General features: G+C 40.5%; 45 protein-coding genes (1 of these 45 only partly in view). 26 read left to right on the top strand and 19 right to left on the bottom strand.

Going from position 1 to position 57,671, the window contains the following annotated elements:
- Nucleotides 1-123 precede the first annotated feature (123 nt).
- The 6 genes from A9267_RS06605 (at nucleotide 124) to deoD (ending at nucleotide 7,311) form a co-directional block, all read left to right on the top strand.
- Nucleotides 124-1,386: a NupC/NupG family nucleoside CNT transporter gene (locus A9267_RS06605; RefSeq protein WP_065108653.1), complete on the top strand. Its 1,263-nt coding sequence runs from the start codon at nucleotides 124-126 to the stop codon at nucleotides 1,384-1,386.
- A 364-nt stretch (nucleotides 1,387-1,750) separates the two neighbouring features.
- Nucleotides 1,751-2,581 carry a nucleoside-specific channel-forming Tsx family protein gene (locus A9267_RS06600; RefSeq protein WP_055023722.1) on the top strand — a complete coding sequence of 277 codons (831 nt, stop codon included), beginning with the start codon at nucleotides 1,751-1,753 and terminating at the stop codon, nucleotides 2,579-2,581.
- Nucleotides 2,582-2,999: 418 nt separating this feature from the next.
- Nucleotides 3,000-3,773: a deoxyribose-phosphate aldolase gene (gene deoC / locus A9267_RS06595; protein ID WP_055023723.1), complete on the top strand. Its 774-nt coding sequence runs from the start codon at nucleotides 3,000-3,002 to the stop codon at nucleotides 3,771-3,773.
- 144 nt (nucleotides 3,774-3,917) lie between these two features.
- Nucleotides 3,918-5,249, top strand: coding sequence for a thymidine phosphorylase (gene deoA, locus A9267_RS06590; RefSeq protein WP_065108652.1), 1,332 nt, complete (start codon nucleotides 3,918-3,920; stop codon nucleotides 5,247-5,249).
- Between the two features lie 11 nt (nucleotides 5,250-5,260).
- Nucleotides 5,261-6,475 carry a phosphopentomutase gene (locus tag A9267_RS06585; RefSeq protein WP_065108651.1) on the top strand — a complete coding sequence of 405 codons (1,215 nt, stop codon included), beginning with the start codon at nucleotides 5,261-5,263 and terminating at the stop codon, nucleotides 6,473-6,475.
- 125 nt (nucleotides 6,476-6,600) lie between these two features.
- Nucleotides 6,601-7,311: a purine-nucleoside phosphorylase gene (gene deoD / locus A9267_RS06580; protein ID WP_055023726.1), complete on the top strand. Its 711-nt coding sequence runs from the start codon at nucleotides 6,601-6,603 to the stop codon at nucleotides 7,309-7,311.
- 85 nt (nucleotides 7,312-7,396) lie between these two features.
- On the opposite strand, the gene A9267_RS06575 is transcribed toward deoD, so the two are convergent.
- The gene (locus tag A9267_RS06575; protein WP_082972232.1) at nucleotides 7,397-8,338 is read right to left on the bottom strand and encodes an AhpA/YtjB family protein; all 942 of its coding nucleotides are present in this window, start codon (nucleotides 8,336-8,338) and stop codon (nucleotides 7,397-7,399) included.
- An 87-nt stretch (nucleotides 8,339-8,425) separates the two neighbouring features.
- Between A9267_RS06575 and serB the strand changes: the two genes are divergently transcribed.
- Together serB and A9267_RS06565 are read left to right on the top strand one after the other, a co-directional pair.
- Nucleotides 8,426-9,412, top strand: a complete 987-nt coding sequence (serB, locus tag A9267_RS06570) for a phosphoserine phosphatase SerB (RefSeq protein ID WP_065108650.1) — start codon at nucleotides 8,426-8,428, stop codon at nucleotides 9,410-9,412.
- A gap of 226 nt (nucleotides 9,413-9,638) precedes the next feature.
- Complete coding sequence (locus A9267_RS06565; protein ID WP_065108649.1) at nucleotides 9,639-10,532, top strand: alpha/beta fold hydrolase; 894 nt, start codon at nucleotides 9,639-9,641, stop codon at nucleotides 10,530-10,532.
- A 65-nt stretch (nucleotides 10,533-10,597) separates the two neighbouring features.
- Here A9267_RS06565 and A9267_RS06560 read toward each other — a convergent pair whose 3' ends face one another.
- Nucleotides 10,598-12,997 (bottom strand): PilZ domain-containing protein, encoded by a 2,400-nt coding sequence (locus A9267_RS06560; protein ID WP_065108648.1) that lies wholly within the window; start codon nucleotides 12,995-12,997, stop codon nucleotides 10,598-10,600.
- Between the two features lie 206 nt (nucleotides 12,998-13,203).
- On the opposite strand from A9267_RS06560, the gene radA reads away from it, so the two are divergent.
- Together radA and A9267_RS06550 are read left to right on the top strand one after the other, a co-directional pair.
- A complete protein-coding gene (gene radA, locus A9267_RS06555; RefSeq protein WP_065108647.1) occupies nucleotides 13,204-14,577 on the top strand; it encodes a DNA repair protein RadA in 1,374 nt (457 codons plus the stop codon).
- 166 nt (nucleotides 14,578-14,743) lie between these two features.
- Complete coding sequence (locus A9267_RS06550; RefSeq protein ID WP_082972230.1) at nucleotides 14,744-15,595, top strand: transporter substrate-binding domain-containing protein; 852 nt, start codon at nucleotides 14,744-14,746, stop codon at nucleotides 15,593-15,595.
- Nucleotides 15,596-15,683: 88 nt separating this feature from the next.
- On the opposite strand, the gene A9267_RS06545 is transcribed toward A9267_RS06550, so the two are convergent.
- Both A9267_RS06545 and A9267_RS06540 read right to left on the bottom strand, forming a co-directional pair.
- Complete coding sequence (locus A9267_RS06545) at nucleotides 15,684-16,046, bottom strand: PilZ domain-containing protein (RefSeq protein WP_055023732.1); 363 nt, start codon at nucleotides 16,044-16,046, stop codon at nucleotides 15,684-15,686.
- A gap of 225 nt (nucleotides 16,047-16,271) precedes the next feature.
- The gene (locus tag A9267_RS06540; RefSeq protein ID WP_119968521.1) at nucleotides 16,272-17,549 is read right to left on the bottom strand and encodes a YjiH family protein; all 1,278 of its coding nucleotides are present in this window, start codon (nucleotides 17,547-17,549) and stop codon (nucleotides 16,272-16,274) included.
- Between the two features lie 500 nt (nucleotides 17,550-18,049).
- Between A9267_RS06540 and A9267_RS06535 the strand changes: the two genes are divergently transcribed.
- Nucleotides 18,050-18,760: a hypothetical protein gene (locus A9267_RS06535; protein WP_065108644.1), complete on the top strand. Its 711-nt coding sequence runs from the start codon at nucleotides 18,050-18,052 to the stop codon at nucleotides 18,758-18,760.
- A 6-nt stretch (nucleotides 18,761-18,766) separates the two neighbouring features.
- Here the strand turns inward: A9267_RS06535 and A9267_RS06530 are convergent, their stop codons facing one another.
- Together A9267_RS06530 and ubiU are read right to left on the bottom strand one after the other, a co-directional pair.
- Nucleotides 18,767-19,657, bottom strand: a complete 891-nt coding sequence (locus A9267_RS06530; RefSeq protein ID WP_065108643.1) for a U32 family peptidase — start codon at nucleotides 19,655-19,657, stop codon at nucleotides 18,767-18,769.
- Between the two features lie 10 nt (nucleotides 19,658-19,667).
- Nucleotides 19,668-20,669, bottom strand: a complete 1,002-nt coding sequence (gene ubiU / locus A9267_RS06525; protein ID WP_065108642.1) for a ubiquinone anaerobic biosynthesis protein UbiU — start codon at nucleotides 20,667-20,669, stop codon at nucleotides 19,668-19,670.
- A gap of 136 nt (nucleotides 20,670-20,805) precedes the next feature.
- Here ubiU and ubiT point away from each other — a divergent pair, with 136 nt between their 5' ends.
- Entirely contained in the window at nucleotides 20,806-21,327 is a 522-nt protein-coding gene (ubiT, locus tag A9267_RS06520) for a ubiquinone anaerobic biosynthesis accessory factor UbiT (RefSeq protein WP_065108641.1), read from the top strand.
- A 136-nt stretch (nucleotides 21,328-21,463) separates the two neighbouring features.
- On the opposite strand, the gene A9267_RS06515 is transcribed toward ubiT, so the two are convergent.
- Together A9267_RS06515 and trhP are read right to left on the bottom strand one after the other, a co-directional pair.
- Nucleotides 21,464-21,715, bottom strand: a complete 252-nt coding sequence (locus A9267_RS06515) for a YfhL family 4Fe-4S dicluster ferredoxin (RefSeq protein WP_065108640.1) — start codon at nucleotides 21,713-21,715, stop codon at nucleotides 21,464-21,466.
- A 6-nt stretch (nucleotides 21,716-21,721) separates the two neighbouring features.
- Nucleotides 21,722-23,119 carry a prephenate-dependent tRNA uridine(34) hydroxylase TrhP gene (gene trhP, locus A9267_RS06510; RefSeq protein ID WP_065108639.1) on the bottom strand — a complete coding sequence of 466 codons (1,398 nt, stop codon included), beginning with the start codon at nucleotides 23,117-23,119 and terminating at the stop codon, nucleotides 21,722-21,724.
- A gap of 230 nt (nucleotides 23,120-23,349) precedes the next feature.
- Between trhP and A9267_RS06505 the strand changes: the two genes are divergently transcribed.
- Both A9267_RS06505 and A9267_RS06500 read left to right on the top strand, forming a co-directional pair.
- Entirely contained in the window at nucleotides 23,350-24,192 is an 843-nt protein-coding gene (locus tag A9267_RS06505) for an HDOD domain-containing protein (RefSeq protein ID WP_055023744.1), read from the top strand.
- Between the two features lie 81 nt (nucleotides 24,193-24,273).
- Nucleotides 24,274-25,794, top strand: a complete 1,521-nt coding sequence (locus tag A9267_RS06500; protein WP_065108638.1) for a putative bifunctional diguanylate cyclase/phosphodiesterase — start codon at nucleotides 24,274-24,276, stop codon at nucleotides 25,792-25,794.
- A gap of 14 nt (nucleotides 25,795-25,808) precedes the next feature.
- Here A9267_RS06500 and A9267_RS06495 read toward each other — a convergent pair whose 3' ends face one another.
- The 7 genes from A9267_RS06495 to ettA all read right to left on the bottom strand — a co-directional run bounded on the left by A9267_RS06495 (nucleotide 25,809) and on the right by ettA (nucleotide 38,947).
- Entirely contained in the window at nucleotides 25,809-26,243 is a 435-nt protein-coding gene (locus A9267_RS06495; RefSeq protein WP_065108637.1) for an acyl-CoA thioesterase, read from the bottom strand.
- Between the two features lie 170 nt (nucleotides 26,244-26,413).
- On the bottom strand, nucleotides 26,414-30,196 hold the full coding sequence (locus A9267_RS06490; protein ID WP_055023747.1) for an EAL domain-containing protein: 3,783 nt from the start codon (nucleotides 30,194-30,196) through the stop codon (nucleotides 26,414-26,416).
- Nucleotides 30,197-30,448: 252 nt separating this feature from the next.
- Complete coding sequence (locus A9267_RS06485; RefSeq protein WP_156669114.1) at nucleotides 30,449-30,922, bottom strand: LabA-like NYN domain-containing protein; 474 nt, start codon at nucleotides 30,920-30,922, stop codon at nucleotides 30,449-30,451.
- Between the two features lie 80 nt (nucleotides 30,923-31,002).
- Nucleotides 31,003-34,113 carry a multidrug efflux RND transporter permease subunit gene (locus A9267_RS06480; protein ID WP_065108635.1) on the bottom strand — a complete coding sequence of 1,037 codons (3,111 nt, stop codon included), beginning with the start codon at nucleotides 34,111-34,113 and terminating at the stop codon, nucleotides 31,003-31,005.
- Nucleotides 34,113-35,234 (bottom strand): efflux RND transporter periplasmic adaptor subunit, encoded by a 1,122-nt coding sequence (locus tag A9267_RS06475; RefSeq protein WP_055023750.1) that lies wholly within the window; start codon nucleotides 35,232-35,234, stop codon nucleotides 34,113-34,115. The genes A9267_RS06480 and A9267_RS06475 overlap by 1 nt, the downstream gene beginning before the upstream one ends.
- A 293-nt stretch (nucleotides 35,235-35,527) precedes the next feature.
- A complete protein-coding gene (locus tag A9267_RS06470) occupies nucleotides 35,528-36,700 on the bottom strand; it encodes a hypothetical protein (RefSeq protein ID WP_065108634.1) in 1,173 nt (390 codons plus the stop codon).
- 579 nt (nucleotides 36,701-37,279) lie between these two features.
- On the bottom strand, nucleotides 37,280-38,947 hold the full coding sequence (ettA, locus tag A9267_RS06465; protein WP_065108633.1) for an energy-dependent translational throttle protein EttA: 1,668 nt from the start codon (nucleotides 38,945-38,947) through the stop codon (nucleotides 37,280-37,282).
- 188 nt (nucleotides 38,948-39,135) lie between these two features.
- On the opposite strand from ettA, the gene glyA reads away from it, so the two are divergent.
- From glyA to A9267_RS06420, 9 genes are all read left to right on the top strand, one after another.
- Nucleotides 39,136-40,392: a serine hydroxymethyltransferase gene (gene glyA / locus A9267_RS06460; RefSeq protein WP_055023752.1), complete on the top strand. Its 1,257-nt coding sequence runs from the start codon at nucleotides 39,136-39,138 to the stop codon at nucleotides 40,390-40,392.
- Between the two features lie 176 nt (nucleotides 40,393-40,568).
- Nucleotides 40,569-41,018 (top strand): transcriptional regulator NrdR, encoded by a 450-nt coding sequence (gene nrdR / locus A9267_RS06455; protein ID WP_055023753.1) that lies wholly within the window; start codon nucleotides 40,569-40,571, stop codon nucleotides 41,016-41,018.
- 70 nt (nucleotides 41,019-41,088) lie between these two features.
- Complete coding sequence (ribD, locus tag A9267_RS06450) at nucleotides 41,089-42,228, top strand: bifunctional diaminohydroxyphosphoribosylaminopyrimidine deaminase/5-amino-6-(5-phosphoribosylamino)uracil reductase RibD (protein ID WP_065108632.1); 1,140 nt, start codon at nucleotides 41,089-41,091, stop codon at nucleotides 42,226-42,228.
- 85 nt (nucleotides 42,229-42,313) lie between these two features.
- Nucleotides 42,314-42,970 carry a riboflavin synthase gene (locus A9267_RS06445; RefSeq protein ID WP_065108631.1) on the top strand — a complete coding sequence of 219 codons (657 nt, stop codon included), beginning with the start codon at nucleotides 42,314-42,316 and terminating at the stop codon, nucleotides 42,968-42,970.
- A gap of 69 nt (nucleotides 42,971-43,039) precedes the next feature.
- Nucleotides 43,040-44,143 (top strand): bifunctional 3,4-dihydroxy-2-butanone-4-phosphate synthase/GTP cyclohydrolase II, encoded by a 1,104-nt coding sequence (ribBA, locus tag A9267_RS06440; RefSeq protein ID WP_065108630.1) that lies wholly within the window; start codon nucleotides 43,040-43,042, stop codon nucleotides 44,141-44,143.
- A 121-nt stretch (nucleotides 44,144-44,264) separates the two neighbouring features.
- Nucleotides 44,265-44,744, top strand: a complete 480-nt coding sequence (ribH, locus tag A9267_RS06435; protein ID WP_055023789.1) for a 6,7-dimethyl-8-ribityllumazine synthase — start codon at nucleotides 44,265-44,267, stop codon at nucleotides 44,742-44,744.
- A gap of 14 nt (nucleotides 44,745-44,758) precedes the next feature.
- Nucleotides 44,759-45,163: a transcription antitermination factor NusB gene (gene nusB / locus A9267_RS06430; protein WP_055023757.1), complete on the top strand. Its 405-nt coding sequence runs from the start codon at nucleotides 44,759-44,761 to the stop codon at nucleotides 45,161-45,163.
- 89 nt (nucleotides 45,164-45,252) lie between these two features.
- Entirely contained in the window at nucleotides 45,253-46,209 is a 957-nt protein-coding gene (gene thiL, locus A9267_RS06425) for a thiamine-phosphate kinase (RefSeq protein ID WP_055023758.1), read from the top strand.
- A complete protein-coding gene (locus tag A9267_RS06420; protein ID WP_065108629.1) occupies nucleotides 46,209-46,700 on the top strand; it encodes a phosphatidylglycerophosphatase A family protein in 492 nt (163 codons plus the stop codon). Before thiL ends, A9267_RS06420 begins: the two co-directional genes overlap by 1 nt.
- Before the next feature lie 77 nt (nucleotides 46,701-46,777).
- Here the strand turns inward: A9267_RS06420 and recN are convergent, their stop codons facing one another.
- The 4 genes from recN to barA all read right to left on the bottom strand — a co-directional run bounded on the left by recN (nucleotide 46,778) and on the right by barA (nucleotide 53,158).
- Complete coding sequence (gene recN / locus A9267_RS06415) at nucleotides 46,778-48,436, bottom strand: DNA repair protein RecN (RefSeq protein WP_065108628.1); 1,659 nt, start codon at nucleotides 48,434-48,436, stop codon at nucleotides 46,778-46,780.
- 140 nt (nucleotides 48,437-48,576) lie between these two features.
- Nucleotides 48,577-49,542: an AEC family transporter gene (locus A9267_RS06410; protein ID WP_065108627.1), complete on the bottom strand. Its 966-nt coding sequence runs from the start codon at nucleotides 49,540-49,542 to the stop codon at nucleotides 48,577-48,579.
- A gap of 183 nt (nucleotides 49,543-49,725) precedes the next feature.
- Entirely contained in the window at nucleotides 49,726-50,337 is a 612-nt protein-coding gene (locus A9267_RS06405; RefSeq protein ID WP_065108626.1) for a YjaG family protein, read from the bottom strand.
- Entirely contained in the window at nucleotides 50,327-53,158 is a 2,832-nt protein-coding gene (gene barA, locus A9267_RS06400) for a two-component sensor histidine kinase BarA (protein WP_065108625.1), read from the bottom strand. Before barA ends, A9267_RS06405 begins: the two co-directional genes overlap by 11 nt.
- A gap of 101 nt (nucleotides 53,159-53,259) precedes the next feature.
- On the opposite strand from barA, the gene rlmD reads away from it, so the two are divergent.
- The 3 genes from rlmD to mazG all read left to right on the top strand — a co-directional run.
- Complete coding sequence (gene rlmD / locus A9267_RS06395; RefSeq protein ID WP_065108624.1) at nucleotides 53,260-54,633, top strand: 23S rRNA (uracil(1939)-C(5))-methyltransferase RlmD; 1,374 nt, start codon at nucleotides 53,260-53,262, stop codon at nucleotides 54,631-54,633.
- 335 nt (nucleotides 54,634-54,968) lie between these two features.
- Nucleotides 54,969-57,176, top strand: coding sequence for a GTP diphosphokinase (relA, locus tag A9267_RS06390; protein WP_055023765.1), 2,208 nt, complete (start codon nucleotides 54,969-54,971; stop codon nucleotides 57,174-57,176).
- A gap of 211 nt (nucleotides 57,177-57,387) precedes the next feature.
- Nucleotides 57,388-57,671: the beginning of a nucleoside triphosphate pyrophosphohydrolase gene (mazG, locus tag A9267_RS06385; protein ID WP_231919058.1), read on the top strand. 541 nt of this gene lie beyond the right edge of the window; only the first 284 of its 825 coding nucleotides appear in the window; the start codon lies at nucleotides 57,388-57,390; its stop codon lies beyond the right edge, outside the window.

The raw sequence follows: 57,671 nt of genomic DNA, 5'->3' as shown, positions 1-57,671 counted from the left end.
TAAACTCTAAAAGTATGATCTAATCCACGATTTTCATCTGCTCCTCAGTTATAATCATTAACGGAAAATAGGTGAGTTAACAACAATTATACAAATCGTTAACATAAATAAGGGTGATGATTAATGGATATACTAATGAGTCTAGTTGGGGTGGTTACCATACTAGCAATCGGTTATGCACTATCAAACAACAGAAAAGCTATTAATGTTCGTACTGTTGGTGGCGCTTTAGCAATTCAAGCATTCTTTGCTGGTTTTGTTTTATACGTTCCAGTTGGTAAAGACATTTTAAAAGGTGTTTCTGACGCAGTATCTAGCGTAATTGGTTACGCTCAAAATGGTATTAACTTCTTATTTGGCGACTTAGCCCAATTTAAAGTTGGTTTCATCTTCGCGGTAAACGTACTTCCGGTTATCGTATTCTTCTCTTCTTTAATTGCAGTTCTTTACTACTTGGGCATCATGCAGTGGATCATCCGTATTATCGGTGGTGGTTTACAAAAAGCATTAGGCACTAGCCGTACAGAGTCTATGTCTGCAACGGCTAACATCTTCGTTGGTCAAACTGAAGCTCCTTTAGTTGTACGTCCTTTCATCGCGACAATGACTAACTCTGAATTATTCGCAATCATGGTTGGTGGTTTAGCATCAATCGCGGGTTCAGTATTAGCTGGTTATGCGCAAATGGGTGTACCGATTGAGTACTTAGTTGCTGCATCATTCATGGCTGCTCCAGGTGGTCTTATGATGGCTAAGCTAATGCATCCTGAAACTGAAGAAGCTAAAAACGAAATGTCAGATCTTCCAGAAGATCCTGACAAGCCTGCAAACGTATTAGACGCGGCTGCTGCAGGTGCTTCATCTGGTATGCACTTAGCACTTAACGTTGGTGCAATGTTGATTGCTTTCGTTGGTTTGATTGCAATGATCAACGGTATCATCGGTGGTGTAACAGGTTGGTTCGGTCTTGAAGGTATTACTTTAGAGCTAATCTTAGGTTACATCTTCATGCCATTAGCATTCTTAATCGGTGTACCTTGGAACGAAGCATTAGTTGCTGGTTCTTTCATCGGTCAAAAGATTGTTGTTAACGAATTCGTAGCATACCTTAACTTTGCTCCTTACTTACTTGATGCATCAGCTGAAGGTTACCAAGTAGTAGCAGAAACAGGCATGATGATGACTGACAGAACCAAAGCGATTATCTCATTCGCATTATGTGGTTTTGCTAACTTATCTTCTATTGCAATTCTATTAGGTGGTTTAGGTGCAATGGCTCCTAGCCGTCGCCATGACTTAGCTAGATTAGGTATCCGTGCTGTTATTGCCGGTTCTTTAGCTAACTTAATGAGTGCGACTCTAGCTGGTTTATTCTTAGCGATTTAATTGTCTAAGACGACCTTGAGTTGAGTAAATGAAGGCTGTTGTTACCTCGGTAATAGCAGCTTTTTTTTAGGTTTTTTTACCTATGTTAATTGAAGTTTAATCTCGCTAGCCCATTGGCTGGCATATGACTTGCTTTGTTAAATCACCAGTTTTTTATATTACTTTACTCAAAAAATACAGTTTATTAGTCATAAATGTTCTAAGTTGTTAGTAGAAAGTAGAGATATTGTTCACATTTTGGGATTAAGTATTCGTATTTTTGCCAAATAATATTGAGCTTTTATCCAATCTATGTACAATGCAAACGTTTATAAAAATCGCCACCCACGAAGGTGGTAAAATAAATATATCAATGGGGTTGATAATGAAAAACGTTAAAACTTTAGCTTTAGCTGCTACAACTATCGCTGCTATGTCTGCACCTGCAATGGCTGCTGACCGTGGTGAAGATATCCGTTCTGGTGATTACAGCTGGATGCAGTTCAATGCAATGTACGCATTTGACGAATTACCAAGTGCTGGCGAAAGTGGCCACGATTACTTAGAAATGGAATTTGGCGGCCGCGCTGGTGTTGTTGATTTATACGGTTACGTAGATGTATTCAACTTATTCACTCAAGATTCTGGTGACAAAGGCTACGGTGAAAGCCGTATGTTCATGAAGTTTGCACCTCGTTTCTCTTTAGATGCAATTACTGGTCTTGACCTTTCAGTTGGTCCTATCCAAGAAGTGTACTTCTCTACTCTATTCAACTGGGGTGGTGGAGCAATTGGTGAAGACGTAAACTCTTCTTTCTGGGGTTTAGGTGCTGACGTTATGGTTCCATGGTTAGGTAAAACTGGCATGAACTTATACGCTCACTACGACATGAATGGTAAAGATTGGAATGGTTACCAGTTCTCTGCTAACTGGTTCAAGCCTGTTCATAACTTCGATAACGGTACTTTCGTAGCGTTCCAAGGTTATGTTGATTACCAATTTGGTGCTGATGATGAGTACGGCGATGAGTTCGTTCCAATGTCTAGCAATGGTGGTGCAGCATACTTCGGTCTACACTGGCATTCAGATAACTACGCACTTGGTTACGGCCTAAAAGGCTACAAAGATGTATACCTTCTTGAAGATGGTGCTGGTATTGTTGGTCTAGAAACAACTGGTTGGGCTCACTACCTAACAGCTACTTACAAGTTCTAATCTAATTTGTAAGCTTTGGAGCCACATTATGTGGCTCCAAATTTATTGCAAAATATGTTAGTATTTACTTAAGTACATACAAAAATTTGTTAGAATGTATTTAGATAAATATTAAAGTCCAAACAATTTAAAATAGTGAACTAATATACTAGTGGTTCGGTATCAAATGTTTGGATTGATTTGCGCGCTAAAAGGGAATTTTCGCGGAATGGATGAAACAATTATTCTTTGTTTCACCTCTTCCGGTCTTCAAGGATTCAAGTCGTGGTACTCGTTATCAGATTGAATACTTAGTTCAGTAACTTATCAATTAATTTACTGGCAATGCTCGAAGGCCCGGCCTCTACATCAATCAACTGCCAGCTTTATGCATTGCCAAAACAAGATTTTTATTAGGTTTTTGTTTCGGAGAGCAAACATGAGTGATTTAAAAAAAGCAGCACAACTTGGTATCTCATTAATGGATTTAACCACATTAAATGACGATGATACTGATCAAAAAGTCATTGATTTATGCCACAAAGCGAATACTGCTGCTGGCCATACTGCTGCCATTTGTATTTATCCGCGTTTTATTCCAATTGCTCGTAAAACATTGAATGAGTTAGATTGCGAAGATATCAAAATCGCTACCGTAACTAACTTCCCACACGGTAATGATGATATTGCTATTGCAGTATTAGAAACTCGTGCTGCTGTTGCTTATGGCGCAGACGAAGTTGATGTGGTTTTCCCATACCGTTCATTAATGGCTGGTAACGAGTCTTTAGGTTTTGAGCTCGTTAAAGCATGTAAAGAAGCGTGTGGGGATGAAGCGATCTTAAAAGTGATTATCGAATCAGGCGAGCTTAAAGATCCTGCGTTAATCCGTAAAGCTTCTGAGTTATCGATTGATGCTGGTGCCGACTTCATTAAAACTTCAACGGGTAAAGTTCCTGTTAATGCGACATTGGAAGCAGCAGAAATTATGCTGACAGTTATCAGTGAGAAAAACCGTAATGTTGGCTTTAAGCCTGCAGGTGGTGTGCGCGATGCTGCACAAACAGCTGAGTTCTTAGGCGTGGCAGAGCGTATTTTAGGTGCAGAGTGGATTTCTCCAGCTAGCTTCCGTTTTGGTGCATCAAGCTTATTAACTAGCTTACTTCACACTCTAGATCTTGCTGATGCTCCTCAAGGTAAACAAGGATACTAAGCAGGTCGATTTGCTTAGTTAGACGTCTTAACGGTTTTAATTGATAGCACCAAGTAACATTGCATTATTTATTTGGTGCCATCTTGTTAAGGTGAAACTCTTGATTTTAAGTATGAATAAAAGGGTTTCATTGGAGGAAATGTTATGTTTCTCGCTCAAGAAATTATTCGTAAAAAACGTAATGGTGAAGCACTTAGTTCTGCTGAAATTCAATTCTTTGTAGACGGTATTACCCAAAATACTGTTTCTGAGGGACAAATTGCTGCATTCGGCATGGCAGTTTATTTTCAAGATATGAACATGGATGAACGTATTGCACTGACCACTGGCATGCGTGACTCTGGCACAGTACTTAATTGGGATTCGTTATCGCTAAACGGACCGATTATTGATAAGCACAGCACTGGCGGAGTCGGTGATGTTATCAGTCTGATGCTTGGCCCTATGGCTGCGGCTTGCGGCGGTTATGTGCCAATGATTTCCGGTCGTGGTTTAGGCCATACTGGTGGTACTCTCGATAAGTTTGACGCAATTCCTGGTTATCAAACCGAACCTTCAAGTGAACTCTTCCGTAAAGTAGTTAAAGAGGCTGGGGTCGCCATCATTGGCCAAACTGGTGATTTAGTCCCAGCTGATAAGCGCTTTTATTCTATTCGAGACAATACAGCGACAGTCGAGTCTATTTCTTTGATTACTGCTTCTATTCTTTCAAAGAAACTCGCTGCGGGCCTTGATGCACTAGCGATGGATGTCAAAGTCGGTAGTGGTGCGTTTATGCCAACTTACGAAGCATCTGAAGAGTTAGCTCGAAGTATTACTGCTGTTGCTAATGGCGCGGGGACTAAAACCACTGCATTACTCACTGACATGAACCAAGTACTAGCCTCATGTGCAGGTAATGCTGTCGAAGTTCGTGAAGCGATTAATTTCCTCACTGGTAAATATCGTAATCCGCGTCTATATGAAGTGAYTATGGGCTTATGTGCGGAAATGCTAGTGTTAGGTGGCATTGCCCAAAATGATGCTGAAGCTCGTACTAAGCTTAATGCTGTACTTGATAATGGGAAAGCCGCTGAGATTTTTGGCCGTATGGTGTCAGGTCTTGGTGGTCCGGCTGACTTCATTGAGTCATTCGATAACTATTTACCTCATGCATCGATTATCCGTCCTGTTTTTGCCAGCCAACAAGGCTTTGCGTACAGCATGGATACTCGAGAGCTCGGCTTAGCTGTTGTTACTTTAGGTGGCGGACGCAGAAAGCCAGGTGATAAATTAGATTACAGTGTCGGATTAACCGATGTCTGTGCTTTAGGTGATGAGATTACTCAAGATAAACCTATTGCTATGATACATGCTCAATCAGAAGCGGCATTTGAAGAAGCTTCTGCCGCGGTACAACAAGCGATACATATTAAAGATTCGGCGCCAGAAAAAACGCCTGAAATTTATCGCTATATCCGCGCATCGGATTTATAAGGAGCTCAAATATGAAACGTACATTTATTATGATGCTGGATTCATTTGGTGTTGGTGCTGCAACTGATGCTGATAAATTTGGCGATGTCGGTTCAGACACCTTTGGCCATATTGCAAAAGCATGTGCAGAAGGTAAAGCAGATATTGGCCGTCAAGGTCCACTAAAATTACCTAACTTAGCAAAGTTGGGCTTAGGCCATGCAGGTTTCGAAAGTACAGGTAAATTTGCAGATGGCTTCGGTGATAACGTTGAGCTCATCGGCGCTTATGGCCATGCAGACGAACTAAGTTCAGGTAAAGATACGCCGAGCGGTCATTGGGAAATGGCAGGTGTACCGGTTCTTTATGAGTGGGGCTATTTTTCAGATTTAGAAAACTCATTCCCACAAGAATTGACTGATAAAATCCTGGCTCGTGCAGGTTTAACTGAGTTTTTAGGTAATTGTCATGCATCAGGTACTACCATTCTTGAACAGCTTGGTGAAGAGCATATGCGCTCCGGTAAGCCTATTTTCTATACTTCAGCTGACTCGGTATTTCAAATTGCCTGTCATGAAGAAACGTTCGGTTTAGAGAACCTATACCGTTTATGTGAAATTACTCGTGAAGAGCTTGAGCCTTATAATATTGGCCGAGTGATCGCCCGTCCATTTGTTGGTACTGGTCCTGATGATTTTGCACGTACAGGTAATCGTCGCGACTACGCTGTTGAGCCACCTTCAAAAACCGTGCTAGATAAATTAGCTGCTGCAGGTGGTGAAGTGGTTAGCGTTGGTAAGATTGCAGACATTTACGCTCATTGCGGTATTACTCAAAAAGTGAAAGCGACAGGCCTTGAGGCGCTATTTGATGCGACACTTGAGCAAGTTAAACAAGCGGGTGATAACACCATAGTGTTTACCAACTTCGTTGATTTTGACTCTCACTATGGTCATCGCCGTGATATCGCGGGTTATGCCAAAGCGTTAGAGTATTTTGACCAACGCTTACCTGAATTATTAGCACTGTTAAATCCAGAAGATTTAATTGTGTTCACAGCCGATCATGGTTGTGACCCAAGCTGGCAGGGAACAGATCATACTCGTGAACGTGTGCCTGTATTGGCTATGGGGGCAGGTTTAGCTGCTGGCTCACTCGGTCGTCGTAACAGTTTTGCTGATATTGGTCAGTCAATTGCTAGTTACTTTGAACTTGAGCCGATGGAATATGGTAAATCTTTCATTTAACAATAAAAGATTATTATCTTCTAACGCTATTTTGTTAATAAATATAGTAGAATCGCACTGAGTAATTAAGGGGATGACTTAATTACTCATATTAAAGATTTAATATAAAAATATAGGGGTTTTTCATGGCTACACCACATATTAATGCTGTTGAAGGTGCTTTTGGCGAAACAGTTTTATTTCCAGGCGATCCATTACGTGCAAAATACATTGCTGAAACGTTCTTAGAAAATGTTGAGCAAGTGACTGACGTTCGTAACATGTTCGGTTTTACTGGTACTTATAAAGGGACTCGTATCTCTGTTATGGGTTCAGGTATGGGTATTCCTTCATGTTCAATTTATGCTCACGAGCTAATCAAAGAATACGGTGTTAAAAACCTTATTCGTGTTGGTACTTGTGGTGCAATCAGCACAGACGTTAAAGTTCGTGACGTGATTATTGGTATGGGTGCATGTACTGATTCACAAGCTAACCGTCTTCGTTTTAAAGGCCAAGACTTCGCAGCTATCGCGGACTACGGATTAATGAATGCTGTTATTGAATCAGCTAAAACACACGGTACTAAAATCCGTGTTGGTAACGTTTTCTCTGCAGATTTATTCTACACTCCAGATCCTTCAATGTTCGATACAATGGAAAAAATGGGTGTATTAGGTGTCGAAATGGAAGCTGCCGGTCTTTACGGTGTTGCACACGAATTAGGCGCTAAAGCGTTATGTGTTGTTACTGTTTCTGACCACATCAGAACCGGTGAAAAAACATCATCAGATGAGCGTCAAACTACGTTCAACGATATGATTGTGATGACATTAGATGCTGCTATCACACTTTAATTTATTTTAAAGTTTTATAAAAAGGGATAACAGTGATGTTATCCCTTTTTTGTTGTTTAAAAGAGTTAAGATAAAGCCAAATAGCTTACTTTGGCTCGGCTTTATCTTTCTGCTCTTCTCTTGATTTAGCCGCGCTAGATGAGTTAGACGCTTTCGGTGATTTAGAGGCTTTAGGCGATTTAGAGGCTTGCGCTTTGGCACCTTTATTTTTCGTATCAGTAATCGTTTGGCTACCTTGATTCATATCTGTTAGCTCTTGATATTCAATTTCGGCCAATTCAGTATCACTGAGTTCTGCATGTTCATCTGAGGGGATGTGGTCTTTTAGAACTTCTCTGCTATCCATACCATCATCCATGTCATCATCTATACCATCGACAGAGTCACTTTGATTTAGCTGTAATAAATGACTGTTCTTTCTTCCTTGTTTAGCTCGGGTTTTACGTCGGTCAAAGTCAGCTCGTTTAAATGACAGGGCGCGAGAGAGAAGCAAGCCTATAATTCCAGCCACAATTAACATGGTTTGTTGTAGCTTCATATTTTCTTGATACAAGGTTTTGATTTCGTCGAAGAATATTCGCAAGTTTACCCGTACTTCAATGTAGCCTAGGTTGTTGTCCCCTTGGAGTACATTTTCAATCATTGGCGGATAAGGCGAGAGTAACTCTTTAAGTTCTTCATCATCGGCATCAAATGCTTCTTCGCTGACCGATTGAGCGAAAGCAAGCCTAACGCCTTGAGCATCATAAATGTGGACGGACATGACTTTTGGGTCATCAATGAGGGCATTTGCAAGCCACTGTAGCTGTTCATCATTTTGTAAAAACATCGCTGGCGCCGCACCATTTGCCGCTTGTTGGGCCAATAGTCTTGCCATAATCTGCGTTTGCGAATTGAGCAATTGTTGCCCGTTGTTGAGGCTAGATTTCCATAAATGAGTTAGCCCAATTAACAAGATTATCGCAATTACGATTTGAATTAATCTGCTGATCTTTTGACTTTTCTTAAGACCTTTAACAAAAATCACTTTAATCCTTGGTGTTTTTTCTATTTAATTAATACTAATCGAAATATTTAATTGTAGATAGTCGCAATCATTGAGGAAATGCAGTCGATGGAAAGTCAGAAAAACTCTAATGCTCTAACCTGGTTATTTTCAGGGGAAGATGGCTCTTTTTCTCATGGTGATTTTAGCTTAACTCGCTACTTTGAAGACGAATTTCTCAATAATATCCAAGTTAAACAACCGCATCGGTTTCGGGTCATTTTTGATGAGGTAGATTTTGATGCTGTGTCTTCGTGGTTGAATCATCTTAATCAGGATTGTTCGGTGGCTGTGTTAATGCGCCATAACGAGCTGAAAGGGTTTGAGATCGCTTCATCCTCTCGGTTAGCGCAATTAATTGAATGCTTTCCTATTGACAGTAATGCCGAGCTATTTGAAGTCACACAAGCATTGCCGAGTATATTTAAACCGGGCTTATTGGTGATGGATATGGACTCGACTGCGATTCAAATTGAGTGCATTGATGAATTGGCCGCGATGGCTGGAGTTGGTGAAGCTGTTTCAGAAGTCACAGAAAGAGCAATGCAAGGTGAACTTGATTTTGAAGAAAGTCTTCGTCTTCGAGTAAGCAAGCTTGCAGGGGCGAGTGACAGTATTATTAATCAGCTTTGTCAGGATTTACCGCTAATGCCTGGACTTGAGTCTATTGTGGCTGAATTAAAGCCTAATGACTGGAAGCTAGTGCTAGCATCAGGTGGATTTACGCCGTTTGTTGGCCACTTAAAAGACTTACTGGGGTTAGATGCTGCCTATGCTAATGAGTTAGTCATCGAAGATGGAAAGCTAATAGGAGAGGTGACTGGTGAGGTTGTCGATGCGCAATTTAAAGCCGATGTGATAGATAAAAGCGCTGCTAAATGGCAAATAGCTGCAGGTCAACGAGTGGCTATTGGTGATGGAGCCAATGATATTCCAATGGTTAAGGCGGCAGATTATGGTATTGCGTTCCATGCTAAACCTAAGCTATTAGCAGCTTCAAATGCGAGTATACAGCGATTAGATTTGCGCTGTTTAGTATTCCACCTTCAAGGTTAACTCGCCACTAGGGTAGCCTGCTTAGCTGGAGGTTAACCAGGTGAGGTAGTTAATTTTAAAACCGCATTACAGTTAAGCTGTAATGCGGTTTTTGTTGGCGTATAGAAAGCACTGAACCGTCGCTTATATTATTGATTAGATTTTTTACTCTAATTAACTTGAAGTTAACATTTAAGCTGTTTAACCTAGGTATATTCCTTTCTGCTGATAAAACATACCAATACCAATGAAGCAAGAATCTCACTTTCTGCCATATCGTGATGGCAAGTTACACCTTCGACATATCAAGCCCTCTATGCCAATTACTTCACGAGAACCTATACTGATGCTTCACGGCGCGATGTCGAACGGACGGGTTTTTTATAGTCCATCAGGGCGAGGTCTTGCCTGTTATTTGGCAGAGCAGGGCTATGATGTTTATGTACTTGATACTGCAGGAAGAGGCTTGAGTGAGCCTAGAATTAATGCTGCATATTCTCTGGGACAAACAGAGGTGATTTTGGAGCAAATCCCTTTAGCTCATCAATTTATCCTATCCCAAACTGGCGCGGATAAAGTGCATTGGTGCGCTCATTCATGGGGGGGCGTATTAATGGCGAGCAGTTATATACGGTTTGAGTCATTACGCCCTGAGGTTGCCTCATTTGTGACTTTTGGTACCAAGAGAACCATTAAGGTTAAATCATTAAGAAAAACGATGATGGTGGATGTATTTTGGAACAGACTTGCTCCATTAATGACGCAATATCAAGGTTACTTAGCGGCAGATAAATACCGCATAGGGATGGATAATGAAAGCAGGCAATCATTATTACAGACGATTGACTGGGTAGGTGGTGATTGGGTAGACGCTGAAGATCACTTCGATTATTCTGAAGCGGTTAAAGGTATCAGCTGGCCGAAAAGCTGGTTTATCGCTGCTCAAAAAGATTACGTACTAGGAAACCCTAGAGACGTAAAAGACATGATGCTTGAGTGTGGCTTAGAAAACGCTGATTATACACTCTTGTCAAAACGAAAAGGTTTTAAGCGTGACTATACTCATGGAGGAATGCTGACTGATAAAGTGGCTGTTTTGGATCACTTTCCATTAGTGAGCGATTGGTATAATCGATTTTAAAAACATAAAAAAAATACCTATAAAATAATAACGTTATTATGCTTGTGATAGGCGGGGTTTGACGGCTAATCTTCTAGTAAATGCAGCTCTGGAAACCTGACCTCGACTTCTGCTGTAATATCTAACAGTTCACCACTACCAATAATTCGCCATAAACGTTCCTCTAAGGCTTTAGCTCTATGGCTGGCATGGATAGTAATGTATTCCATTTCACGGCGAATATAGCTCATATCAGGTTTTTCTGTTGCGCCCAAATAAATCCTCAATGCCATAAACTTGCCTACAGCTTGTGCATGACTAATAAATTTTATTTGTGCACTGCGATGGCTAAAATCACTGACTAACTGTGATTGAATGTTAATTGCTCCTCGACCTTGCCTTGATATCTGCAGAAAAACCTCAAAGTACTGCATGCCGTCTATGGGCTTCATTGATCTGACAGGATCAATAATGAGCTGTTTAAACTCGGTTTCATTAAACAATGGCGTGAGGTTGAAGCTGAGTGGTGTAGTTGAGCCCGCTGCAAATAAATGACTAATATCGTCGGTTTTGGTGCCAATTCCAATGCAGGCTAATTGAGCTGACTTTTTCGTTTTTTCAACAAAGTAAGGCACACTGACTAATTGTCGAAGCAATAAGTTTTTCATCCCATCAGCCAGTTCTTTTAGCTCGCCCTCATCTTCTGAAAGCTGCTCAAATTTATCTCGGTTATGGTTGATTAGTTTATTGAGAAACTCTACTCCTTGGTGAGGTTCATGACCGATTAATGCAGATAAATGTAAAGTTTGCTGTTTCTTATTACCTTGAGTACGGGCACGAATAAGTCGATATGGCAGTAGGCTTAATTGCATTTTTCCAGCGATTTCCTGCAATTTAGGAAAACTCAATATGACATCTGTAGCACTGCTAAACTGAGTATCATCCTCTAAGGTAAACTGGATACCACGTGATGAGATATCATGGGAAATACCTCGAGACTTCTTACCATTATGCTCAATTTCTATAATGGTTTTAAAGGCAAAGCGTGCTTCTCGTCTACGCTCGCTGAAAGGCATTGATAATCTTTTTATCGTATTTTTAGTCAGTTTCTTTTGATTAAAGATTTTAAGTTGATTGACGTTATCGCCTTCATTAAACCAAGCTCGATAGTTTGGTCTAATATCTTCATTTGTTAAGTCTATAAGCTGTAATGTATAGGCAAAACGAGCCAGTTGTTGCTCTGTTAACGCTGAGTATTGCTGTTCATCACCAGGCAATGTCGAGGTTTTATAATTAAGCTTATGATCTACCTTTTGTTGGCATACTTTAAAAATTCGCCAGCTGGATTTAGAGGCCCCAAAACCGAAAAACAGCTGCATAGCCTGATGCTTTTTTAGTTCATGTAAGGTGGCTGAAAAATACTGAGTAATGCCTTTATTACTATGGGTAAAACAAAAGAATAGACTGTGATCTGCTTTATCAGGCGACTTGATTAAGTTAACTAATCGATTATTGGTGAGGAAGTTAGGTAATTGGTTAACTTCGTTTTCGTCAATAAAATACTGCAATATAGGCTGGTTGCCACGACTGAGTAACTGATGACTGATAAATGGCTTCCCATTTTCAACAGACAGATACAGCGGCATGTGTGACAACATAGGTAAATAGTGACGCTCAAACCCTAAGCCGGTGGCATTGACGATGACATCATTGACATCAACTTTGTAGCGAAACTTGTAACCGCGAATGAGCTGACTGAGTAGTTTGTCTAATTCTTTGCTATCACCAAGACGTTTAAGGCGCATGATGGCGCTGTCATCTTTATTTTGTATATCAACAATTTGATAATCTACACCATGTTGTAAATCTTCGAAAAAGAACTCTTCATTAAGCTCAAGTAGTTTTACTCTGAGTGGTTTATCTTGGTCAAAGCGATGTTTGACGGGTAAACGAACTCTAGCGCCACCCACGGACAAATCTAAACTGGCACCTAAGACTTCGCCGCCGCCATCTTGTGATGCAGAAATACGAATGGAATAATTCATTCTCTCTTCGCTGCGACTGAAGTAACTCCCTAATACAACACCAGGGACGATGAGTTCAGATAACTCTTCAGTGGGTTCTTGTTCTGTTTTGCGAAGGCTTTCTTTGCGAACTTTGTGTTGGCTCAGGACATGCTCGTATACGCCAACAGTATATTTATTACGGTATAGTCCAAGAGCTTGAACAAGGGAAAGTTTAGCGGGCTCATCAAGAAAATGACGCTGTTTAGCAACGGTCACTTCTTCACATTGAAGTTCAGATTTATCTCGTAAATCAATAATTCGGGTGCAACTGGCTGAAAGGCGGTTGAGCTCCATTTTAACTAAAAAGCGAGTAGAGTTAGACTCATCGATGGTGAGTTTTTCAAAGACCTCTTTGAAGTCGGGCTCCATTAATAGTGGCTTGAGTTGTTCTATTAGCTGACTATGGTCTTCTATGCTCATTAGCTCTTTTCAGTTTAGATACGAGATATAGGTGATAAATATAAGCCTGACTGTTAATCTTATCGGCCTAAAGTAAGCTTACTTTATATAAATTTAAATTATGTGCCTGTTAAAGCAAGTAAGATAATCATTAAAATATATTATAAATGAATTGATAATTCATTCATTATCAAATTGGTTAACTCTAAACGAAATGACATTGAAGCATGGCAAAAAATAAAACAGCGTTTGTATGTAATGAATGTGGGCAAGATTTTCCACGATGGCAAGGGCAATGTAGTGCATGTCAGGAGTGGAATACGATTTCTGAAGTGCGTATTGCAGCAGTTAAATCTACAGCAAACTCAGTGGCGGGTTACGCAGGCTCTGTTGGTGGAGGTTCAAAAAAGCTCGGTGAAGTTGAAGAGTTTGAAGCCGAGAAAAAATTAACGGGTATTGGTGAATTAGATCGAGTGTTATGTGGGGGGCTCACGACCGGCTCTGTCAATATTATTTCAGGCGATCCAGGCGCGGGTAAGACCACATTATTGTCAGATCTGATTGCAAGAATGTCTCAAAGTATGCCATCACTCTATTGTACTGCTGAAGAGTCGTTATCCCAATTTAAGAACCGAGTTAATCGGTTGAAGCTTAATTATAACGAAGATAACTTGTATTTAATGGCTGAAACCAGTGTCGAAGCGATTATTGCAGAACTTGAAGCCAAAAAAGTTAAATTTGCTGTGATTGATTCGATACAAGCTGTTGTGTCAGAAGCGGCGAATGGCAGTCCAGGTTCGCCTTCACAGGTTAAAAGCAGTGCCCAAGCCTTAACACAGTATTGTAAGCAAAATAATGTGACCATGTTTTTAGTGGCTCACGTCAATAAAAATAATGAAACAGCTGGGCCGCAAACACTGATTCACATTGTAGATTGTTTGACTCATATTGAATGTAATGATGGTCAAATCAGAACCCTACGTGCGAATAAAAACCGATTCGGTGATGTTGATACCGTGGGTATTTTCAAAATGACCGAACGTGGCATGATAAGTGTTGATAATCCGAGTGAAATCTTCTTATCTGGGTCAACAACCAATTCTCCTGGGGCTGCCATTACCTGTATTCGAAAGGGGAATCGCAACCTTTTACTTGAGATTCAATGCCTAACAACTGAAACAGAAGGCGAATTTCCTCAGCGAGTCTGTGTCGGTTTAAATATGAACCGAATTAAAATGCTCACTGGCGTATTACGTAAACACACTAAAACCAAAATTTATCACGATACTTATTTTAATTTAGTCGGTGGGTTAAAAATTGATGAGTCAGAAACCTGTATTGATTTAGCGCTGGTGACAGCACTCTTAAGTAGCTTGAATGATTTTGTGGTACCAAGAACCACATGCATTATGGGCGAACTCAGTTTAAACGGTGATGTTAGGCCAATCGACAGCGGTGTACCGCGTGTTAAAGAGGCGGTACAACATGGCTTTACAGAGGTGTTTATTCCGCATCGTAATTATCATAAATCGATGGAAGGTTTAGGCGCTAAAATTCATCCGATTAAAACCATTCATGAATTACTTGAGTTAATTAATTAGTTGGTTTTATTGCTTACGCTATTGTCAGCATGAGTTGACAATAGCGTTGAGCGGTTTAATCGGAAAAAACTAGAAAGTTTAAAATTAACAAAGGTATAATCTTTCATTATTTGTAACGTTAAGCCTCATTCACCCAATCTCATCACATTTAAAATGGAATATAGCAGTGTTTATTCGATTTAAAGTCAGTTTATTATTGTGGTGTGTCTTCTCAACAAGTGTGTTCGCTAAAGAGTCCACTCCTCAAGTTTTGCGCTTATATCAGAATGAGTTTCACTTTCAGTACCATATCGAATTATTAAAAATGGCATTGGATAAAACGGCTGCTGAATACCCTGAAGCTAGAGTACAGTTTACCGAGCAAGTTACCCCTGGTCGCGGTTTAAAGATGTTGGAGCAAGGCGAAGTCAATGTCGCTTTTCTTGCTTCAAGTAAGCAACGTGAAAAGATGTTTATTCCCATAAAAGTCCCATTGTTGCAAGGCTTATTAGGGTATCGGTTACTGTATATTCATCAAGATAATCAAGATAAATTTAAGCAAGTTAACAGTGCAAATCAGCTAAGTCATTCATTTGTTGCTGGCTTTGGCTCACATTGGGCTGATTTAGACGTTTTACGCCATAACGAGTTGCCAACGCAGGAAGTTGGCACCGCGAAAAGTTTGTATCGTATGTTACAAGCGAAGCGTTTCGATTACTTCCCAAGAGGGGTGAGCGAGATTTGGGCTGAAAAGAAAAGGCTAGGCCCTGATTTGCCCGATCTCATTATCGAACCTAACTTAGCACTTGTTTATCATTTGCCTATGTATGTGTTTGTGAATAAACAGAATCCAGAGTTGGCGGAGCGGATTGAGAAGGGCTTACAAAGAGCCATTGAAGACTTATCGTTTCAGGAGTTATTTTTAAAATATTATAGTGACGCTATTTTAAAGGCGAAATTACCCCAGCGAACAATTATTCATTTAGAAAACCAAGATTATCTTAGCGAAAAACCTATCGATTCAAGCTGGTGGCTATAACTGACATTGAGTCACAGCTAGATTAAGCATCGATAAGTTGATTCTTGATAACTTGATGCATTGAGTGTTTACCTACACATAGGGATGCTTAATCTAGATGCAGTAACTGTGCTAATTCTCTGTGCAATAACTCAGCATCACCAATGTTCAACTCTATGATTCTTTTTAAATGGCTAATGCTATCAAGGTCAATGTGCTGACACTCTAGCCCAAGTTGTTGGCTTTTATGATGCACGAGTACAGTATCCATATTCAGGACGATATCAGATTCAGGCAGTAAAAAGCTTAAGCCAATTTTTTGTCCTAACGTGAGGGATAAGGCTTCTGGCTCTGATACTAATGCGCCATTAATACTGAGATCTAATATATTGGTACGATAGGTTTTATCGTTAAAACTGAGGGTGGCTGTCGCGGCAAACAATGTGCGAGTGTATTGTCTTCTTTCATCCATAAAATGTTACCTAGATTGTCACTCGATTTAAATTGAATAGGGAAGGAAGGGTTAATTTCACCATTCAAATAACCACTTAAGAATACGCTATCTGTATTTGATTGCCAATATAAGTCAGTTGTTATAAGAACCAACCTGATTAAAAATAACGCATTAAAAAAGGAGCATTCAGCTCCTTTTTAATGTTGAGTAAAATAAATTACTCAATGAGTTTACTGAATTACACTAGATGAGTAAATGAGCACAAAGTGCAATGACAGGCAGTGTAACGAGTGTACGTAGAATGAATACTACAAATAACTCAAAGAAGTTAACTGGGATTTTGCTTCCAATTAATAACGCACCGACTTCACTCATGTAGATTAATTGTGTGACTGACAAAGCCGCAATCACAAAACGCGTTAAATCAGATTCAATAGAGCTTGCTAAAATAGATGGCAAGAACATATCAGCAAAGCCGACTACGATTGTGGTTGATGCGACATCAGCTTCCGGAATTTGCAGTAGTTCTAACAGTGGAATAAACGGCATACCTAAGTATTCAAAAATAGGTGTGTTTTCTGCAAGTATAAGGGCAATAGTACCAATGGCCATTACTACTGGGATAATACCGAACACCATATCCACGACATTTTTTACGCCTTCACGCAGTACATGTTTAACGCCGCCAGCACGAGATGCTTTATTGATTGCTTGCTCAAATCCCCACGACATAACCCCATGACCTTTAGGGATCATTTCATCATCAGGATGACGAGGTGTGTTATCTATGTATAAATCTTTTTTCCATGACAGTGGGGGTAACTTAGGAACCACTACAGCTGCGACAAAACCTGCTAAACATACTGTTAAATAAAACGGTACAAAAAGGTGTTCAAGTTTGACTTGAGAGATAACGACTAAGCTAAAGGTAATCGAAACAGCAGAAAAGGTTGTACCGATGACAGCGGCTTCACGCTCAGTATATAGGCGTGTTTCATATTGTTTGTTGGTCATTAAAATGCCGACACTACCATCACCTAGCCATGATGCCATACAGTCGATTGCACTTCTGCCAGGTAAGTTAAAGATAGGACGCATTAATTTAGTCAGCATGGTTCCGAAAAACTCGAGCAAACCAAAATTTAATAATAACGGCAGCAACATACCTGCGAAAATGAACACAGAAAATAATACAGGTAGCAAGTCATTAAGGACTAATGCACCAGTATCTGCAGAATAGATAACTTCGGAGCCAATCTCTAAATAAGTTAATACAATGAATATTGCACCTAAAATACGAACAACTAACCAAAAAGGTGACACATTGAGAAGGGTATTAAGAAAAGGCTTTTCTAACACCAACTTAGGCTTAAGTAATTTACTGATTACCGAAATGATAGCCATAAACACGACAATACAAGTTACCAATAAAGGCAATACGTCGGCAAAATGGCTTTGCACTGCTTTGGAAACAATAGCAATTGGAATCGTAATGGCGCCGTTATAACTGATAGGCGTCATGAATAATAACAAGCCTAGCAGTGACGGTATGACAAAGGTCAATATTGTCTTAATGTTGTATTTTTGTTTTTCTTGAGTCACTTTTTATATGCCTTTGCAACTGGCCAAATAAGCTTGGCTGATTGTGTCTAACCGTCCAGTGGGAAAAATGCTGAATGTCCATTCAGAAGTAATAAAGCGAGGCAAGGGTACCTGCTTATCTAGTCTATGTAAAACTATTCACTTTGGCGAATAGTTATTGAGTTATTTTGCTTATCTATATTCTATAGGGTTTGGCAATAAATGCACGTAATAATTTGTTTGTAATCATAATGTTAGTTGGTTGTTGTTGTGTGTTTCGGTCTTTGTTATTACAATTATTAAGGTGCTTTGTTCGATTGTACATAGCAGAGTACTGTTGTCGTCATATGAATGAGTTACTAAACATTAGATGTGCATAGCGGTTTTATCAATGTAGATTCAGTATGATAAAGCAAACCATATAAGGAAATTTGACTGTTGTGATATTAAGTAAACGAGAAAAAATCGCCAGATTAGCTTACCTGTTTGGTTTGCTAGGGTTGCTTGGCCTTTTTCTTGGTATTAGTTTATCGGTATTGATGGAATATATTCAATTTGGCGATCAATACAGTTTACTGCAATTTTCTATCAGTGAACTCGGCACCTACAATCGTTCTTCTAGTGCGTTATGGATCAACGGAGGGCTGTTTTTTGGTAGTTTAAGCCTGACAATGAGTTGTTTATTTGGCTTACAGTTAAGTCGACGTATTTCCAGCGGACTCTTTTGGTTTTCACTCATCGTGACGTTTATTGCTTTAGCTGCAACGGGCTTATTTCCGCTTAATGTGTTTCATTTACACATCAAAGCTGTGTCTATCTACATTTACTTTGGTTTATTAGCTGCGACTTTTTGCTTTATAGAGTGTGCTATTGAGCGAAGGATTCGCTTGTTCTTACCACTGGTGTTGAGCTTTGTTATTGTGCTCATTCATGGCAGCATTTTAGCTCATGAATGTTGGCGAGAGAGCTTAGGCTTAAACCCGATTTCAGATGGTGAATTATTTCAGGCGATAGTGTCCCAATCGCCGAAACCTGATATTTGGTGGCTATCCATTTTATTCTGGTGCAGCATTGTCACTATGTGGTTATGGATATTGAGTATATGTCGCTGGTACTTCTTGCCCCTGCAACAGGGGCAATTAAGCAAGTAAACTACACTACACTTGTTGTAATCCTGCTTGACCAAACCAATAGCCATTACAGGCATTAACGTTCGAAGATGTGGTCTTATTGTCTGCTTCAGCGCTGTGGTTTTTAAGGTGGCTAATTAAGCTCACTAATTCATCGGCTCGCTTAATATCGTGAATATCATTGGGTGAGACCCTAAAGAAATTAACGCCCATTGCTATCATATCGGCTATTTCAGAGGTTAAGTCCAAATGAGCTGCTGATTGAGTTTGAATTCCGTTTAGACGTAATAGACTTTGCTGCTCTTGAGTTTGCGCCAAAATGCCTTTCGGATGCTGGCGGCATATTGTCTCGCAGTTATCTTTACTTAACCCGAAATGTTTAGCGGTAAAACAACGAGCAGAATGCGCCAATGGAATATACCCATATCCAGTCACTTCAACTTCAAACCCAGGCCTATTAGGATGATTTAATACTGTATCTAACCAAGCTTTAGACAGTTCAAATGGCATAACAAAACGACTCATTCCCATTTTATGCAGTATATCTAAGCTGGCTCGGTTGTAGTTGTTGATTGATGGGCCACAGATAAATGGCAAGTTTGCTTGTTGTGCGATTTGAATCGCAGCCATGTCATTTGCTTCGATGCTGAACTCACCATTATCGACATACTTTTTTAACTCGGTCAGCTCCGACTGAGCTTCAATTAATGCCATGGTAGATAAAATGACATTTTTTCCGTGAGCGTTAAGCATGGTTGCCAGTTCAATGTAATCATTGAATTTGAGTAATCTTCTGCGACTGCAGACGGTTTCACCAAGGTAAATGGTATCTATGCGACTTTGAGCGGCTTGCTGGTAAAAGTCATCTACTGCGGTTTTTTCCCAACAATAATTAATTGGTGCGAGTGAAATTTTCATGAATTCTTACCTACTGCCATTGACGCTCGTAGGCGCCTAATGTGGTGACCTGTCCTTCTGATACCTTTGCTAATGTTTCATTCCATCTTGCAAGTTCAGTAAATGCATTTGGGTTGGCCAAATAACTGTCTATTGCTTCACGCCAAACACGGGTGACTTGTTCAACATAAGCTGGACTGCGTTGTCTGCCTTCAATTTTAAGAGAACAAATACCTGCGTTAGCAAGTTGAGGCAATAAACTGAGTGTATTCAAGCTTGTTGGTGACTCGAGTAAGTAGTCGGCTTGGGATTCATTTTCAGCAATGTAGCGCCCTTTACAAACAACAGGGTAACCTAACTGTTGGTCGATATTAGAAGTGTCAATGAGTACTTCATTTAAACGTGTTAAACATTGATTACCGTCTTCTTGCCATCTAACGTGTTTTGCTGGCGAGCAAGAACCACCGGTATTGGGTGACTGACCTGTAACATAAGATGATAGGTGGCATCGTCCTTCTGCCATAATGCAAAGGCTACCAAAGGCGAACACTTCCAAGTCAACAGAGCTATTTTTAGCAAGATCTTTGACTTGCTTCATCGACAATACCCGAGGTAATACCGCTCGCTCGATATTAAATGCCTGTTGGTAGAACTCTAGTGCAGCAAGGTTCGTTGCACTAGCTTGAACGGATAAATGAAGCGGTAAATGAGGGTACCGACGGCTTGCATAGTCGAGCAGCGAAATATCTGCAGTGATTAAAGCATCCATTTGAAGCTGGGCTGCCAGATCAATGGCCTGATACCAGCGTGATTCTTCACCTGGTTTTGGGTAAGTATTCAAGGTTAAAAATACTTTTCTGCCTTGACTATGGGCAAGCTTCGTTGCTTGTTTCATTTGCTCAGGTGTAAAGTTTAACCCTGCAAATGAACGTGCATTTGTATCATCTTTTAATCCGAGGTAAACCGCATCTGCACCTGCTCTAAAAGCGGCTTTTAATGAGGCTAAATTTCCTGCTGGGCACAAGAGTTCCATATTCTCTCTCTCAAACTGTCGTAGAAAGGGAGTGTAAAGTTGAATGACGTCACATGATTTGATTTGAAACAGGTTTCAATTGATAAAATGTGAGTAAACTAGCTTAATTATTAGAGTAAGCAGTGTAGGAGTAAGGATGTCTTTTCGATTCACCAATAGCGTGGCTAAAAATGTACTAGGGTTAGCCCCGAAAGTGGCAACGCAATCTTTAGCCGTTGTACCTGAAAAAGCCAAAATGAATGTGTTGGCTAAATTGCTGTCTTTGACATTGTCTGAACAAATAAAATTTGGTGAGTTAGACTTTTTACAATCTAAATGGGTTGCTATATCGGTTATGGATATTGGCTTGCACTTTGAAATCAGTTTCAATGACGAATTGTTGCTTAGACCATTAACTCAAGCAGATGTGACTTTTACGGCTAATGTTCCTGAGTTACTGTTAGTTGCGGCAGGAAAAGAAGATCCCGATACCTTATTCTTTCAACGTAAGTTAAAAATTGAAGGGGATACTGAGTTAGGCTTAGAAGTGAAAAATTTACTACTCGGTATTGAGCTAGAATCTCTGCCTAAACCCGCTAGATTAACCATAGAGAAGCTGGCGTTAACACTACAAACTCTTCAAGGCTACTCATCTGAGCTGCCCCAAGCGTCAGCTTAATGTCTGTAGGCAACTTATTGCCATTGTTAAGCACTATCTGAGCAGAGCATTAAAATTCTATTAATAAAAAGGCGCCTTAGGCGCCTTTTTTTGTGTATCTCAGTTTTCACCGAGGGATTAAGCTTGTGCTTGTGGGTTATACCTTTCCTGTGATGACTTGGTATTTATATTTAAGCTCTTCAGGTGTTTCAGCATGTTCAGGATCGGGATCAATACAATCGATAGGACATACAGAGACACAAGTCGGCTTATCATAGTGGCCAACACATTCTGTACACAGTGCTGGGTCTATTTCATAAATCTCTTCGCCCATGGTAATCGCTTCATTAGGGCACTCAGGCTCACACATGTCGCAGTTAATGCAGCTATCATCGATTAATAATGCCATAACAGGTTACTCAGCTTTTTCTGCAGCTTGATGAGGATTACGAGTATCTTGGCCTTGCGGTAAGTTACGCATCAAGATGGCTTTATCTAGCTCAACGCTTTCAGGAACGGCTAAAAATACAAAGTGCCCCGAACCTAAACCAGCTTCAACTGATTCACCTTTACGATTGACTAGCTCTGAAATCGTCAGGGTAAAGTTTCCTTGTGGCGTCATGACTTCAACACTATCACCGACAGAGAACTTATTTTTAACATCGACTTCTGCAGCGCCGCTATCATTGCGAACGCCAGTGAACTCACCAACAAACTGTTGAGTGTCACTGATTGAATAACCGTAATCGTAGTTTTGATATTCATCATGAACATGGCGACGTAAGAAACCTTCGGTGTAACCACGATGTGCTAACCCTTCAAGGTTGTGCATTAATGTACGATCAAAGTCTTTACCTGCAACCGCATCTTCAATAGCTTGACGGTACAATTGAGCTGTACGTGCGACATAATAAAATGACTTAGTACGGCCTTCAATTTTAAGAGAGTCTACGCCCATTTTTGTTAAACGTTCGACGTGTTGAATCGCACGTAGATCTTTAGAATTCATGATGTAAGTGCCATGCTCATCTTCATAAGCGGGCATATATTCACCTGGACGCCCAGGTTCTTGTAATAGAACAACTTCATCTGAAGGTTGACCTGCACCTAATGTCGGTGTCTCAATTTGCACACCGTTTGCATCGACGATACCTTGTGGGTTAACGGCGATGATATCACCAGTGTCTGTTTGCTTAGCTTCATGTACATCATATTTCCAGCGGCAAGCATTAGTGCATGTGCCTTGGTTTGGATCGCGTTTATTGATATAGCCTGATAATAAACAACGTCCAGAGTAAGCCATACATAACGCGCCGTGGACAAACACTTCTAACTCAATATCTGGACATTGTTGACGAATCTCTTCAATTTCATCTAATGATAATTCACGAGATAAGATGACTCGTTTAATCCCCTGTTGCTGCCAGAACTTAACGGATGCCCAGTTAATCGCATTGGCTTGTACAGACAAATGTACTGTTTGATCTGGGAATGCCTCACGCACCATCATAATAAGACCAGGATCTGACATGATCACAGCATCAGGCTTCATATCAATGACAGGTGCCATATCACGTATGTAAGTTTTTAATTTTGCATTGTGCGGTGCAATGTTACTGACGACATACAACTTTTTATTTAGCGCATGGGCTTCTTTGATGCCCATCGCCAGATTTTCCATTTTGAAGTCATTATTTCTAACCCGTAAGCTATAGCGAGGTTGGCCTGCATAAACAGCATCTGCACCGTATGCAAAGGCATAGCGCATATTCTTTAACGTTCCTGCTGGAGACAATAGCTCTGGTCTAAACATAATCACTCTCAATTTGATGGAAATTCGCACACAGCGCGGGGGCGGCATTTTACTTAAGTATGGTCGCTGAATGCAAATAATTCATCTGTGATTGTGCTGCTTGTCTAATTTAATGTTTGCTAATTAATTGACATGCTTTATAAAGATTAGTGCTTTTTCTTTATTCTATTAAATGACATAGCTGATATAATCGAAACAAAGCAACAACAATAAAATTACAGGCGGGATCTATGACAACTGAACACCAATTATTGGTAGGGCTATTAAAGAAGCTAAAAGACGATGCTTTAGTGCTTCCGACACTGCCTGAAGTCGCCATGCGGGTGCAGGAAGTTGTTGCGCAACCAGACTCAAGTCTTAAACAAGTTGGCGACATTATTGGCCAAGATGCCGCAATTTCGGCGCGTATTATTAAGGTGGCAAACAGTGCTTTATATAGCCGAGGTAATAAAGCTGAAAATATCAGTGCTGCTGTCAATCGTATTGGACTAATACAAATAAAAGCGATTGTTACCTCTGTCGCATTAGAGCAATTATTTATCTCAACCAATGAGATGGTTTGGGAGGTGATGGATGAAGTGTGGCAAACTTCTATTGAGGTCACCGCATCAGCTGGTGCTATGTTGGCTATTTACAATAAACGTCACCCGAGTAAGAAATTAGACCCTGAAACATTAACATTGGCAGGCTTAGTCCATAATATTGGCGCTCTACCTGTGTTATCTGAGGCAGAAACAAAGCCTGATGCCTTTACAAGTATTGAACAGTTACGTGGTTTAGTCCGTAAAATGCAAGGACCAATCGGTCGTGCTATTTTAAAGACTTGGGACTTTGCGCCTGAAGTGATGGAAGTGGTTGAACGCTGGGCTGATCTTCATTATATGCCTGAGTCGGTGACCTATTTAGACTTTATTCGCTCAGCAGCTTATTATACTGGCGAGTTAAGAGCAGGGCCTGAATTGGAACAACGTCTAGATATTTTTGCAACTCGCGGCTTACCTGTAACACCGGAAGATCTAGAGAGTGACGAGTTTTTAGATGTGTATCATTCTATTAAGCAAAGTTACCAATAACAGCTGAGAATATAGCCGCCAAGCAGACATGAATGAGCTTGGTTATGGAATTAACCCCAATTGAATAAGGAGCGATAAGTTGTGTTAAGTATTGAAATTATAATTGTATTGTTTATCGCCCTTATTTTGTTATTGGGTATTGTATTAGGCGGTTACTTCCAACAAGGCAAATTCATCGCAGAGCTGACTCAAACCTTAGAGTCGAATAATGCAACCCAGTCCCCACTTAACTTTAAACATACTCCAAGAGCATTCAAACCTCTGGTTAGAAACCTCAATTTATTCCAGCAAAACAACCCTATAACGCTTGAGCGAGATAAGCTGACAGGGTTATCTAATCGAGTTGGATTCAAGCGTAAAATGTTTGCCAAGATGCCTGCGACTGAGGGGATGCTCGTGCTGGTGGACATTCAGCAGTTTCGCTTTGTAAATGATCTCTTTGGATTTATTTTTGGTGACCAGTTATTAAAAGCTTTTGCATTACGAATTAAGGGGCTAAACAATCCGCCACAATTCGTTTCAAGAATGAACGGTAATGAGTTTTTACTTTTCTACCCTAAAGCTATTTCAGTTAACGAGTTATCTAATATAAAGCAGCATCTACAAAAGCCATTCGACATCGAGCAAACTCCAATCAGCATTAAAGTACAATTAGGGGTACTTGAGCTGCATGACCATCATGCGGATGTGAGTTTAATGCTACGTCGATTAGACTTAGCACTTAAAAAAGCCAAGCTCAGCCGAAACGATATCGCATTTTATAATCAAGATGATGACAAAGCTCAATATCGTGAATTGACAATCATTAATAGCTTGCCTAAAAGTCTGAAGCAAAACCAACTCCATATGGTGTATCAACCTAAGTTGGATATCAGCTCGGGTAAGTGTTCACAAGTTGAAGCGTTAATTCGATGGGAGCATGATGGCTTAGGTATTATACCGCCAACAGAGTTTATTCCTTTAGCTGAACATACTGGCATGATTGACTTAATCAGTAAGTGGGCTCTTGAACAAGTGTTACAGCAACAGGTTAAGTGGTTACAGCAAGGCATCAATATCAAAGTGGCAGTTAACTTATCCACTAAAGATCTTGAAAATCAGCATTTGCCAATTGATATCAGTAATTTGCTTATGCAGTACAAAGTGCCTGCTGAGAACTTAATGATTGAAATCACTGAAAGTGTATTGATGTTAGATTTAGCACGGACCATCGAAACACTAAAAGAAATTCGCGAGTTAGGAGTTAAAATTGCTATTGATGATTTCGGTACAGGGCATTCATCTTTAGCTTACTTACGTCACCTCCCCATTGATGAAGTTAAAATTGATAAAGCCTTTTTGGACGACTTTAACTGCGACTTACAAGCTAATAAGATTGTGAAAACTAGCATCGAACTGGCTAAGAGTCTTGGTTTTGATGTTACGGTCGAAGGGGTTGAAACCAAAGATGTATTTGATACCTTAATTGAGTTCGGAACTGATACCATTCAGGGGGAGTATTTTAGTAAGCCTCTTGTCGCAACAGATTTTGAGCTACGATACACGCAGCTCATTGAACAACCTTTCTTATTCCTACCAAGCTCAGATAACGTTAAACATTAAAGCGAATAACGCGCTTAAGACTGATTAAATTGTTGTTGTAACTGGGTAATTAAGTTGAGTGGCATAGGGGCCATCTGACGTTGCTGATTCATGCAGACCATCTCAATTGTGGCTGTCACAGCAGGCTTTTTAGCATTAGGACGCCAAATCTCTTGTTGCCAAACAGTACGGTACTTACTTTCAAAGTAATAACGCGTTCTAACATCAACGATATCAGCAAATTCAACCCCATCGTGACACAGCATATCTGTGCGATATACCGCGAAGCCTAGCTGTTGCTGTTGCCACAATAAGTTCAGTACGTCAGCGCCAATCACATGTTCTCTAGCTCGTTCAAAATACTTTAAAAAGTTGGGGTGATATACCACGCCTGAAAAGTCTGTATCTTCATAGTAAATTTGTACAGGAAAGTGAAAAATTGGGCTATATTCAATCGTTTTTTGAGTCATCTTGATGCTACTAAGTCATTTTATGAGGGCATTGTTACTTATTCTTAGACGTTACAACAGTGTTTTTCGGTTTGCTATGGCGATTCATTGACTGCTCAGACCAGAGTTTGACTCATCCCCTTTAATATCTCGACAGAGGTTACTCAGTACAAACCGTTGAAAATGCTTTTTTAGCCAACTTTGTTTTGCATAAATTTAGGCAGTAATACCGTTTCACCTGTTAGCATCTTATAAGCACTTTGGGTATTTACCGCTGGGCTGAAAATGTAACCTTGACCAGTATGACACTGGTACTGAATGAGTTTAATTAATTGCATTTCAGTTTCAATCCCTTCTGCGACAATTTGCATTTTTAGGTCATTACCTAAATTAATAATGTTTTTTAAGACCGCTTTTGCGGCTTCATTATCTAAAAAGCTATCGATAAAACCTTTGTCGATTTTTAAGGTATTTAATGGGAATCGGGTGAGGTAATTTAAGGATGAATACCCCTTACCAAAGTCATCTAAACTAAGTCTGATTTTTAAATCATGTAATTGGCTTAGCACCTTTTTAGCGGTTTCAACATTCTCAATCAAAAGTGATTCGGTAATTTCCAGTTCCAGCTTCTCTGCAGGGAAACCGGTTTCCACTAATATGGCTTCGATTTTTTCGCTAATATCTGGCTGAGATAACTGCACAGGGGAGATATTGACCGACACACTTCCTTTGAGCAAGCCTTCTTGGTGCCATTGATTTGCCGTGATACAAGCCTGTTTAATAACCCAATAACCAATTTCAATGATTTGACCATTACTTTCAGCTTCTGGAATAAACTTATCGGGTGGTATCAAACCTTTTTCGGGGTGGAACCAGCGCAGCAATGCTTCAAATGAACGGATATTACCTGTTTTAAGGCAAATTTTAGGCTGATAATACAACTCAAACTCATCATTGGTTAATGCATGTTGAAGCTGCTGTTTAATTGAAATTTTTTCTTGTAAGGCGACTGACAGTGCTTCATTAAAAAAGTAGGCGCTATTACGTCCTGCTTGTTTAGCCGCATACATCGCGGTATCGGCATGTTTTAGTAACGTCTTCGCATCCAGACCATCTTCAGGGTAGCAAGCAACCCCAATACTGGCAGAGCTCTTAATCCAATGTTCCTGTATTTGATAGCCTGTGTTAATTGCTAATCTTAGGCGTTCAATGATATTCACTAGCTGTGAAAGCTCGCCCGGATTTCGAAGAATAATTGCAAACTCATCACCGCCTAAGCGGGCTAATAGGTCATCACTTTTGAGGTTTGATGATAGGCGTTTACTCACTTGAATAATCAGCTCATCACCTATGTCGTGTCCCATAGAGTCATTGACTTCCTTGAAGTAATCAAGGTCGATAAAAGCAACCGCAGCATGCTGATGTTTTTGATTCACAGTGGCTTCAAGTACAGTATTAAAACGGAATCGATTTGATAAGCCTGTTAACGTGTCGAAATTAGCTCGGTTTTTCAACTCTGTGACTTTTTGATAACGGGTTAACAAAAATAAAAAGGTCAATAACGCACACACAAGTACCAAACTAATGATGGCGAAATACCACCAGGGTTTTTTAATGGTGAATGAAAGCTCTGCAATTAACGGACTCCAAATACCATCGCTATTACTGCCTTGCACGACAAAACGATAATCACCTGCATGAAGGTTGGTATAGGTTGCTGTGGAAATGTTTTGCGAGTATATCCAGCGTTCATCAAAGCCATGCAGTTTATATCGATATTGGTTTTTTTGCGGCGCATTAAAATCCAGTGCAGCGAATGAAAATTGCACCATATTTTGTTCATAGTCTAAGGTCAATGCATCAATACTATGGTTACTGTTTAAGTGGATGTATTCTTCATTGGCAATTAATGCCGATGTTATATGAACCTGTGGGGAAAATTGGTTACTTTTAATTGCTCGTGTATCAATTTTAAAGGCACCGTTGTTTGTACCTATATACAACTCATCTTTTTGAAATGCGATGGCAGCATCTGAAAAAGAGCTATCTTTGTGATTGATAGCACTAGGAAATTTAGTGATTTTTTGAGTTTCGATGTGCATCTTGGCGAATTTAGATTGTGTCGTGATCCACAAATGCCCTTGACCATCGCCTGTGACACCTTTAAGAGTATTCGAAGCTAAACCATCTTCTTTAGTAATATATTCAAGTTGTAAATCGTCACTCCAGAAGTCACTCACTTCAATTTTGACCAGGCCTAGACCTTGGCTTGCGACCCAAACAGTATTGTTCTCATCTTGATATATTTTAACGGTACGAATATTTTGCGCTTCACTACCTAAAGGAAGGTGTTTGACTTCGTAGGTTTGTGTATTGACTCGGTATATAGCATTGGTTGTCGCTAGCCATAGCTCGCCATTATGGAGAAGCTGCTTATCAAAGGTGAAGTTTCCACCCGCGGCATAAGAATTATCATTGTGATGCAGCAGCTGCTTTAGTATCCCTTTGTCAGGGTTAAATAAAATGAGCCCTACATCAAGGTAGCCAGTGATCCATGCGTTGCCATGATTATCAGGCAGTGCTAAATAAAATTCGCTTTCAGGCAAACCATGAGGGTTATCTTTAGCATTACTGAAGTGGCGTAAACGTTCTGTATCAATATCATATACTGTCAAACCATCTGCTTGGGAAATCCACATGGTATTGGCGTCATCGATTGTTGCACTATAAATCATCGAAGGGGTTAACTCAGAAATAGGCTGCAAAGAGATTAAATCTTTATTTAACCTTAGTTTATCTATACCTTTTGTCGTGCTTATCCAAGTATTGTTATCTTTATCAAAATCGAACCAATAGACCATATTTCCGGATAATTCAGAGCTAATCGGTTTTGGTCTGTATAAACGTGTTCCTTGTTTAAAATTAGAATACAGCGATGCGCCATTACCAGTACCAAACCAAACCCCACCAGACTGATCAACCATTACAATCGGGACATAATCACTTGGCATCGAATTAGGATTAAATGCTTCATGAGTCAGGTGTGAAAAGCTCATGGTGTCTAATGTAATGCGGCTAGCGCCTTTACCGTGTGTTACCCATAGCGTGTTGTCGTCTTTAAAGGTGAAGCTTTGAATGTGATTGGATGGGAGCTGCTGATTACTCGGGTTATCCTTATTGAAATGGATATTGTTGATGCTGCGAGTTTCTAAGTTGAGTTTGAACAATCCATTTCGATAGCTACCGAGCCATATTTCGCCATTCTTGGCTTTTTTGGCGCCATAGAAAATGACCGGGTCTAGTTGCTTTGCAAGTTCGCCTTCAAACTTCACTATTTCGAGTTGATCCGATTGGGTGTTGAGTGTGGCTAAGCCGTAGTCAGTGACGGCCCAAATAGTGCCATTGTGATCGCTAAAAACTCCACTGACTGAGGTTTCGTATGCTTGATTTTCATCAAATAATGAGTAGGCAGTGAACTGTTTGTTTTGCGGGTTATATTGGGTTAGTCCTGATCCGGTACCAAACCATAGTAAGCCATTTTCTTGTTCATAAATTTCTATAATCCAACTTGAACCTAAACTGGACTGGGTGGAAATCATGTTATGAATGATGATTTCATTGTCTTGGGTTAACTGGTTTAAGCCATCTTCGGTAGCTATCCAAATATTGCCACTACGATCTTCATGGATTTTGGTGATGTAGTTGTTGGATATGTGGGTCTTGTCAGATTCAGAGAACTGAAAATTGGTAAAGTTAACCCCATCATAGCGACTGGCTCCAGTATCGGTACCAAACCAAATAAATCCATCACGTTGTTGATACAGCGTGGTAATGCTAGAGGACGGCAGGCCATCACTAATCGTAAGGGTTTCCAGCTGAAATTGCTCAGCCTGAGCGTTTTGGGGTGACAGAGAAACAGCAAAAAAAATAGCCACAATAGAGAATAAAAGCAGATGTTTTAACGCTGATAACATTTAAAGCCCTTATTTTATGTGGTTATTATATCGTTACGCATTTTAACCAATTTTGTAAACGTATGTAATGCGGTAAAACAATACTTCTTGTGTGACTTTGTATCGGCAATCGTTACGTTTCTTGAGGAAATAGTTTGTTGAAATGTATTATTGCTCGAATTAGCAGCGGATTGTAAAGACTTTGGCCTGCTTAGACTGTTCTTTGTGCTACATAAGTGCGTTTAAGCAGGTTTGGTTGGAGGAGTGTTAGAGCTAAATTAAAAGCTGCTTATCGATAGGGGTATGATGGGAAATCACATCTAATAAAGATTTAGCGGTTAACTCTGTCACGCTAATGACTTCGGTTTTACAGTTAAATTTTTGCGCTACTTTTGCCATCAGTAAGTCAAAGTCACCGTCACCAGAAAGCAAAATGACTTTATCTACTTGCTCGGCATAGTCTAAAACATCGATGGTAATGCCGACATCCCAGTCACCTTTGGCGCTGCCATCACTTCTTTGAATATAAGGTTTGAGTTTAACGTCAAAACCAATATGTTTAAGTGCATCTTGAAACTTAACTTGGCCATCGTCCGCCGGAGCGATGGCATAGGCAATGGCATATTCAATTTGAGTTGTATAATTGAGGTTTTGGAATAAGGCTCGATAGTTAAATGAACGCCCAAAGGCTTGTTTACATGTGTAATAGATGTTCTGCACATCAACAAATACGGCAACTTTTTCCATGTGACACCTATTATCCATTTTAATTAATTTAACTTGTTCAAGCAGGGTTTAGCCAAGGTAGGCTAAACCCTTAGAGCTAACTATGATTTGCTGGCACTTGCTTTTTGTTGCTCAATAGCCAAATTAAGTTGTTGCTCCACAAAGCCAGGCGACTTTGTTGCCCCTGATATGAGTCGATACATCGCTGGGATGACTAAGAGTGTCACTAGAGTAGCAAATGCCATCCCAAAGAACACTACCGTACCGACAGCGATGCGACTTTCTGAACCTGCACCTGTCGATAATATTAATGGGATTGCTCCAATTAAAGTAGTGAAGGCCGTCATGAGAATCGGTCTTAAACGTCTGGCTGAGGCATCGATAATTGCTTGTTCGAGAGAGAGCCCTTTATCACGCAACTGATTAGCAAACTCAACAATTAAAATGCCGTTTTTGGTGACCATACCAATTAACATGATCATGCCAATTTGGCTATAAATGTTGAGGCCTTGGCCGGTGAAATACAGCCCAAGGAATCCGCCGAATATGCCCATGGGTACAGTAAACATAACGACCAACGGATTGATAAAGCTTTCAAACTGAGCAGCAAGTACTAAGTATGCGACTAATAACGCAAGACCAAACACGATGAAAACGCTGCTCTGGTTTTCCTTAAAGTCTTTTGACTCGCCTGTATATGAAATGGTGATATCGCTTGGCAGCATTTCAATGGCTTTCGCATCGAGAAAATCTAATGCTTCACCTAAGGTATATCCTTCGCCTAAATTGGCTTTTAAGCTGATGGACTTTTGTTTATTCAAATGGCTAAGTTTTTGCGCTGAAGCCACTTCATCAATTCGGGTGATGGTATCTAAGGTGATAAGGTCGCCCTTTGAAGTGCGCATATATATCTGACTTAAATCGGCGACACTGTTAAAGCTGTTTTCATCGCCTCGTAGGTACACATCATACTCTTCGCCACGCTCAATAAAGGTGGTTTCGCTGCGACCGCCAAGCATGATTTCTAAGGTGTCTGAAACTTCAGTGACACTCACGCCAAGTTCTGCTGCACGCTCACGATCGACACTAACTAATAGTTCTGGGGTTGTTTCAGCATAATCAAGATCAGCCCCTTCTAATATCGGGCTTAAATCCGCTTCTTGTTGTAGTTTTTGCGCCCAATCAAATAGCTCTTCATAATCGGAGCCACCTAATACAAACTGTACTGGCTCACTTGATTTACCTCTAAAGCCTGGCAACATTGGGCGTACCATGACGTCAGGGATACCTTCTAGTGCTTTTGCGACTATCCCTAACGCTTGCTGGGCATTAATATTTCTGTCTTGCCATTCTTCCAGCTGAATAATAACAAAACCAGTCTGATCGCCAGCCCGGCCGCCAAATGCCGGAGCTTGAATACTAAATGATTTTATAACGCCATCACCTAGCATAGGTAATAGTCGCTGCTCAACGATTTCCATATTGGCAGACATGCGATTGTAGCTAGTGCCTTCGGCGCCTTTAATGAAGGCAAAAATAACGCCTCGGTCTTCTTGAGGGGCTAATTGAGCAGGTACTTGATTTAACAACCAGCCACTACCAGCCACGCACGCAACAATAACCAATGGTGCAGCCATACGGAATTGCACAGCTTTACTCACGACACGGCGGTATTGTGTTTCTAGTGCATCAAATAACCCGTCTACCCATAAGTTAAAACGGTTAGGTTTTACATTGGCTTTTAGCAATTTACTACCGAGTACAGGGGTAAGCGTTAATGCAATAAGCGATGAAAATAACACCGACATTGCTAGCATTACCGAGAACTCAGTAAACAGTAATCCAACCATGCCTTCCATAAATGAAATGGGTAAAAACACCATAACTAATACTGCAGTAGTGGCGACAACAGCAAAGCCAACCTCGCGAGCTCCTTTGTAGGCAGCAAGTAAAGGAGGTTCACCTTTTTCAATGTGATGGAAAATATTTTCAACGACCACAATAGCGTCATCAACAACCAGTCCGATGGCTAGGATCAGCGCCATCAATGTGAGAAGGTTAATTGAAAAACCGAATGAGTTAGCCGCAATAAATGCCGCAATTAACGAGACAGGCACAGTCACCGCAGGAATTAACGTCGCGCGGACTTGGCCGATAAAAATATACAGCACCAATATCACTAATACTGCAGTGATAATTAAGGTGTTATAGACCTCATCGATTGAGCGAGAAATGAAAATGGTAGAGTCATAATCGACCACGAGCGCCGTACCATCAGGTAAGAAGTCTTGGATTCTATCGACTTCTTGATGAACCCATTTCGCGACATCTAATGGGTTCGCATCAGATTGGGCCACAATGCCTAAAGAAAGGTTAGCAACGCCATCACTTTTAAAGGTTGAGTTCTCGTTCTCTGCACCGATAAATACATCCGCGACATCTTTTAGGTAAACAGGTGTGCCATCGTCGGCAGTACGAACGACTAAGTAGTCAAAGTCCTCTGGGTGGTTATAGAGTCTTGCTGTACGAACCGTCATGACCGTAGTGTCGTTACGAACTTCGCCGCCTGGCGTTTCAACGTTTTCAGTCTTTAGTGCTGATACGATGTCGTTGGCTGACACATTACGTCCTGCCATGAGTTCAGGTTTTAATTGAACGTACATGACTTTGTAAAGTCCGCCCGTGATGGAAATTGAGCTGACTCCTGTGATCAAGTTAAAACGATCTTCTAATACTCGTTGGGAGTAATCGGTGAGCTGAGTTCGGTCCATCGTTGATGAACTCAGGTTGACATAAATAGACGGCTCGCCTGAGCCATTGTCTTTAGATACTACAGGATCGTCAGCTTCATCTGGAAGGCGGCGCTGAGCTCTCGCTACAGCATCACGCACATCACTCACGCCTTCTGTTAAATCCCAGCCAAGTAAAAATGTGACTGTAATGCGGGACATACCATTACGAGTGACAGATTCAATTTCATCAACACCACTAATACCCGTTAACTCATCTTCAATCGTGGTGGTAATTTGGCTTTCCATAATAGTGGCTGAAGCGCCACTATAGGTGGTCATTACCGTGACTACCGGATTTTCAACATCCGGCATTTCTCGAATCGACAGTTTTGACAGTGAGACTAGGCCAAATACACCCAATAATAAGCTGAGTACAATAGCGACAACAGGACGCTTGACTGAAACATCAGAAAGCCACATTAGCTTTTCTCCTGCTGGTTACTTTCTTCTGCTGTGTTTTCATTGGCTAGGCGCTCAGCTGTATTTTGCTGTTCAAGCACATCCACTAATACCCCATCACGCATGTTAACTAATCCTTGAACTACAACATGGTCACCGATATTTAAGCCGTCAGAAATTAACACTTCGTTGTCAATACGAGCGCCCAATGTTACTTCTGTGCGTTTTGCTATGTTGTCTTCGTTGATGATATACACAAAACGCTTTGTGCCAGAGTATTCAATTGCTTGGACTGGAATGACAGGTTCAGAAACTGCAGGGAAGTTAAGTACTGCAGCCATCATCATACCTGGCTTTAAACGGTTTTCGGGGTTATCAAACTGTACTCTCACCCGTAAGTTTAAAGTGTCTTGATTGATGCGAGAGTCGATGGCAATGATTTTGCCTGTAAATACTTGTTCAGGCCAAGCACGACTTTGTGCACTAACGGCCATGCCATTTGAAAGTAACGATAAGTAATGCTCAGGTACTTGTAGATCAAGTCTCATGCTAGATAGATCGTCAAAAGCAAGCAATTCAGTACCAACCGAAATCATCTTACCAACACTAAAATCAATTAATCCTGCTGAGCCTGAAAATGGAGCTTTAAGTGTGTGATAGTTTAGATCGGCTTGAGCGGAGGCAAGGCGAGCTTGAGCCATATCGACATTAGCGCGTTGGGCATCAATTTCAGTTTGGGTAATGGCATTACTTTTGATTAGCTTTAAAAACTCTTTCAATTTTCTTTGTTCATCAGCAAGGTAGGCTGCAGCCTCGGCTGTTGCGGCTTTAGCTTTCGCATTATCGAGCTGAACAATAGTTTGACCCGCTTTAATGTCTTGATCTGGTTTAATGAGAATATCACTGATTTGGCCAGCAACCTGTGAGGAAATAAACACGGACTGTTCAGCATCTAATTTGCCAATCAATGATAACGATTGCGATAACTCATGTTGATCAACAATGCCTGTTACCACAGGAATAGTTCTTTGCGGTTTATTGTTGCTATCGGGTTTAGATTTACTGGCCTGGCTAATACCACTAAATGAAAAAGCGGCGGCCATAACGCCACAAACAATAATAAGGAATGCTAATTTTTTCATTGATGAACTCTAAAAATGCCTATGCTGATGTGAGGCTATTTTAATAAAAAAAGCAGCATATAAGGGTAAAGGAATGTAAAGCGTAGCAGATAAGACTGTAACAAAACATGCTGATAACATTAGTGTTTAGTTATTGGATCTGAGTTGTGAACTTGTGTCTAAGTTGGTATCAATTTTTTAACAGTTACCAGAGGGAAGATACAGTAAAGCAGGTTGATTCTTTAAATTGGTATGCTAGAAAACAAAAAAACCACTTAGTCATACTAAGTGGTTTTTTATTCTAATATGAGACGCTACAGTTTTGCTGAAGGTGTTCCATTAAAGCTTTCGTTTTGCTCTGTAGTCGATGCTTCAATTCCCATGAAATATTCATAGCTCTTGTTTGATAGGCTCATTTGAGGCTTATCTTTAGCTGCGACATTCGCTTGTTTAGGCTTCATTTTCATGGTTTGTTTTTTGGTTTTTTCGGTCTGTGGCAATGTCACTAAGTCATTATTACGAGATGTTTCGTTAAAGTTATAGTTGAAAACACCATTGCCTTGAATGAACTCAACACTCGACTTATCTTTCGTTTGATAAGAAGCCAAAATACCGTGTTGACCTAATGGCACTTCATGAAAAATCTCACGGCCAGTCCCAACTTTAACACCATCGACAAACCAATCAGCGGCGACATTACTAACTAATGTAATCATGGCTGATTTAAGGCCTAGTTCTTCATTAATCAGTGAGTCAATTTTACTGTTATATGAAGGTTTGAATGCCATCTTAATTTTATAGTTTAAGTTGCCTGACATATTCATACTGGCGTCGATGACGTCATATGAAAGTAAAACACTGCGCTCATTCAAAAAAGGATCAGTTTTGATTGTATTAGTCACAATGTAGCTTTCTGAATCTTTCAAACAATCGTTAATTGACTGAAATTTACTACATAAGGTTGAACCATCTAAATCAACTGATTGAACCGTGTCAGCTTTTGAAACATCAGCAATAACGCGCTTGGTGATTTCACTTTTAAGTGCGGCTAGTTGCTCATCTTTGTTTGTGCGAGTTTCATTAATGACATCATATTCTGCCATTATCGATTTGTATTCTCTCTTAAGCGATTTACCGTCGATATCATACTTGGTTTCAAGTTGATCTATTTTAAGGACAAGATTTTCTAAATCACGGTAAAAAGAACTTAGGTTAGCGCGTGACAAGATTTTAGCTGGTAACTTAGAAACCAAATGTTCATATTCAGTTTGCTTGCTTTTAATCTCGACACTTAAGGCGTGGAAATCTGATTCTTTCTTTTTGTGCGTTGACAATTTATCGTTGGCAGAAATGAGTAAATCATCAATATTATACTTTTGCTCAATTTCTTGTAGTTTTTGGGTTTCGCTACTCGAAATAATCTCTAAACCAAATGAGCTGCTGGCATAAAAACATAATAAAATAAAAGTAATTCGACTATATCTCACTGATTCCTCCATTTTTGTGTAATTGTTCGTGCATAGCCTTGTGCTACTGCAACTGGTCAACAGTAAAATAATCCGTCAATAATTTTATAGTACTTAAGTTAATTTGTCTTTACAAATAGATTGTGGTTTTTTGACGCTTTTTTACAACAAGCCAACAGTAGGGCGGTTTGACTGATATATTGTTACCTTATTATACCTGATGTTGCTTTATCCTCTTGTGCTTAAGTTATTGTTAATGTTCTTTAAAGAACCAAATTTTTGTTGGCTATGTTAGTTATGTTGTTAACGCGAGTGAATGAGCTCAACAGAGTAAGTTAACCATGAGGCATTTAGAAATTTAACAAATTGCAGGTTTTCAGACAGTCGTCATTTTTATGACTGCCTTTATGGGTAAGTGGTTATTTTAGCGATTAATGAAAGTAATGGCGGGTAAACATAAAAAAGTCCTATTTAAAGTGAAAACTCGAATTAACGAATTTCACCATCAATAGGACTTTTATAATGGCAATACAATCAACTGATTAAGGCTATTATTAAGTGATTAATTTTATTCTGAATCAGATAATGATAATCCTGCGACTATTTAGCAATACGCTTGTACTTTAAACGATGTGGCTCAATGGCTTCAGTACCAAGGTGTTCTTTCAACCAGGCCGTGTATTCAGTGTAGTTTCCTTCATAGAAGTTAACTTGGCCTTCATCACGATAATCTAAAATGTGAGTGGCGATTCTGTCTAAGAACCAACGGTCATGAGAAATAACCATGGCACAACCAGGGAACTCTAATAACGCCTCTTCTAGCGCACGCAGTGTTTCAACATCTAAGTCATTGGTTGGTTCATCGAGTAGGAGTACGTTACCACCTGCTTGTAGCAGTTTGGCTAAATGAACACGGTTACGTTCACCACCAGATAAGGTACCAATGATTTTTTGCTGATCGCCACCACGGAAGTTAAAGCGCCCAACGTAAGCACGACTTGGGATCTCTGTGTTGTTGATACGCATGATATCTTGTCCATCTGAGATTTCCTGCCAGACGGTATTCTTGTCGTTCATTGAATCACGGAATTGCTCAACCGAAGCAATTTGTACTGATTCACCCACTTCGATGCTGCCGCTATCAGGTTGTTCAGCGCCTGAAATCATTTTAAATAATGTTGATTTACCCGCACCGTTTGCACCGATAATACCGACAATCGCACCTTTAGGAATTGAGAAACTTAAGTCATCAATCAACACTCGATCGCCATAAGACTTAGTTAAGTTATTAACCTCAATTACTTTGTCACCTAAACGAGGCCCTGGTGGAATGAACAATTCATTAGTTTCGTTACGCTTTTGATAGTCGTTGGTGTTCAATTCTTCAAAGCGAGCCATACGGGCTTTGCCTTTAGATTGACGACCTTTACTGCCTTGGCGTACCCATTCTAATTCTTTTTGAATGGTTTTTTGGCGGGCGCTTTCAGTTGCAGACTCTTGTTGTAGACGTGCATCTTTTTGCTCAAGCCAAGATGAGTAGTTACCTTCCCAAGGAATACCTTCACCACGGTCAAGTTCTAAAATCCAACCCGCAGCATTATCCAAGAAATATCTATCATGGGTAATCGCAACTACGGTGCCAGTATAATCTTGTAAGAAACGTTCAAGCCACGCGACAGATTCAGCATCCAAGTGGTTAGTTGGTTCGTCAAGTAACAACATGTCTGGCTTTTCAAGTAGTAAGCGACAAATTGCGACACGGCGACGTTCACCACCTGATAGCACTTCGATTTTTTCATCCCAATCAGGTAAGCGTAATGCGTTAGCTGCTCGGTCTAAAATTACATCTAGGTTATGAGCATCTTGAGACTGAATAATTGCTTCAAGTTCACCTTGCTCTTTTGCTAATGCATCAAAGTCGGCGTCAGGTTCAGCATAAAGTGCGTAAACTTCATCCAGACGAGTCAGCGCATTCTTAGCCTCACTGACCGCTTCTTCAATTGCTTCACGTACTGTTTGTGATTCATCAAGCTTAGGTTCTTGTGGCAGGTAACCAATTTTTAGGTCCTGCATCGGACGTGCTTCACCTTCGATTTCGGTATCTAAACCTGCCATGATTTTTAGCAAAGTTGATTTACCAGAACCATTTAAACCAAGTACACCAATTTTGGCGCCAGGGAAAAAACTAAGTGAAATATCTTTGAGGATTTGTTTTTTAGGCGGAACAATCTTTCCTACCCGCAGCATACTATAGACAAATTGAGCCATTTTTAAGGTTCTTTAGTGACCAATGATGATGATAATTCTACTTTATTTTTTGTTTAACTCAAATTTTGGATTAATCAAATTAAAGATAATTTCCAATGAAATTCATGTTCTAAATGCTGGGATTGTGACGCAGAGCAGAGTAGAATACCGCGCAACCCTATATATAAGAACTGCTGTTGGAGACACCAATGCTAAAGAAAGCTATGAATATCGCGGATTACGATCCACAACTGTTTCAAGCCATTGAAGATGAGACTCGTCGCCAAGAAGAGCACATTGAATTAATCGCATCAGAAAATTATACCAGCCCACGTGTTCTTGAAGCACAAGGTTCTCAGTTAACCAATAAGTACGCAGAAGGTTACCCTGGTAAGCGTTACTATGGTGGTTGTGAGCATGTTGATATTGCTGAAGAATTAGCTATTTCACGTGCTAAAGAGTTGTTCGGCGCAACTTACGCTAACGTTCAGCCGCATTCTGGTTCTCAGGCAAACTCAGCTGTTTTCATGGCGCTTTTACAAGGTGGTGACACCGTTTTAGGCATGAGCCTGGCACACGGTGGTCACTTGACTCACGGGTCTCATGTGAGCTTTTCAGGCAAATTATACAATGCGGTTCAGTACGGTATCGATGAAACGACTGGCAAAATCGATTATGCAGAAGTTGAGCGTTTAGCTGTTGAACATAAGCCTAAAATGATTATTGCTGGTTTCTCTGCATACTCAGGTATCATCGATTGGGGTAAATTCCGCGAAATCGCTGACAAAGTAGGTGCTTACTTATTTGTTGATATGGCCCACGTTGCAGGTCTTGTTGCTGCTGGTATCTATCCGAACCCGTTACCACATGCACACGTAGTGACAACGACGACACACAAAACACTTGCCGGTCCTCGTGGTGGATTAATTTTATCAGCATCAAACGATGAAGATATCTATAAAAAATTAAACTCAGCAGTATTCCCTGGCGGCCAAGGTGGTCCATTAATGCACGTTATTGCAGCTAAAGCCGTTGCATTTAAAGAAGCATTAGATCCAGAGTTTACGACTTACCAAGAGCAAGTTGTTGCCAACGCTAAAGTGATGGCTAAAACCTTTATCGAACGTGGCTATGATGTGGTATCTGGCGGTACTGATAACCACTTATTCCTGCTTGATTTAATCAGCAAAGATATGACTGGTAAAGATGCTGATGCTGCCTTAGGTAAAGCTAACATCACAGTGAACAAAAACTCGGTGCCAAATGACCCTCGTTCACCGTTTGTGACTTCAGGTTTACGTATTGGTTCTCCTGCAATTACACGTCGTGGTTTTACTGAAACTGAATCAGTTGAATTAACCAACTGGATGTGTGATGTACTTGACGATATTAATAATGAAGCCACGATTGAGCGTGTGAAGAATCAAGTACTTGAATTATGTGCTAAGTTCCCTGTTTACGGTTAATACCTTTCAAGTATTCTGAAACAGGAACGTGATTGAGTAAGACTGGCTTTATTCAATTTATCTTGGGAGGATAATCTTATCGATAAGGTTAACCTTATAAAGTAAATAGGATAAACTTTAATGGCTGTAAGTACCGAGTACTTACAGCCATTTTCTTTTTAATTTCAGGAGCGAATATGCATTGCCCATTTTGTAGCGCGACAGATACTAAAGTGATTGACTCTCGACTTGTGGCTGATGGCCACCAAGTACGTCGTCGCCGGGAATGTACAGAGTGCCATGAACGCTTTACGACCTTTGAAGGTGCTGAGCTTGTGATGCCTAGAGTGATCAAACAAGATGGGACTCGTCAGCCATTTGATGAAGAGAAACTTCGTGGCGGTATGCTTAGAGCAGTTGAAAAACGCCCTGTTTCTATGGATCAAATTGAGCAAGCGTTAACAAAAATAAAATCCACGCTTCGTGCGACAGGCGAACGAGAAATTGACTCTGCTATGATCGGTAACTTAATGATGGAGCAGTTAATGGTGCTTGATAAGGTTGCCTATATTCGCTTTGCTTCTGTTTACCGTGCATTTGAAGATGTGTCTCAATTTGGTGAAGCAATCGCTAAGTTACAAAAGTAGCCGCATTATCATTACTTGCCGCTAGCAAAATATTGCTTTTTATCGTTTTGGTGCAATCAAGAAGGTTTTTATGTCTCAGTGGTCTATCCTTGATATTTCAATGATGAGTCTGGCAATTTCATTAGCAGAAAAAGGACGTTATACAACTCGGCCTAATCCAAACGTAGGCTGTGTGATTGCCGTTGGCGAGCAGATTATTGGTCAAGGTTATCATATTAAAGCGGGTGGCCCGCACGCTGAAATTCACGCTTTAAATGCAGTACAAACCAATCAGCAGCAAGATAAATTAAGCCAAGCCACTGCCTATGTCACCCTTGAGCCTTGCAGTCATTACGGCCGAACTCCTCCTTGTGCATTAGCGTTAATAAATGCGGGGATAAAAAGGGTTGTTATTGCTGAGGTTGATGCCAACCCGCAAGTGGCAGGTAATGGTATTCGAATGCTACAAGAAGCGGGAATTGAGGTTGAAGTCGGATTATTAACCGAGCAAGCCAAACAACTTAATCTTGGGTTTACTAAGCGAATGCTCACAGGCTTGCCACTTGTTACCATTAAGCTTGCTGCCAGTATTGATGGCAAAACGGCATTGTCTAATGGGGTGTCTAAATGGATTACAGGACCTGAAGCCCGAGCGGATGTACAAAAGTTACGTGCTCGACAATGCGCCATTATTACTGGTGTAGAAACGGTACTTGCTGACAACCCATCTATGAATGTCCGTTATGAAGAATTAGGCAGTGTAAAAGAGCATTTAGCAGCAAATGAAATTAAACAACCATTAAGGGTTATTCTAGATAGTAAAGCTAGGCTAACAAATGACTTTGCACTGTTTGAAATAGCGTCTCCTATACTGTTGGTTTCATGTGTGGAATACCCCGCAGAAGTGAGAGAAAGATTTAACAATCATGTTAGTTGTATCACTATTGGTGCAAATGATGATGGACGCGTTGATTTACATGCGTTATTTACTTATTTAGGTAAGCAATGCAATACGGTTCTCGTAGAGGCTGGAGCAACATTAGCGGGTAGCGTCATCAAACAAGGCTTAGGTGATGAATTGTATTTATATCAAGCGATGAAGTTACTGGGTAGCCAAGGTCGTAATTTAGTCCAGCTTGATGATTACCAAGCCATGTCAGATATCCCTAAAATACAACTTAACGATACGCGTCGAGTCGGTGCAGATCTAAGAATGATATTTGCTCTATAAGCAACAAGATTTTTTGCCATTATTTAAACGGTATAGGCAACGAACACTGTTAAATAATATTGAATAAGATAACAAGTGAGTATTTATGTTTACCGGCATTATTGAAGCCCTAGGCACATTAAGAAAAATTGATCGCAAAGGCGATGATATTCGTTTAAATGTAGCTAGTGGTAGTTTGGATTTATCTGATGTCAAACTAGGAGATAGTATTGCAACCAATGGTGTGTGTTTAACGGTTGTACAATGTCTACCTGATGGTTATGTTGCAGATATTTCAGCTGAAACTGTCGCATTAACTGGTTTTGCTGATTATAAAGTCGGACAAAAGGTTAACCTTGAAAAAGCGGTGATGCCAACGACGCGTTTAGGCGGCCATATGGTAAGCGGGCATGTTGATGGTATTGCAAGGGTTGAGCAACGAAATGTGCGCGGAAAAGCCATCGAGTTTTGGTTACTCGCACCTGAAGACTTATCTCGATATATCGCTCATAAAGGCTCAATAACCATTGACGGAGTTAGCTTAACAGTTAACGAAATTGATGGGCATCGTTTTAGGTTAACGATTGTGCCACATACAGCCGAAGAAACGACCTTGTTGGCTTTGCAAGCCGGCAGTAAGGTCAACATCGAAGTGGATTTAATTGCACGTTATTTAGAGCGCTTGATGAACGCTGAAAAAGCCACAAAATCCGAAGGCGGCATCACTATGGAAATGCTAGCCAACGCCGGATTTATGCGATAGAAAATAGAATACCCGAATATATTTAGCCTATGTTGCTGATATAGAAAAACTAAACATAAAGGTCTTAACATGGCACTACACAGTATAGAAGAGATCATCGAAGATATTCGTCAGGGTAAAATGGTTATCTTGATGGACGATGAAGATAGAGAGAATGAAGGCGATCTTATCATGGCGGCCGAAAAGGTGACGCCAGAGGCAATTAACTTTATGGCGACCTATGGTCGTGGATTGATTTGCCAAACAATGACTAAAGAGCGCTGTATGCAGTTAAATTTACCTTTAATGGTAACTAATAATAATGCACAGTTCTCGACAAACTTTACTGTATCAATTGAAGCTGCAACAGGTGTAACAACAGGCATTTCAGCTTATGATCGTGCTGTTACAGTTCAGGCGGCTGTTGCAAAAGATGCTAAAGCCGCTGATTTAGTTCAGCCTGGGCATATTTTCCCATTAATGGCACAAGATGGCGGCGTATTAACGCGTGCTGGACACACTGAAGCTGGTTGCGATTTAGCTCGATTAGCAGGTTTGGAGCCTTCAGGTGTGATCGTTGAGATTTTAAATGATGACGGCACGATGGCACGTTGTCCTGATTTAGAAGTGTTTAGTGAAAAACACGGTATTAAAATGGGGACAATTGCTGATTTAATTGAGTACCGTAATACCAAAGAAACCACTGTTGTGCGTGAAGCAGAATGTAAACTACCCACACGCTTTGGTGAGTTTACTATGGTGACATTTAGAGACACCATCGATAATCAATTGCACTATGCATTGGTAAAAGGTGAAGTGAAAGCTGATTGTTTAGTGCGTGTGCACTTGCAAAATACATTTAACGATTTGCTTCACTCTGAGCGAGATCAAAAACGTAGCTGGCCACTAGAAAAAGCGATGGAACGCATCGCTAATGAAGGTGGTGTTTTAGTATTATTAGGCCATGAAGAGCATTCAAGTGAGATGCTAGCCAAAGTAAAAGCGTTTGAAGCAGAAGACAAAGGTCAAGCACCAACTGCGGCGAAATGGGTCGGCACCTCACGTAAAGTGGGCATCGGTTCGCAAATACTATCAAGTCTTGGTGTCAGCAGCATGAGGCTATTGAGTTCGCCGAAACATTATCATTCGTTATCGGGCTTCGGTTTAGAAGTGACTGATTACATTGCAGAATAATTCACTAATTTAGTGAAGTTAACATTTATCATTAATTGCACAGGACTCAGGGCATTTTGCTGTGGTATTATACCGCCACTTTTGCCCAGAGCTGGGTGCTTTAGCTAATTTAGGTAAGATAATGAACGTAGTTCAAGGTAATATCGAAGCAAAAAATGCCAAAGTGGCGATCGTTGTATCGCGTTTCAATAGTTTCTTAGTTGAGAGTCTGCTTGATGGCGCAATAGATACACTAAAACGTTTTGGTCAGGTTGAAGATGACAACATTACTGTTGTTCGTGTTCCTGGCGCTGTTGAATTACCACTGGCTGCACGACGTGTTGCTGCTTGTGGGAAATTTGACGGTATCATTGCACTTGGTGCTGTGATTCGTGGTGGTACTCCGCATTTTGATTTAGTTGCAGGCGAGTGTAACAAGGGTCTAGCTCAAGTTGCTTTAGAGTTTGATATTCCTGTTTCATTTGGCGTGTTAACCACAGATACCATTGAGCAAGCAATTGAGCGCTCTGGTACTAAAGCAGGTAACAAAGGTACTGAAGCTGCCCTTGGCCTACTTGAAATGGTTAATGTTCTGCAAGAATTAGAACAACAGTTGGTATAGTAGTAGGAAAAGTAATGAAGCCTTCAGAGCGCCGTAAGGCACGCCGTTTAGCTGTTCAAGCTATCTATTCGTGGCAGTTAAGCCAAAATAACGTTGCTGACGTTGAACACGAATTTTTAACTGAGCAAAACATTAACGGTGTTGATGTAGCTTATTTTCGTGAGTTGCTATCAGGTGTAGCAACAAAAGCGACTCAACTTGATGCGCTTTTAAAGCCACATTTAGATCGTGATATTGAAGACGTATCGCCAGTTGAGAAAGCCATTGTGCGCTTAGCTGCGTATGAACTCACTTATCGTAAAGATGTGCCATTTAAAGTGGCTATCAACGAAGGTATCGAATTAGCGAAAGCCTTTGGTGCCGATGACAGTCATAAGTTTGTCAATGGTATGCTAGATAAGCTTGTTACTCGTAAGTAATAAATAAAACGGTATCTTCGGATACCGTTTTTGTATGGCTTACCGATTTCTATAACAGTAGGTGGGCGGGCAACCGTACCAAATTTATCGTGAAAGAATTCCAACTTATTGAACAATTTTTCCGTGATAAAGGTCAGAAACGTCGTGATGTTCATCTCGGCATTGGTGATGACTGTGCATTAGTACAACCAGCTGAAAACAAATCTATTGCAATTTCTTGTGACACCCTCGTCGAAAATATTCACTTCCTGCCTTCAATGCCTGCGCATGAGTTAGGCTATAAATCAGTGGCTGTAAACTTATCTGATTTAGCTGCAATGGGAGCTGATCCCGCTTGGATGACCCTGGCGTTAACCTTGCCTGATGTAGATAACGACTGGTTACAGCAGTTTAGTGAAGGGCTGTTTGAAGCTGCGGAATACTACAGTGTGAGTTTGATTGGTGGTGATACTACTCGTGGCCCACGCAGTATCAATATCACGATTCATGGTCAAGTTCCTACCGGTAAAGCCTTAACTCGTGGTGGTGCAAAAATCGGTGACTGGATTTATGTCACTGGTACCTTAGGCGATTCCGCATTAGGCTTGGATATTTTGCTAGGTAAGCAAGATGTTGACCCTCAGTTTAAAGAGTTTTTGATTAATCGCCATTATCATCCAACGCCAAGGATCTTGGCTGGACAAGCTCTGCGTTCATTAGCAACCAGTGCAATTGATTTATCTGATGGCCTTAACTCCGATATTGCTCATATATTAAAAGCTTCAAACGTTGGAGCCGTCATTGATGTCAATGAATTACCGTTATCGACTTCATTGGTTGGCTCAGTGGGGCCAGAGCAAGCAATCAATTATGCTTTGACTGGGGGCGAAGATTACGAGCTTCTTTTCACTGTACCTGAAGCACAACGGGGCGCTTTAGATACAGCCTTAATTCACGCAGGTGTTAAATTTGTCAAAATTGGACAAATATGCGCGGGTGATAAATTAAGGTTGGTATCCAATGGCGAACCATTTGAGCTAGACCTAAAAAGTTTTGAGCACTTTTAATGAATCTATTATCAAACGATCCAGCGGTAAAAAAATTATCACTTAAAAATCCAGTGCATTTTTTAGCACTTGGGTTTGGCAGTGGGTTAGCAGCTAAAGCCCCCGGCACTTTCGGTACATTAGCAGCCGTGCCATTAGTTTACTTAATGGGGCACCTTAGCTTAACCGCATTTATTATTATCACTGTGTTAAGTACGCTTATTGGCTTTTATATATGTGATAAAGCAGCCAAAGACATGGGAGTCCATGATCATGGCGCCATTGTCTGGGATGAGGTTGCCGGCTTAATGATTACCATGATAGCTGCCCCAGCGGGCTTAATATGGTTAGTCATTGGTTTTGCACTATTCCGTTTTTTTGATATTTTGAAACCTTGGCCTATTCGTTGGCTAGATGCCAAAGTTCATGGCGGCTTTGGTATTATGATTGACGATGTTTTAGCAGGCTTTTTTGCATTAATCTGTTTGCAGCTTATCTATTACTTCGTATAAGTCTTGATTGAACAATCACTAAAAAGCCCACCAATTGGTGGGCTTTTTAGTGATTAGTGAGCACTTTACTATCTTAGCTATTGAAGTAGTTCTCGAGCGTTAGCAAGTGTGTTTTCTGTAATAACATCACCAGCTAATAACCTAGCTAATTCACTGATCCTTTGCTCTTTATCAAGGGGTTTCATTTGCGTTTCAGTGCCACCACTTTTACTAAACTTGTTCACCAGCATATGTTGGTGACCATTACCTGCTACTTGAGGTAAATGGGTCACACAGATAACTTGAGTAGATTCCCCTAAACTGCGCAGCATACGTCCAACAACGGCCGCAGTTGGCCCAGAAATACCGACATCGACTTCATCAAATATGAGTGTCGGGGTGGCAACTTTTTTCGCAGTAATAACTTGAATACCTAAACCAATACGTGATAACTCACCACCAGAAGCGACTTTTGCAATCGGTTGAAGGGGTTGTCCTGGGTTAGTGGTCACTTGAAATTCAACTTGATCGCTACCAGTAACAGATTGAATGTCTGGGTTAAAATTGACTTCTATAGAAAACTTACCCTTGGGCATATTCAATTCATGAATCGAGCGAGTGACAAGTTTATTAAGCTCTTTTGCATAGCGAAGGCGGCTTTGGCTGAGTTTTTGAGCGCTTTTAATATAAGCTTGTTTACTGTCGTCAACTTGCTGTTGAATCTCATCTAGTCGGGTTGCATCGTTATTTAGCTCTTTTAATTCTATGGCTAATGCTTGATGGTGTTCAGCTAAATGTTCTGTTTGAACATGATGCTTTCTCGCCAGTTGCATGGCCTTGGAAATACGTTGTTCCAAAAATGCAAAATGCTCGGGATCTAGCTCTATTTTGCTTAAATAGTCTTGAACTTCACTGGTACTTTCTTGTACCTGAATTAAGGCTTCATTGAGCATGTTTGCAACACTTTGCAATGCTGGATCAAATGATTGTAATTGATCGGCAAAACCTATCACCCGATTTAATGAGGACTCGATATTGTGCTCATCATCCTCGCTAAGCAATTGAAGCGTTAATTGACAATTTTCAATTAAATCACTGCCGTTAGCCAAGCGTTTGTGTTCTTGCTCTATTTGCTCAAATTCACCAGGCTTTAAAGCAAATTCGTCCAGTTCTTCGACTTGGTATTGTAGAAGTTGTTTGCGGGCAATACGCTCTTGTTGGTTTAACTGTAATTGTTTTAATTCATTTTCAATGAGCTTACAGCGTTGATAGCTTTTACTCACATTGTCGATAAGGATACTGTGGTTGGCATAGCTATCGAGTAAGGTAAGTTGATGCTCACTTTTAAGCATGGCATGGTGAGCGTGCTGCCCATGAATTCCGACAAATAATTGTCCTAGTGCTTTAAGTTGAGTGAGTGGGACAGGGTTACCATTAATGTAGGCTCTAGAGCGACCGTCGGCGCTAATCGTTCGACGTAAAATACATTCTTCATCGACATCAAGATCATTATCTTCAAGCCAGCGTTTAGCATACGGCACATCTTCAAGCGAAAACCGTGCAGAAACTTCAGCTTTGTTTGCCCCAGGGCGAACGGTATTGGCATCGGCTCTATTGCCTAAGCATAGGCCTAGCGCATCGATAGCGATAGATTTACCGGCACCAGTTTCACCTGTGATGCTGGTCATTCCGGCTTTAAAGTCAAGTTCAAGAAAACGTACAATCGCAAAATTATTAATGCTTAATTGGCAAAGCATAATCTATCCCTGTGTAAAGAAACACCAAACCACTGTATTTATAAACAGTCTACACTGTTTTTATATACAGTAAAGTGCTGGTTGCTAATTTTTTTGAGTTGTATTTATGCGGAAGTTATTAGCAGCAAGAAGTTTAGTATTTAGTTGAGCTGTTCAAGTAATTGTTCAATCAGGGGAAGGCTAATAAAGGTGGCAAGGGTACTAATCAAGATGCATTTAGCGCTCGACAGCCCATAGGTTTGATAACGCTGTGCGAGTAAGTAAACACTTGCTGCAGTTGGTAATGCAGCTAAGATGACCCCCATGATAAGTAACTCGTTATCGACATTAAAATAGCGTAGTAAACCATAAGCAATCAATGGCTGAATCACGAGTTTAAGTATATTTAATATGCCCATTTCGATTGCAAGATGGTGAGGTGGCGTTTCAGGCTCTGTACCTCCATGCATTGCTTTAGCGAGAACCATACCAATCGCAAACAGCGCACATGGGCTTGAGGTATTGCCAATTAACCTCATCATCATGCTGATGCTATCAGGAATTGGGATATACAAAGCTGATGCCATGACCCCTAAAGTGCAACCAATAACAATGGGATTACTAATTAACGCATTCAACATAATAAGCACAGGGTGTCGTTTTTGCTTTTTATTGATGGCAAGTTCCATATTGACCATTGCAAAGGCAAACATAATGACAGATAACAAACTCGCAATTGCAGCAGCTGTGATTGCGTGATTGTTATCTGGATAAAGCATCATCATTAGTGGAATACCAATAAATGCGGTATTACCAAAGCTGGTATTTAACCCTCTGATAGCGGCTAGTGCCGGTTGTTTTTTATCTGCGATAGATGAAATGAGCACCGTAATGAAATAGGTCACAACCATTGCAATACCAAAGGCCGCAATAAAGCCCCATTGCATGATCTCATGTATATCGGTTTCGGCTAACGCAATGAATAAAATAGCGGGGAACGCCACGTAATAGACGTATTCGTTTAATGTAAAGTCGGTATCATGAGGAAGCACTTTTAGTTTTTGAACAATAAAGCCTAGCAACATGATGCCAAAGACAGCAATAAGGGGAGTTAAAATGTTGGCCATCATCTTCTCCTTATGTGTGTCTATTGGAAGTCAATGACATTGTTGATTTGACAGTCATTGGGTTGGCGAATAAGTTAATGATGCAAGTGCAACTCTGAGCGCACTAACAAGTGTGCTCAAAGTTTATCTATAGGCAGAATGCCCATAAATCTTGCCAATAAATATTGCTAACAAAAAACTCAGTTACTGAACACTGATCCCAATATTAGAAACACCAGCGTCGACTATTTCTTTACGTAACTCTTTAACGAATTCAGCTGATAATTTAGGGTTAGCTTCAATAATATCCAGTAACATTCCTTGTAGTTCTTTTTCTTCCTGCATCACAGGATGTGCGAAAACAAACTCTTCTACGACTTCTTCGTTTAATTCATCTTGAAGTTCATCAACACTGATAGCTTCAATGTAGTTGGCTACTGTACTTGAAGATAATTTACTGATGTTGGTAATGTCTTCTTCAATTTTACCCTGAATACCGCCAAGTAAGGTGGTTAACGCGACAGCTGCATCCATTGCTGGGTAAACTCCGTATGCTTCAAAGTTACTTGGCTCAGGGGTGTTGTCTTCTAAGCGTTGTAAATGAATGTCATAGTTAAATTTAAGTTTTTTATCGTATTGAGATTGCCACAATAGCTCTAAGACAGTGCTGAGTGTTTTTGGCTCGCCAAATTCGCAAACTTCAGAAAATAACTGATAATTTGGCAACATGCGTTGGCAAAGTGCGGTAGCAAATAATTGCTTTTGAGGTAAAGACAACGCTTTTAAACGTTTAAAAAAACCGGGTTTATGACTCATTGGGTACATCCGCTGATAACTGTGATATCACTTGATTTGCTGCTGATTCTACCTTAGTTAACTCATCAAGTAACTCAAGTATTTCTGGTTCAAGATCTTCAATGCTGGTTTTGTGCTTTAGCGCAGACTCAATTTCTTGGCAAAGCTTCTGAGTGTTAGGTACACCACAGTAACAACTTGCCCCATGAAGTTTATGCACGGTCTGTAACATGAGTTCGCTATTGACGGTTTTAAGGGCTGTTTCAATGTTAACAACGTTATCAGGTAATGAATCAACTAACATCTGCAGCATTTCGAGGGCTAAATCAGGTTTTTGATTCGTTTGAGCAAGGCATAATTCCCAATTTAGAGTGTGCATATCAAAATGGGTAAACTTAGGTTTATTGATCCAGCGATCAATAACTCCTTTAAGGGCTGCCTCATCAATCGGCTTAGGCAGATAACCGTCCATGCCGCTACCTAAAATTAATTCTCGCTCTTCTGCTATTGCGTGGGCAGTGACGGCAATGATTGGCGTATTGCGGTTTTGTGACTCTTGACGAATCAACTTGGTTGCTGTGATACCATCAGTGCCCGGCATTTGAATATCCATAAAGATGACATCGAATACTTGTTGTTTAGCATACTTAATCGCATCATCACCGTTATTCACCGATACCACATTCACCACGAGCTCTTTCAGTAAGGTATCAATTAATTTAAGGTTCGCTAAGTTGTCATCAACGGCCAGAACATTAAGGTTTTTACGTTCATAAACTGTTTCAGGCAATGTTTCAGTTAATAACGCTGTTTGCGTTGGTGGGTGTATCAACTGATTCGCTAAATCATAGTCACTGACCGGCATACTCATCAGTATATCCGTATTAGGTCTTAATCCTTGGTTTAAGATTTCTTGTTGCTCGATACCGTCATGCAATAACACCAAGCAAGCTGTCTTTTCACGAGCAAGTTTTAAGAAGCTGAGTAATTGCTCATTATCTTTAAAGCCATGGCAGCCTAAAAGAATATAATCGTAGTGCACTTTACTTGAAGACAATGTGGTTTCTAAATGTGGTAGTTGTCCCACAGACGTTAAATGCATTCCCCAAGCTTCAAAGCGGCGATTAAAGGTATCACGAGTGAGCTCTCGTGATTCAAACAGTAATAGTGTTTTATCCCGCAAAGACTCTAAGTGTAATACTTCACCGATATGGAATTGACTTAGCTCAAGCGGCAGCATAAACCAGAATGTCGACCCTTTATTAGGCGTAGAAGTAAAACCGATTTGCCCGCCCATTTGATTGATTAAGCGTTTGGTAATCACTAAGCCTAATCCTGTACCGCCAAAGCGTCGAGATATAGACGAATCAGCTTGCCCGAAAGCTTGGAATAAATATTCTTGTTGGCCTTCATCGATACCGATACCTGTATCAATCACTTCGCAGCGCAAAGTAATGTTTTCATCTCGCTGGCCAACTAAATGCATTTTTAAAATCACACTGCCTTCATCGGTAAATTTAATCGCATTACCAATTAAATTTGTCATGATTTGACCTACGCGCATTGCATCGCCACTGACACTTTCTGGCACGTTGTCATCAATATCGACAACTAATTCAATGCTTTTTTCATGGGCGCTACCCGCCACGATACTGATGGTGTCGGCAATGGTTTCTCTCAAAGCAAAAGGCATTTTTTCAAGAACCATTTTACCCGCTTCGAGTTTAGAGAAATCAAGAATGTCATTAATGATGCCGAGTAAGTTACTGGCACTTCTTTCAATGGTTTTGATGTAATCAAGCTGGCTAGAGTGCAGGGGCGTTTTAATCAGTTGTCGAGAAAAACCAATGACACCGTTAAGCGGAGTACGTAACTCGTGAGACATGTTTGCTAAAAACTCAGATTTTATTCGGCTAGCTTCAAGCGCCCGTTTTTTAGCTAAGTCCAACTCAACGTTTTGAATCTCAATTTGCTCTAAGGTTTCACGCAGATCAGAAGTCGCTTGGTCAATATTTTGCTGCATTTCATCGTGATATTCAGACAAGGAGCTTGCCATGGCATTAATGCCACGCTTCAGTAAATCTAGCTCACCGATAAGTTGTCCTTCAAGGCGAGTATCGAGCTTTCCTTCACGGATTTTTGCGACGACCCGAACCATTTCTGTAATTGGGTAGTTCACATGCTTTACTAATCGAAAGGTGAAAAATAGATTTAACTGCACCCCGATTAATACAATAACAAAAGCCGCTATCGCTGCCCGATGTTGTTCTAATAATGCATTTTCTTTGTTTAATAATATTGAAATGTAGCCCAGTATTTGCTGACCTTCCGCATTATTGATAACGCTAGTTCCTGTCGGAGCAGGAGAGGCTGTTGCAATATAGTTATTGGTTTTGGGCGCAATACCGGTATGGGATAAAATAGGCACACGAATGACCATAGTATCGTCTATGGTTTCATATTGGCTGGCGATTAAATTTCTCAGCGCTAGTGGATATCGCATACTTTCGAAATCTTTATGGTAGTGCGAGGTGACAAACAGTTGGTTGTCGCTATCAAAAATGGCGATAGAGTGAATCAAAGAGGAGTTGTTTAATTGCGATGCAGCTAATAAGCGTTTAGTGGCTTCTCTGTCTTCGGTGACAAGACCAAATTCACTTGCAATAGCCAATGGTTCGACAATACTACGGCCTTGGGCGATTAAGGTTTCTTCAAGTTCATAAAAACGGTTTATGGTGAAGTAACTTCCAAGTAGAATACCCACCATCACGGTAGGCGCTAACGCAAGTACAAGCACCCACGAACGGAGGCTGTATTTGGTCATGTTGTTAGCATTATTCATCGTGAAGTAATTATTCCTAAAGACTTTTATCAAATATGTTGTCTAGATTGCCAGAAATAGAGCACTCTTGACCAGTTTTTTATTCCATACCAGAGGCCAAAATGGCGCAATTTTTTAAAGCAAAACCGAACAAAACGAAGCAGTTATCAGCTAAGTTGAGTTTAACGGTAACACAACTCGATCACCTTGGCGCTGGTATAGCGCAGCATAATGGTAAGGTCGTGTTTATACCTGGTGCGCTCCCTGGTGAAAAAGTGACGGTTCAGCTAACAGAACAAAAGAAAAAATACGCTAAAGCGAAATTAATCGGTATTGACGAAAAAACACCAAATCGTGCCAAAGCAAAATGTCCACATTATCAACAGTGTGGCGGTTGTGATTTACAACACTTAAGCATAGATGCACAACGTCAACATAAACAAGCTGCCTTAACTAATTTAATGAGCAAACTGGCAGTGGATGTCGAGGACGGTATTCTTACTGAGCCTGTCGTCAGTGAAGATTGGCATTATCGCCGAAGAGCGAGGCTCGCTACGCTGTTTAATAAGAAATCAAAAATGCTCGAATTAGGCTTCCGTGCTGCCAATAGCAATAATATTGTGCAAATAAAACAATGTGATGTATTAGCGAAGTCATTATCAAATTTAATCACACCGTTTACCGCATTACTTAATCAACTTTATGCTAAGACAACGTTAGGGCATGTGGAGTTAACTGAAGCAGAAAATGGCGTGTTTGCGGTATTGCGCATCACTAAAGCTTTGAAAGAAAGTGATAGTCAGTTACTCATCGAGTTTGCCAAAGCGCAAAAAATTCACTTGCTAACTCAAGATAATGAAGGTCAATTACAGTCTCTGTTTGTGGCAGATGAGTCTCAAGCCGATGTTATTACTGAGAATCATATTAGATTACCTTTTTATCGGTTAGCTGAAGGCCAAGTTCAATGCCAGTTCAGTCCTGGTAATTTTGTGCAAGTGAATGCGGATATTAATCAAAAGATGGTTACTCAAGCTATTGAGTGGTTAGCACCTAAAGAAAATGAACGAATTTTAGATTTGTTTTGTGGGGTAGGTAATTTTAGTTTGCCATTGGCGTTACAAGCCGCAGATGTGGTTGGGGTTGAAGGCGTGCCTGAAATGGTGGCTCAAGCCAATCAAAATGCGAAAGAAAACCAATTAAACAATATTCACTTTTACCATGCCGATTTAAGTGCAGATTTATCTGAGGCAAGCTGGTTAGGACAAATTGATAAATTACTTCTCGATCCGGCTCGTGCCGGTGCATATGAAAGCTTGCAATGGTTGTCTAAAATGAAACCTGCAAAAGTGGTCTATGTATCCTGTAACCCAGCAAGTTTAGCGCGCGATAGTCAGGTGTTAATTGAGCAAGGTTATCAATTGAGTAAATTGACTATGTTAGATATGTTTCCACAAACGCATCATATTGAAGCGATGGCATTATTTGAAACTCGCTAAGCTGAACCAGCCAAAGCAAGTCGGTTCATTTTTTGGTTATTGGCTAAAGGTTTTTGGGGAATGTTGCTCACGTAACACTAAATTCATTCTAGATGATTTATTATTGATATTACGTGTCGCCAATACCCAGAACAACTCACTTTTGGCCAAACAATAAGCTGAAATTTGAATTTTACGTAAGAATTTGTAAATTGAGTAATATTAATTTGACATAAAATACTCAACCCTCAAGATGACTATTTTTATCTGTGCAGGGCGAAATGCACTGCGTTAGTTTTGTTGATATTGCTTGTTTCATTGTAAGGGTAAAATAAGTACCGAAAAGGAAGTTTACTATGGTCTCAGTCCGAGAAGCACATTTCAATTCATCAGATTTTAATATCGATGAATGGGTAAAGCGTTATATAGAAAACGCCGAAGAAGCCCAAATGTTGCTGGAACTTATTCAACAGCTCGATGCTTTGCCAACCGCAACGCCAGATGTTCATCGTGGGTTACTTGACCGAGCACGAGAGATGGTCGAGATTCTTGCTCCTTTAAACATGGACATCGAAACCCTGCAGGCCTCACTGCTTTTTATCGTTCATGATGAAGGCATATTATCCATTGAGGATATCGAAGAAAAATTTGGTGCAAGTTTAAGTAAACTTGTGGCGAGTGTTGTCACCATGGAAGCCATTGGTGCACTAAAAGTCAGCCAAGATTCTCGTGCAGCCGAACCGCAAATTGATAATATTCGTAAAATGCTATTGGCTATGGTCGAAGATGTTCGTGCTGTAGTAATAAAACTTGCTGAGCGGTTACGTTTACTTCGTGAAGTCAAAAATGGCGATGAAGAAACTCGGGTTTTGATTGCGCGTGAAGTTGCTGATATATATGCCCCTCTTGCCAACCGATTAGGTATCGGCCAACTCAAATGGGAACTAGAAGACATCTCTTTTAGATACCTGCACCCAGTTGTTTATAAAGATATTGCTAAGCAATTAGACGGTAAACGTGTCGATCGAGAAGTGTTTGTCGATAAGTTTGTTACTCAGCTGCAAGAGCGTTTAGATAAAGATAATATTCGCGCTAAAGTCTACGGTCGTCCAAAGCATATTTACAGTATTTGGCGAAAAATGAAGGGTAAAGATCTTACCTTTGATGAGCTATTTGATGTACGAGCGGTGCGAATTGTCACTGACCGCTTGCAAGACTGTTATGGTGCTTTAGGGGTTGTGCATACCTTGTGGCACCATATTCCGCGAGAGTTCGATGATTATGTCGCAAACCCTAAACCTAATGGCTACCAATCTATTCACACTGTGGTCGTGGGCCCAGAAGGCAAGACCGTTGAAATACAAATCCGCACAGAAACCATGCATCAAGATGCAGAGCTCGGTGTAGCAGCTCACTGGAAGTACAAAGAAGGTACTGCTGGTGGTAAACAAAGTGGTTATGAAGAAAAAATTAACTGGCTACGTAAGATTTTATTGTGGCAAGAGGATGTGGCTGAAACTGGCAACCTTGTCGAAGAAGTGCGCAGTCAGGTTTTCGAAGACCGAGCATATGTATTTACCCCCAATGGTGAGGTAGTCGATTTACCGCTAGGTTCCACGGTACTGGATTTTGCTTACTACATTCACTCCCATGTCGGTCACAAATGTATTGGCGCTAAAGTGGATGGCCGTATTGTGCCGTTTACATACCAAGTTGAGACCGGTGAACGAATTGAAATCATCACCTCAAAACACCCTAACCCGAAACGCGATTGGCTTAACCCTAACTTAGGCTACATTAAGTCATCTCGTTCACGCTCTAAAATTCAGCACTGGTTTAAACAACAAGACCGTGACAAAAACATGGTTGCAGGTAAAGAATTACTAGAGGCTGAACTGGCAAGAGTGTCGCTGAAACTTAAAGATGCTCAAGTTGCGGTTGAGCGTTTTAACATGAACTCTATGGATGACATGTTAGCGGCGATTGGTGGGGGGGATTTACGTTTAAATCAAGTGGTCAACTTTGTTGAAACTAGCTTGCGTAAAGAGCCGAGTACAGAACAAGAAATTGTCGAAGAAATCATTAAACGCTCCCATACAAAGCCAGCTCGAAAAGGCAAAGGCCAGGTCGAAGTTAATGGGGTAGGTAATTTATTAAGCCACATTGCAAGTTGCTGTAAACCTGTTCCTGGAGATGAAATATTTGGTTATATCACCATGGGGCGCGGCGTATCGGTACATCGTAGTGATTGCTCACAAGTTAAAGAGTTAATGCGTGCTCACCCTGAGCGCAGCGTTGAGGTCGTATGGGGCGAGAACTATTCAGGTGGTTATCGCATTAAAGTCCAAGTGAGCGCTCACGATAGAAGCGGCTTGTTAAGAGACGTCACAACGGTGCTTGCGGCTGAAAAGTCCAATGTGATGGCGATGAGCTCAACATCGGATGAAAAAAATCAAACTGCTGCAGTCGACCTTGAATTAGAACTGTATAACTTAGATGGCTTATCAAGAATATTAGTTAAGCTTGGTCAGATAGAGGGTGTGATTGAAGCAAGACGGTTATAATCATTCGACTAGTTGAAAGTGATACGTTTTAATTAAGGTGGTAAATCAACTGGTTTACCACCTTTTTCTTTCATAGTTTTAGTTTACTGTTTGTCCCATTTTTATAACGCGCAAAAGAGTATTTACCATGTCACAAACTCCAGATACTGCTGAATTAGATGCCCTGCTAGTAAGCCAGCCACAAAACATTATTCAACCATTGTTAAACATAATGGAAAAACTGCGAGATCCTGAAACGGGATGCCCATGGGATAAACAACAGACATTTGCGAGCATAGTGCCGTTTACGCTTGAAGAGGCTTATGAAGTCGCTGATGCCATTGAGCAAGCCGACTTAACATCATTACCAGATGAGCTAGGCGACTTGTTATTTCAAGTGGTGTTTTATTGTCAATTAGGAAAAGAGCAGGGCTTATTTGATTTTGCCACCGTAGTAGATAAAATTTGCGATAAATTAACCCGCCGACACCCGCATGTATTTCATCAACAAAGCGC

It is taken from the genome of Shewanella sp. UCD-FRSSP16_17, from assembly GCF_001675935.1.
GTDB classification, from domain to species: Bacteria; Pseudomonadota; Gammaproteobacteria; order Enterobacterales; family Shewanellaceae; genus Shewanella; species Shewanella japonica.
This window is presented reverse-complemented; position numbering and strand designations above follow the sequence as displayed.

Bases quoted from the DNA above. Each gene is read 5' to 3' on its own strand.
- A9267_RS06605 (WP_065108653.1), top strand. From the start codon at position 124: ATGGATATACTAATGAGTCTAGTTGGGGTGGTTACCATACTAGCAATC.
- A9267_RS06600 (WP_055023722.1), top strand. From the start codon at position 1,751: ATGAAAAACGTTAAAACTTTAGCTTTAGCTGCTACAACTATCGCTGCT.
- deoC (WP_055023723.1), top strand. From the start codon at position 3,000: ATGAGTGATTTAAAAAAAGCAGCACAACTTGGTATCTCATTAATGGAT.
- A9267_RS06585 (WP_065108651.1), top strand. From the start codon at position 5,261: ATGAAACGTACATTTATTATGATGCTGGATTCATTTGGTGTTGGTGCT.
- deoD (WP_055023726.1), top strand. From the start codon at position 6,601: ATGGCTACACCACATATTAATGCTGTTGAAGGTGCTTTTGGCGAAACA.
- serB (WP_065108650.1), top strand. From the start codon at position 8,426: ATGGAAAGTCAGAAAAACTCTAATGCTCTAACCTGGTTATTTTCAGGG.
- A9267_RS06565 (WP_065108649.1), top strand. From the start codon at position 9,639: ATGAAGCAAGAATCTCACTTTCTGCCATATCGTGATGGCAAGTTACAC.
- A9267_RS06560 (WP_065108648.1), bottom strand. From the start codon at position 12,997: ATGAGCATAGAAGACCATAGTCAGCTAATAGAACAACTCAAGCCACTA.
- radA (WP_065108647.1), top strand. From the start codon at position 13,204: ATGGCAAAAAATAAAACAGCGTTTGTATGTAATGAATGTGGGCAAGAT.
- A9267_RS06545 (WP_055023732.1), bottom strand. From the start codon at position 16,046: ATGGATGAAAGAAGACAATACACTCGCACATTGTTTGCCGCGACAGCC.
- A9267_RS06540 (WP_119968521.1), bottom strand. From the start codon at position 17,549: ATGACGCCTATCAGTTATAACGGCGCCATTACGATTCCAATTGCTATT.
- A9267_RS06530 (WP_065108643.1), bottom strand. From the start codon at position 19,657: ATGAAAATTTCACTCGCACCAATTAATTATTGTTGGGAAAAAACCGCA.
- ubiU (WP_065108642.1), bottom strand. From the start codon at position 20,669: ATGGAACTCTTGTGCCCAGCAGGAAATTTAGCCTCATTAAAAGCCGCT.
- ubiT (WP_065108641.1), top strand. From the start codon at position 20,806: ATGTCTTTTCGATTCACCAATAGCGTGGCTAAAAATGTACTAGGGTTA.
- A9267_RS06515 (WP_065108640.1), bottom strand. From the start codon at position 21,715: ATGGCATTATTAATCGATGATAGCTGCATTAACTGCGACATGTGTGAG.
- trhP (WP_065108639.1), bottom strand. From the start codon at position 23,119: ATGTTTAGACCAGAGCTATTGTCTCCAGCAGGAACGTTAAAGAATATG.
- A9267_RS06505 (WP_055023744.1), top strand. From the start codon at position 23,350: ATGACAACTGAACACCAATTATTGGTAGGGCTATTAAAGAAGCTAAAA.
- A9267_RS06495 (WP_065108637.1), bottom strand. From the start codon at position 26,243: ATGACTCAAAAAACGATTGAATATAGCCCAATTTTTCACTTTCCTGTA.
- A9267_RS06490 (WP_055023747.1), bottom strand. From the start codon at position 30,196: ATGTTATCAGCGTTAAAACATCTGCTTTTATTCTCTATTGTGGCTATT.
- A9267_RS06485 (WP_156669114.1), bottom strand. From the start codon at position 30,922: ATGGAAAAAGTTGCCGTATTTGTTGATGTGCAGAACATCTATTACACA.
- A9267_RS06480 (WP_065108635.1), bottom strand. From the start codon at position 34,113: ATGTGGCTTTCTGATGTTTCAGTCAAGCGTCCTGTTGTCGCTATTGTA.
- A9267_RS06475 (WP_055023750.1), bottom strand. From the start codon at position 35,234: ATGAAAAAATTAGCATTCCTTATTATTGTTTGTGGCGTTATGGCCGCC.
- ettA (WP_065108633.1), bottom strand. From the start codon at position 38,947: ATGGCTCAATTTGTCTATAGTATGCTGCGGGTAGGAAAGATTGTTCCG.
- glyA (WP_055023752.1), top strand. From the start codon at position 39,136: ATGCTAAAGAAAGCTATGAATATCGCGGATTACGATCCACAACTGTTT.
- nrdR (WP_055023753.1), top strand. From the start codon at position 40,569: ATGCATTGCCCATTTTGTAGCGCGACAGATACTAAAGTGATTGACTCT.
- ribD (WP_065108632.1), top strand. From the start codon at position 41,089: ATGTCTCAGTGGTCTATCCTTGATATTTCAATGATGAGTCTGGCAATT.
- A9267_RS06445 (WP_065108631.1), top strand. From the start codon at position 42,314: ATGTTTACCGGCATTATTGAAGCCCTAGGCACATTAAGAAAAATTGAT.
- ribBA (WP_065108630.1), top strand. From the start codon at position 43,040: ATGGCACTACACAGTATAGAAGAGATCATCGAAGATATTCGTCAGGGT.
- ribH (WP_055023789.1), top strand. From the start codon at position 44,265: ATGAACGTAGTTCAAGGTAATATCGAAGCAAAAAATGCCAAAGTGGCG.
- nusB (WP_055023757.1), top strand. From the start codon at position 44,759: ATGAAGCCTTCAGAGCGCCGTAAGGCACGCCGTTTAGCTGTTCAAGCT.
- A9267_RS06420 (WP_065108629.1), top strand. From the start codon at position 46,209: ATGAATCTATTATCAAACGATCCAGCGGTAAAAAAATTATCACTTAAA.
- recN (WP_065108628.1), bottom strand. From the start codon at position 48,436: ATGCTTTGCCAATTAAGCATTAATAATTTTGCGATTGTACGTTTTCTT.
- A9267_RS06410 (WP_065108627.1), bottom strand. From the start codon at position 49,542: ATGGCCAACATTTTAACTCCCCTTATTGCTGTCTTTGGCATCATGTTG.
- A9267_RS06405 (WP_065108626.1), bottom strand. From the start codon at position 50,337: ATGAGTCATAAACCCGGTTTTTTTAAACGTTTAAAAGCGTTGTCTTTA.
- barA (WP_065108625.1), bottom strand. From the start codon at position 53,158: ATGAATAATGCTAACAACATGACCAAATACAGCCTCCGTTCGTGGGTG.
- rlmD (WP_065108624.1), top strand. From the start codon at position 53,260: ATGGCGCAATTTTTTAAAGCAAAACCGAACAAAACGAAGCAGTTATCA.
- relA (WP_055023765.1), top strand. From the start codon at position 54,969: ATGGTCTCAGTCCGAGAAGCACATTTCAATTCATCAGATTTTAATATC.